Source organism: Pelagimonas sp., assembly GCF_058892305.1.
Window position 1 is genome coordinate 1 of the sequence record NZ_JBZXVN010000013.1, and the last position, 57,671, is coordinate 57,671.

Annotated in this window: 49 protein-coding genes (1 of these 49 running past the window's edge); 25 read left to right on the top strand and 24 right to left on the bottom strand. The window is 55.0% G+C overall.

All coding sequences use genetic code 11. From position 1 onward, the window contains the following. Window positions 1-204 precede the first annotated feature (204 nt). Both AC5EFR_RS04895 and AC5EFR_RS04900 read right to left on the bottom strand, forming a co-directional pair. The gene (locus AC5EFR_RS04895) at window positions 205-2,121 is read right to left on the bottom strand and encodes a hybrid sensor histidine kinase/response regulator (RefSeq protein ID WP_493574838.1); all 1,917 of its coding nucleotides are present in this window, start codon (window positions 2,119-2,121) and stop codon (window positions 205-207) included. 282 nt (window positions 2,122-2,403) lie between these two features. Continuing rightward, window positions 2,404-3,096, bottom strand: a complete 693-nt coding sequence (locus AC5EFR_RS04900; RefSeq protein ID WP_493574839.1) for a GntR family transcriptional regulator — start codon at window positions 3,094-3,096, stop codon at window positions 2,404-2,406. A gap of 108 nt (window positions 3,097-3,204) precedes the next feature. On the opposite strand from AC5EFR_RS04900, the gene uxaC reads away from it, so the two are divergent. From uxaC to AC5EFR_RS04935, 7 genes are all read left to right on the top strand, one after another. Continuing rightward, the gene (uxaC, locus tag AC5EFR_RS04905) at window positions 3,205-4,611 is read left to right on the top strand and encodes a glucuronate isomerase (protein ID WP_493574929.1); all 1,407 of its coding nucleotides are present in this window, start codon (window positions 3,205-3,207) and stop codon (window positions 4,609-4,611) included. Between the two features lie 27 nt (window positions 4,612-4,638). Then, window positions 4,639-5,619, top strand: a complete 981-nt coding sequence (locus AC5EFR_RS04910; RefSeq protein ID WP_493574840.1) for a TRAP transporter substrate-binding protein — start codon at window positions 4,639-4,641, stop codon at window positions 5,617-5,619. A 60-nt stretch (window positions 5,620-5,679) separates the two neighbouring features. Beyond that, entirely contained in the window at window positions 5,680-6,201 is a 522-nt protein-coding gene (locus AC5EFR_RS04915) for a TRAP transporter small permease (RefSeq protein ID WP_493574841.1), read from the top strand. Window positions 6,202-6,203: 2 nt separating this feature from the next. Further along, window positions 6,204-7,484 carry a TRAP transporter large permease gene (locus AC5EFR_RS04920; RefSeq protein WP_493574842.1) on the top strand — a complete coding sequence of 427 codons (1,281 nt, stop codon included), beginning with the start codon at window positions 6,204-6,206 and terminating at the stop codon, window positions 7,482-7,484. An 8-nt stretch (window positions 7,485-7,492) separates the two neighbouring features. Continuing rightward, window positions 7,493-7,804 (top strand): cupin domain-containing protein, encoded by a 312-nt coding sequence (locus tag AC5EFR_RS04925; protein WP_493574843.1) that lies wholly within the window; start codon window positions 7,493-7,495, stop codon window positions 7,802-7,804. 12 nt (window positions 7,805-7,816) lie between these two features. Then, window positions 7,817-8,650, top strand: a complete 834-nt coding sequence (gene kduI / locus AC5EFR_RS04930) for a 5-dehydro-4-deoxy-D-glucuronate isomerase (RefSeq protein ID WP_493574844.1) — start codon at window positions 7,817-7,819, stop codon at window positions 8,648-8,650. 64 nt (window positions 8,651-8,714) lie between these two features. Beyond that, window positions 8,715-10,151, top strand: a complete 1,437-nt coding sequence (locus AC5EFR_RS04935) for a mannitol dehydrogenase family protein (protein ID WP_493574845.1) — start codon at window positions 8,715-8,717, stop codon at window positions 10,149-10,151. Window positions 10,152-10,202: 51 nt separating this feature from the next. On the opposite strand, the gene AC5EFR_RS04940 is transcribed toward AC5EFR_RS04935, so the two are convergent. Beyond that, on the bottom strand, window positions 10,203-11,078 hold the full coding sequence (locus AC5EFR_RS04940) for a helix-turn-helix domain-containing protein (RefSeq protein ID WP_493574846.1): 876 nt from the start codon (window positions 11,076-11,078) through the stop codon (window positions 10,203-10,205). Between the two features lie 148 nt (window positions 11,079-11,226). On the opposite strand from AC5EFR_RS04940, the gene AC5EFR_RS04945 reads away from it, so the two are divergent. The 7 genes from AC5EFR_RS04945 (at window position 11,227) to AC5EFR_RS04975 (ending at window position 19,489) form a co-directional block, all read left to right on the top strand. Beyond that, entirely contained in the window at window positions 11,227-12,624 is a 1,398-nt protein-coding gene (locus AC5EFR_RS04945) for a family 4 glycosyl hydrolase (RefSeq protein ID WP_493574847.1), read from the top strand. Then, the gene (locus AC5EFR_RS04950) at window positions 12,624-13,508 is read left to right on the top strand and encodes a carbohydrate ABC transporter permease (RefSeq protein ID WP_493574848.1); all 885 of its coding nucleotides are present in this window, start codon (window positions 12,624-12,626) and stop codon (window positions 13,506-13,508) included. The genes AC5EFR_RS04945 and AC5EFR_RS04950 overlap by 1 nt, the downstream gene beginning before the upstream one ends. A gap of 3 nt (window positions 13,509-13,511) precedes the next feature. Further along, the gene (locus AC5EFR_RS04955; protein WP_493574849.1) at window positions 13,512-14,408 is read left to right on the top strand and encodes a carbohydrate ABC transporter permease; all 897 of its coding nucleotides are present in this window, start codon (window positions 13,512-13,514) and stop codon (window positions 14,406-14,408) included. Continuing rightward, window positions 14,408-15,529: an ABC transporter ATP-binding protein gene (locus AC5EFR_RS04960; RefSeq protein WP_493574850.1), complete on the top strand. Its 1,122-nt coding sequence runs from the start codon at window positions 14,408-14,410 to the stop codon at window positions 15,527-15,529. Before AC5EFR_RS04955 ends, AC5EFR_RS04960 begins: the two co-directional genes overlap by 1 nt. A gap of 28 nt (window positions 15,530-15,557) precedes the next feature. Further along, window positions 15,558-16,820 (top strand): ABC transporter substrate-binding protein, encoded by a 1,263-nt coding sequence (locus tag AC5EFR_RS04965; protein ID WP_493574851.1) that lies wholly within the window; start codon window positions 15,558-15,560, stop codon window positions 16,818-16,820. Window positions 16,821-16,886: 66 nt separating this feature from the next. Next, window positions 16,887-18,398, top strand: coding sequence for a polygalacturonase PglA (gene pglA, locus AC5EFR_RS04970; protein WP_493574852.1), 1,512 nt, complete (start codon window positions 16,887-16,889; stop codon window positions 18,396-18,398). Continuing rightward, the gene (locus tag AC5EFR_RS04975) at window positions 18,392-19,489 is read left to right on the top strand and encodes a glycoside hydrolase family 88/105 protein (RefSeq protein WP_493574853.1); all 1,098 of its coding nucleotides are present in this window, start codon (window positions 18,392-18,394) and stop codon (window positions 19,487-19,489) included. Before pglA ends, AC5EFR_RS04975 begins: the two co-directional genes overlap by 7 nt. Window positions 19,490-19,702: 213 nt before the next feature. Here the strand turns inward: AC5EFR_RS04975 and AC5EFR_RS04980 are convergent, their stop codons facing one another. Next, window positions 19,703-21,622 (bottom strand): FAD-dependent monooxygenase, encoded by a 1,920-nt coding sequence (locus tag AC5EFR_RS04980; RefSeq protein WP_493574854.1) that lies wholly within the window; start codon window positions 21,620-21,622, stop codon window positions 19,703-19,705. 147 nt (window positions 21,623-21,769) lie between these two features. Between AC5EFR_RS04980 and AC5EFR_RS04985 the strand changes: the two genes are divergently transcribed. Next, window positions 21,770-22,204, top strand: coding sequence for a MarR family winged helix-turn-helix transcriptional regulator (locus AC5EFR_RS04985; RefSeq protein ID WP_493574855.1), 435 nt, complete (start codon window positions 21,770-21,772; stop codon window positions 22,202-22,204). 430 nt (window positions 22,205-22,634) lie between these two features. Here the strand turns inward: AC5EFR_RS04985 and AC5EFR_RS04990 are convergent, their stop codons facing one another. The 3 genes from AC5EFR_RS04990 to AC5EFR_RS05000 form a co-directional block, all read right to left on the bottom strand. Further along, on the bottom strand, window positions 22,635-23,621 hold the full coding sequence (locus AC5EFR_RS04990; protein WP_493574856.1) for a zinc-dependent alcohol dehydrogenase family protein: 987 nt from the start codon (window positions 23,619-23,621) through the stop codon (window positions 22,635-22,637). Window positions 23,622-23,822: 201 nt separating this feature from the next. After that, window positions 23,823-24,608 (bottom strand): SDR family NAD(P)-dependent oxidoreductase, encoded by a 786-nt coding sequence (locus AC5EFR_RS04995; RefSeq protein ID WP_493574857.1) that lies wholly within the window; start codon window positions 24,606-24,608, stop codon window positions 23,823-23,825. Window positions 24,609-24,620: 12 nt separating this feature from the next. Then, a complete protein-coding gene (locus tag AC5EFR_RS05000; protein WP_493574858.1) occupies window positions 24,621-25,589 on the bottom strand; it encodes an LLM class oxidoreductase in 969 nt (322 codons plus the stop codon). Between the two features lie 128 nt (window positions 25,590-25,717). Between AC5EFR_RS05000 and AC5EFR_RS05005 the strand changes: the two genes are divergently transcribed. Further along, window positions 25,718-26,626 carry a LysR family transcriptional regulator gene (locus tag AC5EFR_RS05005; RefSeq protein ID WP_493574859.1) on the top strand — a complete coding sequence of 303 codons (909 nt, stop codon included), beginning with the start codon at window positions 25,718-25,720 and terminating at the stop codon, window positions 26,624-26,626. A 3-nt stretch (window positions 26,627-26,629) separates the two neighbouring features. On the opposite strand, the gene AC5EFR_RS05010 is transcribed toward AC5EFR_RS05005, so the two are convergent. From AC5EFR_RS05010 to AC5EFR_RS05035, 6 genes are all read right to left on the bottom strand, one after another. After that, window positions 26,630-27,457, bottom strand: a complete 828-nt coding sequence (locus AC5EFR_RS05010; protein WP_493574860.1) for a DUF5765 domain-containing protein — start codon at window positions 27,455-27,457, stop codon at window positions 26,630-26,632. A gap of 155 nt (window positions 27,458-27,612) precedes the next feature. Then, on the bottom strand, window positions 27,613-28,362 hold the full coding sequence (locus AC5EFR_RS05015) for an amino acid ABC transporter ATP-binding protein (RefSeq protein WP_299921704.1): 750 nt from the start codon (window positions 28,360-28,362) through the stop codon (window positions 27,613-27,615). Window positions 28,363-28,415: 53 nt separating this feature from the next. Next, on the bottom strand, window positions 28,416-29,795 hold the full coding sequence (locus AC5EFR_RS05020; RefSeq protein ID WP_493574861.1) for an amino acid ABC transporter permease: 1,380 nt from the start codon (window positions 29,793-29,795) through the stop codon (window positions 28,416-28,418). Between the two features lie 12 nt (window positions 29,796-29,807). Beyond that, on the bottom strand, window positions 29,808-31,049 hold the full coding sequence (locus tag AC5EFR_RS05025; RefSeq protein WP_493574862.1) for an amino acid ABC transporter permease: 1,242 nt from the start codon (window positions 31,047-31,049) through the stop codon (window positions 29,808-29,810). Between the two features lie 88 nt (window positions 31,050-31,137). Then, window positions 31,138-32,151 carry an amino acid ABC transporter substrate-binding protein gene (locus AC5EFR_RS05030; RefSeq protein WP_493574863.1) on the bottom strand — a complete coding sequence of 338 codons (1,014 nt, stop codon included), beginning with the start codon at window positions 32,149-32,151 and terminating at the stop codon, window positions 31,138-31,140. A 573-nt stretch (window positions 32,152-32,724) separates the two neighbouring features. Then, entirely contained in the window at window positions 32,725-33,069 is a 345-nt protein-coding gene (locus tag AC5EFR_RS05035; RefSeq protein WP_493574864.1) for a RidA family protein, read from the bottom strand. Between the two features lie 292 nt (window positions 33,070-33,361). Here AC5EFR_RS05035 and AC5EFR_RS05040 point away from each other — a divergent pair, with 292 nt between their 5' ends. From AC5EFR_RS05040 to typA, 3 genes are all read left to right on the top strand, one after another. Next, entirely contained in the window at window positions 33,362-34,903 is a 1,542-nt protein-coding gene (locus AC5EFR_RS05040) for a trimethylamine methyltransferase family protein (RefSeq protein ID WP_493574865.1), read from the top strand. Between the two features lie 56 nt (window positions 34,904-34,959). Then, entirely contained in the window at window positions 34,960-35,289 is a 330-nt protein-coding gene (locus AC5EFR_RS05045) for a DMT family transporter (protein ID WP_493574866.1), read from the top strand. Window positions 35,290-35,416: 127 nt separating this feature from the next. Continuing rightward, window positions 35,417-37,231, top strand: coding sequence for a translational GTPase TypA (gene typA, locus AC5EFR_RS05050; RefSeq protein ID WP_493574867.1), 1,815 nt, complete (start codon window positions 35,417-35,419; stop codon window positions 37,229-37,231). A 36-nt stretch (window positions 37,232-37,267) separates the two neighbouring features. On the opposite strand, the gene AC5EFR_RS05055 is transcribed toward typA, so the two are convergent. The 6 genes from AC5EFR_RS05055 to recA all read right to left on the bottom strand — a co-directional run bounded on the left by AC5EFR_RS05055 (window position 37,268) and on the right by recA (window position 43,557). Beyond that, the gene (locus AC5EFR_RS05055; RefSeq protein ID WP_493574868.1) at window positions 37,268-37,570 is read right to left on the bottom strand and encodes a hypothetical protein; all 303 of its coding nucleotides are present in this window, start codon (window positions 37,568-37,570) and stop codon (window positions 37,268-37,270) included. 163 nt (window positions 37,571-37,733) lie between these two features. Further along, a complete protein-coding gene (locus AC5EFR_RS05060) occupies window positions 37,734-38,003 on the bottom strand; it encodes a hypothetical protein (protein WP_493574869.1) in 270 nt (89 codons plus the stop codon). 469 nt (window positions 38,004-38,472) lie between these two features. Further along, window positions 38,473-38,760, bottom strand: a complete 288-nt coding sequence (locus tag AC5EFR_RS05065) for a DUF1330 domain-containing protein (RefSeq protein WP_493574870.1) — start codon at window positions 38,758-38,760, stop codon at window positions 38,473-38,475. 3 nt (window positions 38,761-38,763) lie between these two features. Continuing rightward, window positions 38,764-41,439 (bottom strand): alanine--tRNA ligase, encoded by a 2,676-nt coding sequence (gene alaS, locus AC5EFR_RS05070; RefSeq protein ID WP_493574871.1) that lies wholly within the window; start codon window positions 41,437-41,439, stop codon window positions 38,764-38,766. A 77-nt stretch (window positions 41,440-41,516) separates the two neighbouring features. Further along, window positions 41,517-42,413 carry a bifunctional helix-turn-helix transcriptional regulator/GNAT family N-acetyltransferase gene (locus AC5EFR_RS05075; protein WP_493574872.1) on the bottom strand — a complete coding sequence of 299 codons (897 nt, stop codon included), beginning with the start codon at window positions 42,411-42,413 and terminating at the stop codon, window positions 41,517-41,519. A gap of 79 nt (window positions 42,414-42,492) precedes the next feature. Then, entirely contained in the window at window positions 42,493-43,557 is a 1,065-nt protein-coding gene (gene recA, locus AC5EFR_RS05080) for a recombinase RecA (RefSeq protein ID WP_493574873.1), read from the bottom strand. Window positions 43,558-43,728: 171 nt separating this feature from the next. Between recA and AC5EFR_RS05085 the strand changes: the two genes are divergently transcribed. Further along, window positions 43,729-44,322, top strand: a complete 594-nt coding sequence (locus AC5EFR_RS05085) for a gamma-glutamyl kinase (protein WP_493574874.1) — start codon at window positions 43,729-43,731, stop codon at window positions 44,320-44,322. Here the strand turns inward: AC5EFR_RS05085 and AC5EFR_RS05090 are convergent, their stop codons facing one another. The 4 genes from AC5EFR_RS05090 to AC5EFR_RS05105 form a co-directional block, all read right to left on the bottom strand. Continuing rightward, on the bottom strand, window positions 44,323-46,614 hold the full coding sequence (locus tag AC5EFR_RS05090; protein WP_493574875.1) for an ATP-binding protein: 2,292 nt from the start codon (window positions 46,612-46,614) through the stop codon (window positions 44,323-44,325). Window positions 46,615-46,727: 113 nt separating this feature from the next. Further along, window positions 46,728-47,879: an RsmB/NOP family class I SAM-dependent RNA methyltransferase gene (locus AC5EFR_RS05095; RefSeq protein WP_493574876.1), complete on the bottom strand. Its 1,152-nt coding sequence runs from the start codon at window positions 47,877-47,879 to the stop codon at window positions 46,728-46,730. A gap of 304 nt (window positions 47,880-48,183) precedes the next feature. After that, the gene (locus AC5EFR_RS05100) at window positions 48,184-49,041 is read right to left on the bottom strand and encodes a hypothetical protein (RefSeq protein ID WP_493574877.1); all 858 of its coding nucleotides are present in this window, start codon (window positions 49,039-49,041) and stop codon (window positions 48,184-48,186) included. Then, window positions 49,038-50,171 (bottom strand): DNA cytosine methyltransferase, encoded by a 1,134-nt coding sequence (locus tag AC5EFR_RS05105; protein ID WP_493574878.1) that lies wholly within the window; start codon window positions 50,169-50,171, stop codon window positions 49,038-49,040. Before AC5EFR_RS05105 ends, AC5EFR_RS05100 begins: the two co-directional genes overlap by 4 nt. Window positions 50,172-50,320: 149 nt before the next feature. Between AC5EFR_RS05105 and AC5EFR_RS05110 the strand changes: the two genes are divergently transcribed. Further along, on the top strand, window positions 50,321-51,697 hold the full coding sequence (locus tag AC5EFR_RS05110; protein ID WP_493574879.1) for an MATE family efflux transporter: 1,377 nt from the start codon (window positions 50,321-50,323) through the stop codon (window positions 51,695-51,697). Window positions 51,698-51,737: 40 nt separating this feature from the next. Continuing rightward, window positions 51,738-52,376 carry an MSMEG_1061 family FMN-dependent PPOX-type flavoprotein gene (locus AC5EFR_RS05115; RefSeq protein WP_493574880.1) on the top strand — a complete coding sequence of 213 codons (639 nt, stop codon included), beginning with the start codon at window positions 51,738-51,740 and terminating at the stop codon, window positions 52,374-52,376. 50 nt (window positions 52,377-52,426) lie between these two features. Here AC5EFR_RS05115 and guaB read toward each other — a convergent pair whose 3' ends face one another. After that, window positions 52,427-53,872, bottom strand: coding sequence for an IMP dehydrogenase (gene guaB / locus AC5EFR_RS05120; protein ID WP_493574881.1), 1,446 nt, complete (start codon window positions 53,870-53,872; stop codon window positions 52,427-52,429). A gap of 292 nt (window positions 53,873-54,164) precedes the next feature. On the opposite strand from guaB, the gene AC5EFR_RS05125 reads away from it, so the two are divergent. The 3 genes from AC5EFR_RS05125 to AC5EFR_RS05135 all read left to right on the top strand — a co-directional run. After that, window positions 54,165-55,313: a CaiB/BaiF CoA transferase family protein gene (locus AC5EFR_RS05125; RefSeq protein WP_493574882.1), complete on the top strand. Its 1,149-nt coding sequence runs from the start codon at window positions 54,165-54,167 to the stop codon at window positions 55,311-55,313. After that, window positions 55,310-55,822, top strand: coding sequence for a GNAT family N-acetyltransferase (locus AC5EFR_RS05130; RefSeq protein ID WP_493574883.1), 513 nt, complete (start codon window positions 55,310-55,312; stop codon window positions 55,820-55,822). The genes AC5EFR_RS05125 and AC5EFR_RS05130 overlap by 4 nt, the downstream gene beginning before the upstream one ends. 111 nt (window positions 55,823-55,933) lie before the next feature. After that, window positions 55,934-57,671, top strand: partial view of an ASKHA domain-containing protein gene (locus AC5EFR_RS05135; protein WP_493574884.1) — the 5' portion only. 317 nt of this gene lie beyond the right edge of the window; the window shows 1,738 of its 2,055 coding nt (coding positions 1-1,738); it begins with the start codon at window positions 55,934-55,936; the stop codon falls past the right edge of the window.

Consider the following 57,671-nt stretch of genomic DNA (forward strand, 5'->3'; position numbering starts at 1 on the left):
CATAATTTCCTCCCTTATGACCGAAAAGCTAACGCTCCCATCAGCTCCCCTCCTGAAATTAATTATTACTCATAACCATTATTTTGCAATACTTTTTATGTTAACAATTTCAAGCATCTAAAAAATGATACACCCTTGCGGTGTTGGTTTTGAGTTGGGATAGCCGCCAAAAACGACACAGATAGCCCTTAAAACTTGCCGCAATTAATCGTTGTTCGCTGGGCTCAGGGCCTTTGACAAAGCCAGCAAAAAATCAGATCTTTGAACCGGCTTGGTGAGGCGAATGTCTTCGGGACGTAGCCCGTTGCCATGCACCGTCGCCTCGCTTGCGTAACCAGACATGAAGACCACCGGCAAATCAGGTGTTATGTCACGCAGGGCGCGGCTTAGACCTGTACCTTGCAAATCGCCAGGCATCACAATGTCCGTAACCAATACGTCAAATCCTGAGGATTGTGAGTAAAGGGCAAAGGCTTCATCACCCGACGCGGCCTCGGTGACACCGTATCCTGCCTTTTCCAGAACCGACACAAGCATTGACCTAACTTTGGGTTCATCTTCTGCCAACAGGACTTTTTTGAGTTCATTTTGCGAGGGGTCGATCTCCAGCTTTGGAGACGGGACAGCGGCAGCTTGGTCGGTGACAGCCGGAAAATAGAGTTTGAAAGTCGTTCCCTGCCCCTGTTCGGTGTACACTTGAACAGTTCCTTCCGACTGACGCATGAACCCCAACACCATAGAGAGACCCAACCCCGTTCCTGACCCCTGCTCCTTGGTCGTGAAAAACGGATCGAAAATGGAGGTTAGAACATCTTTTGGAATGCCGGTTCCGGTGTCGCTGATCGCAAGCATAACATAGCGCCCGGGGACCAACTCTTCGTTTCGCGCATCAATGTAGGGTTGTTCTATTCGAACATTGGCCGTCTCTAGCGTCAGCTTTCCCTTGCCACCAATGGCGTCTCGTCCGTTCAAAAGAATATTGAGGATGGCGCTTTCAAGGGAGTTTGGGTCAACCTTAACATCCCATAATCCGGCCAAAAGAGACGTCTCAACAATCGTACTGTCGGGAAGCGTCCGGCCTATCCAGTTTTTGGACTCACGTACGATATCATTTATATTCAATACCTTTGGCGTCAAAGTCGCCCGTCTGGCAAAAGACAAAAGGCTCTGCGTTAGCTCCGCACCACGCAGCGTCGCGTCAATCGCCTCATCTATTTGTGTGATCTGGCTTGCGGGGTCATCGTGATCCTTGAGCAATTCAAGGTTACCAAGGATCACGGCAAGCAAATTGTTAAAATCATGCGCCATACCGCCCGTGAGCTGGCCAATACTTTCATTCTTTTGAGCCCGAAAGGCCACCTCGCGTTGATAATCCGCCTGCTCTTTGGCCTGAACTTCCTGTGTCACATCCAGCACAATCGATCTGATTTGATGCCGATCTGTACCAAGGGTGACTTGACCCGAAAAGTCTAACCATCGCTGTTGCCCGTCTTTGGCGGTTATTTTATAGCGATGTCGAATGGGGTCCCCGGTTGCCACCCCCTTGTCGATCGCAGCCAAAAAGGTTGCAATATCTTTAGGGTCATGGGCCCGCGCAAGGAGATTGGGATCGGACATAATCTCATCTGGTGTGTACCCCCAGATATCACTACATTTCGGGCTGATAAACGATATGACCGGCAGCCCGTCTCCGACAATTTCAGTTTGGAACACCACACCGGGCAGGTTCGCCAGAATACCATCAATTTGCTTTTGGGCTTCGATTTCCGCAGTGATATCAATCACAATCGCCTCAACAACTGTTGTACGGTCATCCCTTTTACGCGGTGTGCTTCCCCTATATTCAACCCAGCGTATGTCGCCGGTTCGGGTCGTAATTTGATACCGATAGATCAGAGAGGTTCCGGTCCTGACGGCCTCCTCTTGACGAGCCATGAAAAGCGGAAAGCTTTGGGGATCATGCGCGTCCGCCAGCAATTTTGGATTGGCGAGAATGTCAGCCGCCGGGTAACCCCAAATTTTCTCGGCATTCGGGCTGACATGCGTCAGACGAAAATAGACACCATCAACAAACTCTCTCTGAATGACGGCGCCCGGCAGATTGTCCAGTATCAACTTCAATCTCTGGGTCGCTTCCCCTGTTCCCTCTTCTCGCGACTCCTGAGATGACGTTTTTTGGGGCGTATCAAACTCAGGTCCAGCACGGATACTTTTGGCTTGTTTGCGCTTTTGCTTCCATCGCCCAACGGAATATCCCAACAACCCAACACAAGCTGTGTAGACAAGGAGTGAGCCAATTGATGAAAACATTGCTGCCTCCGATTACAGACTCACATCTTTGATCATGTTTTTTACTTTGTACAGAATTGCTTGTTGGTGACTGATCCAAGCAACTGTCACAGGTCATGTTAAGAAATAATCTGGGAAACGTTGTTGAATACGCGCAAGATCTTCATGGATTTGCGACAAATGCTTGCGCAGATTGCTTTCTGCCAACACGGCATCCCGCTGCTCAATCGCCTCAATAAGAGCAGAATGTTCGAGCAAAACTGATTTTCGGCGTGTTTCCGACAGGGTCATAAATCGAATCCGATCCATATGAGCCTTTTGCTCTTGAATTAGGACCCATGCATGTGGATGCCCCGAAATTTCACACAGCTTTTCATGCAGGGCTTCATCAAGCTTGTGGAACACTGCCGGATCGGAATCATTCAGCGCTATTTGTTGTTGGGCCAAGTTTGATCGCAGGATTTCAATGTCTTGATCTGTGATTTTAACCAAGGCAGCACGCAAACACTCAACCTCGATTGCAATTCGCAAAAAAACGGCATCCAGAACGGATTGTTCCGAAATTTTGGTGATTTGCGCAGCGCGTTGAGGTCGGACCAACAAAAACCCTAGTTTGGACAACCGATAAAATGCGTCGCGCACGGGTTGGCGTGACACGCCCATTTGCTTGGCTATTTCGGTTTCTGAAATCTTGAGACCAGGCGGCAATTCCAACGAAATTACAGCGTCATACAAGACCTGAAATATCTGATCTGAAGCAGTTTGGGGAGCAGGGGCAGCAAGGCGAGTAATTTCTGGCTGAGGCATTTTACGTCCGGTCGTCAATATTTGTCATCTAGTGCTATCGCAGATTAGCTTTTGACACAACTTCCAAACTTGCATACTAGTTCTAAACGACTCTAGATGGATTCTCCGATGCCCTTTACCCACCCCGATCGACTCTTTTCTTCTGAAGAAACTGAAAGAGGTTTGGCGCGCACCCTCTATGAGGACGTCAAATCCCTGCCAATCATCAGCCCGCATGGGCACTGCGATCCCAGCTGGTTCGCCAAAAATGATCGTTTTCCCAACCCTGCCGAACTCTTCGTTATTCCCGATCACTATGTCTTTCGGATGCTCGTCAGTAGCGGCGTTTCGATGAAAGACTTGGGGGTTCCTTCTGTTGATGGAACCGCATCCGAAACCAACCCACGCCAGATCTGGCAACGTTTTGCAGACCGGTTTCATCTGTTCCGCGGAACCCCATCCGCCATTTGGTTGGAACATTCCTTTGAGCACGTCTTTGGGCTCGATGAGCCGTTAAGTTCCGAGACGGCCAACCACCATTATGACCATATCGAAGCCAAGCTATCCGAAGATGGCTACCGTCCACGGGCGCTGTTTGAACGGTTCAACATCGAAGCGTTGGCCACAACCGAAGGCGCGCTGGATGATCTGTCGTGGCATCGCCAAATACAGGACAGCACATGGTCAGGGCGCGTAATCACAACCTATCGGCCGGACGCGGTTGTTGATCCTGACTTTGAAGGGTTTGCCGACAATATCCAGGCTCTTGGCACGCTAACCAACGAAGACACCGCAACATGGACCGGGTATTTGGCCGCCCACAAAAAGCGGCGCGCTTACTTCAAATCCTTTGGCGCAACTGCAAGCGACCACGGTCATCCAAGCGCTCGCACCGAAGACTTGCCCCAGGACCAAGCCGCGCAGCTCTACCAAACGATCCTTTCGGGTGACTTCACAGCAGAGCAAGCCGACGCCTTCCGCGGCCAGATGCTCACTGAAATGGCCCGGATGAGCCAAGAAGACGGCTTGGTCTTACAGATCCATCCCGGGTCACGCCGCAATCACAGCGCGACGGTCTTTGCAACCTATGGTCGCGACAAAGGCTTTGATATCCCCGGTCGCACCGATTACGTCACCGCGCTCAAACCCATGCTGGACGCCGTTGGCATGGACCCGGCCCTAACAATCATCCTGTTTACCTTGGATGAAACCAGCTATGGCCGCGAACTCGCGCCTTTGGCCGGGGCCTATCCGGCGCTGAAACTCGGCCCGCCGTGGTGGTTCTTTGATAGCTACGAAGGCATCAAACGCTTCCGCGAAAACACCACCGAAACCTGTGGGTTCTATAACACCGTCGGCTTTAATGACGACACCCGCGCCTTTTGTTCGATCCCGGCCCGCCACGATGTGGCACGGCGGTCGGACTGTGCCTATCTCGCGCATTTGGTCCGAACGGGCCGGATGCGTGAAACCGAAGCGTATGAGGTCGCACATGACCTGACATACCGACTGGTGAAAGAAGCGTATCGCCTTTGATCACCGAAAAATTCCAGGGAGGAAAAAATGAAACTTTTCAATACAACCGTTGCCGCGCTGCTCGCCAGTGCCGCTGTGACCACCGCCGCGCAGGCCTGTGAAACGACACTGCGCTCATCCGACACCCACCCCGATGGCTATCCAACAGTCGAAGCGGTCAAGCATATGGGCACGCTTCTTGAAGAACGCTCCGGCGGCCGTCTTTGCGTCGAAGTTTTCCATTCCGCTCAGCTTGGCGAGGAAAAGGACACCATCGAACAGACCCAGCTTGGCGTGATTGACCTCAACCGTGTTTCGCTTGGCCCGTTCAACAACATCATCGAAGAAACCAAGGTTTTCTCGCTCCCCTATATCTTCCGCGGTACCGACCACATGCACAAGGTCGTTGACGGAGCAGTTGGGGATAGCATTCTGGCCGAGTTTGAAAACCACAATCTGGTTGGCCTTGCTTATTTCGATGGCGGATCGCGTAGCTTCTACAACAGCCAAAAGCCGATCACATCCATTGACGATATCAAGGGCCTTAAGTTCCGTGTGATGCAGTCAGATGTGTTTGTTGACATGGTTGACGCGCTTGGCGGCAACGCAACGCCCCTGCCCTATGGCGAAGTTTATTCTTCGATCCAAACGGGGGTCATTGATGGTGCCGAAAACAATTGGCCATCATTTGAAAGCTCGGGTCACTTTGAAGTCGCGGGCCACTATACGCTGGATCAACACTTGATCGTTCCTGAAATCCTGGTGATGAGTCAGGCGTCTTGGGGCAAACTTTCCGCAGATGATCAGGCGCTTGTACGTCAAGCCGCCAAGGACTCTGTCCCTGTAATGCGTGAGCTTTGGGCCGCCCGCGAAGCGGCATCCGAGGAAAAAGTTCGCGCCGCCGGTGTTGTGATCATCGACGATATCGACAAGCAGCCCTTCATGGACGCCATGGTGCCCGTCTATGAAAAGCACGTCACTTCGGACAAACTCAAAGCGCTTGTCGAAGACATTCGCGCTGTCGAGTAACCATTTGACACCAAAGGCAGGCCGCCGCGTTGCGGCCTGCCGATACCTTCAGGAAATCTCATGCAAGACACCATACTTTCGCTCTCGCGGCTTTTGGCTGCGATGTCGCGTGTCATCTTGTGGATGGCGGCGGCCGGGCTTGTTGCCATGACCGCGTTGATCGGTTGGCAGGTTTGGGGGCGGTTTGTATTAAACGACACGCCGACCTGGACAGAAACCACATCAATCCTTCTGATGGGCTGGTTCATCTTTCTGGGCGCCGCCGTGGGTGTACGAGAAGGCAATCACCTCAGCTTTGACGTTCTGCTTTATGTGCTTCCCAAGCGGGCACAGCGGGTGTTTCACTCGATATCTGACCTCGTGGTCATCGCGTTTGCCGGTGGTATGATTCTTTATGGCTGGCAATTGGCGGCCAATTCTTGGTCCACGACCATCCCCAATCTGGGCATCACGGGCGCGGCGTCCTTCTTTTCACTGATCACCGGTGGAACCTTGATGATTTTACTCTCACTTGAACGCCTGCTGCGCCGTTTTGTTGGCCTCCCCACCGCCCGTTTCGGCGACGATCCAATCGAGGAATAATCATGGAACTATGGGTTCTGTTTGGCACCTTTTCGGTGCTTTTGCTGATTGGTACGCCGGTCGCATTCTGCCTGGGCGTTGCTAGTTTTGCGACCATTGCCTTCATTGGTCTTCCGCCTGTGGTGGTCTTCCAACGGCTCAACTCTGGCATTTCTGTTTTTGCGCTGCTCGCAATCCCGTTCTTTATTTTCGCCGGCGAATTGATGGTACGCGGAGACATTGCACGCCGACTTGTCGCGCTGGCCGGGGCCGCTGTTGGCCATATGCGCGGCGGCTTGGGACAGGTGAACATCACCGCTTCGGTTCTCTTTGGTGGGATTTCCGGCTCGGCGGCGGCAGATGCCTCGGCGATTGGTGGTTTGATGATCCCGCAGATGGAAAAACGCGGTTATGGGCGCGACTACGCGGTCAATGTCACCGTGACCTCATCAATCATTGCGCTGATGCTGCCACCCTCGCACAACCTGATCATTTACTCGATCTCCGCGGGGGGTAAAATCTCAATCGCAGATCTGTTCACCGCTGGGATTATTCCGGGGCTTATGCTGGCCTTGTCGTTGATGATTGCGGCCTGGTGGGTAGCAAAAAGACGTGGCTACCCAACCGAACCCTTTCCCGGTGCTCGGGCGGTTGTCGGCTTGTTGCTCAGTGCAACACCGGGTTTGATCTTGGTGGCCATTATCTTTGGCGGTGTTCGCTCCGGTATTTTCACTGCCTCCGAAAGCTCTTGTATTGCAGTGATTTACGCGATCGTTGTGACGATCTTCGTCTATAGGTCCCTGCCCTGGGATGAGTTTGTCGCAGCCACGATGGCCGCGGTACGAACCTCATCCATGGTCTTGCTGGTGATCGGCTCGGCGGCGGCCTTTGGTTGGTTGCTGGCCTATCTCAAGGTCCCAAGCGATCTGGTGCAATGGATGAAGGGCCTAAGCCAAAATCCGATTGTGATCCTGCTGATGCTCAATGTCATCTTGCTATTGCTTGGGACGTTTATGGACATGTCGCCCTTGATCGTGATCACCACGCCAATCTTTCTTCCGGTTGCCACCGCCTATGGCATTGATCCGGTCCAATTCGGCATCATCTTGATCCTCAACCTCGGCATCGGACTGTGCACTCCGCCTGTTGGCGCGGTCCTATTCGTCGGCTGCGCTGTCGGCAAAGTCCGTATTTCCGAGGTCATCCGGTCAATCTGGCCGTTCTATCTTGCTGCCATCGCCGTGCTCATGCTGGTCACATATGTACCCAGTGTATCGCTGTGGCTCCCAGCCCTATTCCGATGAGGTCTCCAATGTTGAAAACCTATCCTGTGGTTCACCCCGATGCGGGTGTAACGCGCCAAGTTCTATCTCAGGAACCCGACCTTATGGTTGTGTCCTTTGGATTTGAAAAATCCGCTCAAGGTGCGCTGCACAGCCATCCACACGTCCAATCCACCTTTGTTCGTACAGGTCAGTTCGAATTCACCGTTGGCGATGACACGTTCAAGGTCGGCCCCGGTGACAGTTTTGTCATTCCCTCGGGTGTGACCCATGGCTGTGTTTGCCTAGAATCTGGGGAGTTGATTGACACCTTCACCCCGCGCCGAGACGATTTTCTTTAAAGGAGCGATCCCATGACATCCGCCGAGACATCCGCCGAAACCCGCTATGCCATTGATCCCGCCACGGGCAAAACCCTGGACACCCAAGGTTTGCGCGACCATTTTCATGTCGGCGGGTTGTTTCAACCCGGTGAAATCAAACTGGTCTATTCGCATTATGACCGGCTAATCCTTGGCTCAGTTGTGCCCGATAGCGGGCCACTGACCCTTGATAATGTTCCCGAAACAGGGACGCCGTCCTTTCTTGATCGCCGCGAAATGGGCATCTTGAACCTTGCCGAAACCGGCGACGTCACCGTTGGCGACACAACTTATACGCTTGCCAAAGGTGAGGTGCTTTATATCGGCAAAGGGGCCGGACCGATAACATTTCAAACCGGGCGTTTCTATGTGCTGTCGGCCCCTGCCCACCGTGCCTGCCCGACAACCTTGATCCGTCTCCAAGACGCCAAACGGGTCGAACTTGGGTCGCCAGAAACCGCCAATGAACGCGTGATCATTCAACTTCTACACCCCGAGGTTTGCGATAGTTGCCAACTCCTTATGGGGTATACTCAGTTCGCACCCGGCTCTGTCTGGAATACGATGCCGGCTCATACGCATGACCGACGGATGGAAGCCTATCTCTATTTCGATCTGTCTGATGACCAGCGGGTCTTCCATTTCATGGGGCAGCCCGATGAAACCCGCCACATCGTCATGGCCAACGAAGAAGCGGTGATTTCGCCCCCTTGGTCCATTCATAGCGGCGCGGGCACCGGTGCTTACACCTTTTGTTGGGCCATGGCAGGCGACAATGTCGATTTTACCGACATGGACATGATTGCCATGCAAGACTTGCGCTAGGGTTCGCAAACCGCCGGGCCAACACCCGGATACCTCTGTAACGTAGCAAATACAGGATACCAATGTGACCACCTCTCGTTTGACCCGACAAGACAGCGCCCCGCTTACGGGGATTGTGCATCTTGGCCCTGGGGCCTTTTTCCGCGCCTTTAACGCGGTGTACACTCAGGAAGCGATCGAAGCCCAAGGCGGCGATTGGGGCATCACCGCAATCAGCCTTCGCAGCCCAACGGCGCGGGATCAAATGCAGCCACAAGGCGGGTGTTTTACGTCGGTCACATTGGCAAATGGCAATATCACTGACCGGGTCATCGGGTCGGTTACGGATGTATTGGTCGCTCCGGAAAACCCAAAGGCGATTGTCGACGCGATGGCCGACCCGGCGGTCCGCATCGTGTCGATGACCATCACCGAAAAGGGATATTGTCACCATCCAGCCACAGGCGACATCAATCTGGATCATCCCGACATCATCCATGATCTCAGCCACCTAGACACGCCAAAATCTGCCCCCGGCCTTATTGTTGCGGCCTTGGCTGCGCGTCGAACCGCCGGGCACATGCCGTTTACGGTTCTGAGTTGTGACAACCTGCCATCAAATGGGACATTGGCACGCGGCGTTGTCTTGGGGTTTGCGCGCGCGGTTGAACCGGGCTTGGCCGAATGGATCGCTGAAAACGTCCCCTTCCCCGCCACGATGGTTGACCGGATCACCCCGGCAACAACAGATCAGGACATCACTGATTTGGAACAGCGAACCGGGTATCATGATCCGGCTTGCGTGGTCCACGAAGCCTTTCGTCAATGGGTGATTGAAGACGATTTTGTGGCTGGTCGCCCCAGCTGGGACACCGCAGGTGTGCAGTTTGTCACCAATGTTGATGCCCATGAATTGATGAAGCTACGCTGTTTGAACGGCACCCACTCGACGCTTGCCTATCTTGGGTATCTAGCTGGCTACGAAACCATCGCGGAGACCGTGGCCGACCCGATCTTTGCCAAGCTCTGTAACACCATGTGGCGTGACGAAATCGCGCCAACAGTCCCCAAACCCGAAGGGGGAAACCTCGCATCCTATTGCGCGACCCTTTTGGAGCGTTACCGCGACACATCAATCCGGCATCGGACCTGGCAGATCGCGATGGATGGCAGTCAGAAATTGCCACAGCGGCTTTTGGGAACCATTCGCGACAATCTGGCGAAGGGTCATGTTCCCGCCGGGCTTTGTCTCGCTGTCGCGGCATGGATGCGCTACGTTGGGGCTGTGGATGAAAAAGGGGCCGCTATTGATGTACGTGATCCCTTGGCTGACCGGCTCAAAACCGCGTCCGATCAAGCGGATGATGCGCTTGGCAAAGTCACGGCTCTGCTCTCGGTATCAGAGGTCTTTGATCCAGACCTCGCAGAAAACGCTGACTTCAAGTCTGCGCTGGTTTCTGCCTATGAGACCTTGGCACGGGACGGGTCTCAAAAAACCGTTCAGTCCTTAGTGGCACAATGAAAACCGGGTCCGGCCTGTTGAGCAAATCTTCGGGCCGGACACCGAATGGCGTTAAATCGGATCACCACGATCCCCACCTCGATCCCCTCCCGGTTTGTAACATGATGGGCTTGCCCCAAGATAGCGTTTGAACATCCGGCTAAAGAAATAGGGATCTGCAAAGCCAACTTCGGCCGCGACGGCCTTGACCGAAAGCCCATGTCCCAACCGGCTGGCAGCAAATTCCATACGTTTCAGCTCGCGAAATTTATGCGGTGTTAGGCCCATCCTGTCTTTGAAAGCGCGCCGAAAATAGTCCGGGTTATATGGGACTTCGCTTAGCACATCAAAGGCATCGCCCCCCATGAGATCCGCGGACAATCGCGCTGCAACGCGCATGATTTGAACCGACAGCTGATCTTGGCTTCCCGGCGTCTCTTCCTCTGACTTCCATCCCAGAAAGGCCTCTTCCAGAAAGGCCAAGAGAAACACCATGAACTGATGGTGTTGTGCTAGGGTAATGCGCCCATGCGGGGCCGAGTCGCGGAAATGTTGCACCAAGGGGGCCAAAACCGGCCATGACGACATGCGAAGAGTTGGCCGAAGACGCATTTTCGATAGCAAGTCATCACTTTCAAACATTTGCAGGGTAAAGTGCTGGGCAATCCCAATGAACAAGCGCTCATCTCCAAAATGGGAGCCCCGAAACCGAGTCAACGCCGGGATTAACATGGCATCCCCTGCGCTTATCGAAACCGGCTCGGATGCGTCCCCCAGAAAATATCGCCCGCCGCCGCTCAAGCAAATAACAAGGTCATGTGTCGAATTTAATTTATCAATTTGCCACTTGCGGTCATGGCGCATCCTAATCGTCGGACGCACTAGTTTTAGCTTGAGAGAGCTTACTGGAATATGGCTTAGCGGGGAATGTTCGTTTTCATCCATCATTTTGTCTGAATATCGGTATTTCAAGAATATGTCTAGCAGACTAGTTTTGTCTTACTCGCCTACAACCCCAATAAAATGGGTGCGTATCGCGAAAAAATTCAGGGGGGAGAGGCAACGTTCGGATGGGAGATCCGGGTGATGCCGTTGAATGATGTACAATACCGATCAACATACGCCGGTCAAGATTGCCTTTGTCGGAGGTGGGTCGCTCAATTGGGCCATGGGCCTAATGGCGGACCTTGCCTATGACACCCAGCTTGCGGCAGAGGTTCGGCTTTATGATGTCGATCCCGACGCCGCCCGGCGCAATGCTGACATAGGTCAGCGCTTTGCGTCCGTATCACGCGGGAGCCCGGCAAAATACCGCGCATGTGAAACACTTGCCGCCGCATTGACGGGTGCGGATATCGTTGTCATTTCCATTTTACCCGGCCATTTTTCCGACATGGCCCAAGACATTGGCATTCCGGCAAAATTTGGCATTCCTCAATCTGTTGGGGATACGGTTGGACCGGGCGGGTTTGTTCGCGCTCTGCGTGCCATTCCGATGATGACCGAGATCGCTGCGGCCATTCGTGACCATGCACCCAAGGCCTATGTCTGCAACCTAACCAATCCCATGAGCGTTCTGACCGGGGCGCTCTTTGCTGAATTCCCCGAAATTCGCGCGTGGGGAGAATGTCATGAGGTGACGAAAATTCGGCGCCAGGTGGCTTGGATTGCCAACCGCGAAGTCGGTCAAGTCATCTATGACCACCGCAACGTTGACGTGTCCGTGCTTGGCATAAACCATTTCACCTTTGTGGATCGGATCACGCTGGGTGGACGGAACATGATGGTGCCCTACCGCGCCTTTGTTGCCGAACACGCCAGCACCGGATGGGACCAATCCGAGCCAGGAAAAGACGCTGAACACAAACAGTATTTCGGGTCTAAAAACCTCGTAGCCTTTGACCTTCTTCGCCGGTTTGGCATTCCCGCTGCCGCGGGAGACAGGCATCTCGCAGAGTTCTTTGCGGTGAAAGAGTATCTCGCTGATCCTGAGAAGTGGGGGTTTGCTCTCACCCCGGTAGATTATCGAATTCGTGATCGCGCTGGCAAACTGGACAACGCAAACAACCTCCGCAGCGGTAAAGTTGAACCAGCCGCCAAACGTTCCGACGAAGCACTGATTGATCAAATCACCGCGCTCATGCGAGGCGAACATTATGTCAGCAACGTCAACCTGCCCAACCAAGGGCAGTTGGCCGGGATACCAAATGGGGCAATTGTTGAAACCAACGCACTGTTTTCTGGTCTCGGTGTTAAACCCATCTTTGCGGGCCGTTTGCCAGAGTCACTTTTGTCAATTGTTTCGGATCATGCAGACCGACAAACGAGCCTGCTAAACGCAACACTTGACGCAGATCGAAACAGGTTGCTCGACCTGTTCAAAACCGACCCCTTGGTCGCCCATTTGAAACCCGAGGACGCCGAAAACATGTTTGACCAAATGCTGGGTGCAACAGCTGACTGGCTGCCAACCCCCTTAGTAGGAGCCGCCTGATGGGGGGAGATAGCAAATATCTGGGGCTCTGGTACGTCGCCCCCTATGTCATTGGGTTGGTGTTGTTCATCGCCTTCCCGTTTGTCGCATCATTCTACCTGTCGTTCACCGACTACGACCTTCTGTCCAGCCCGGAATGGGTCGGGACCAAGAACTACGAAAAGCTGTTCACCCGCGATCGCACCTTTGACAAATCCTTGTCGGTGACGCTGATCTATGTCTTTACGACAGTGCCGTTGAAATTAACCTTTGCGTTGTTCATTGCGGTGGTGCTGAACTATCGACTGCGCGGCATCAACTTCTTTCGCACAGCCTATTACGTCCCGTCGATCCTTGGCGGATCTATCGCGATTGCTGTGCTTTGGCGCTATATATTCGCCGATACCGGCTTGATGAATATGTTCATCTCGCTGCTTGGCTTCGAACCCATCAATTGGTTCGGTGAACCCGGCAACGCCCTTTTCACCATCACATTGCTGCGTATCTGGCAATTTGGCTCGGCCATGGTGATCTTTCTTGCAGCTCTGCAATCGGTCGATAAATCGCTTTACGAAGCCGCGTCCATCGACGGTGCAGGTCCCTGGCACACCTTTCGCTATATCACCTTGCCACTGATCACACCGGTGATTTTCTTCAACTTGATCATGCAGACGGTCCAAGCCTTTCAGGAATTCAACGGCCCCTACATCATCACCGAAGGCGGCCCGCTAAAATCAACGTATCTGTTGCCTCTTTATATCTACGACAAGGCGTTCAAGAGCTTTGACATGGGGTATGCCTCAGCCATCTCCTGGGTGCTCTTCACAATCATCATGGTCCTGACCCTCATCGCCTTCTGGTCATCGAAAAAATGGGTCTACTACGCTGGCGACAAGAGGAATTGAATCATGACTGACTTGTCTCAAACCCCGCAAAACGCCGCCGAAGCCTTGCAACTCAAACTGCAACGCCGTGCCAAAGTAAGCAGAACGGTCCGCTATTCGGTCCTAGCACTTATCGGGCTGATCATGGTTTACCCGCTGATCTGGATGATTGGTGCGTCGTTTAAAACCAATGCCGAAATGTTTTCGTCACCCTCGTTCTGGCCAAAAGAACCGACCTTGCAGGGCTATATTGATGGATGGAAAACCTCGACACCCTATACCTTCGGGCACTTCTTCCTCAATTCGCTTTGGATCATCATTCCCAAGGTGATTGGTACCGCCATCTCGTGCACGCTGGTCGCCTATGGGTTTGCCCGTTTCGAATTTCCTGGCAAAAAGTTCCTCTTTGCCACGGTGATTGCCACGTTGCTGTTGCCCAATGTTGTGACGCGCATCCCGCAGTACCTGTTGTTTCGCGACATCGGCTGGCTCGATAGCTTTTTGCCACTTTGGGTGCCTTCGGCGCTGGCTGGCGATGCTTTCTTCGTCTTTATGGTCATCCAATTCCTACGCGCCATCCCGCGTGACATGGAAGAGGCCGCCCGTGTTGACGGGGCCAACACACTGCAAACATTGATTTATATCGTAGTCCCCTTGCTGGCTCCCGCTATTATCTCTGTCTGTTTGTTTCAATTCATGTGGACCATGAACGACTTTCTCGGCCCGCTGATTTACATCAGCTCGGTTGATAAATACCCGGTGTCCCTTGCGCTCAAACTGAGCATCGACACCACAGAAGCCTTTGCCTGGAACCAAATCCTCGCGATGTCAGTTCTGACCTTGATCCCGTCACTGACCGTGTTCTTCCTTGCCCAAAAATACTTCATCGACGGGATCTCTACCGGGGGGGTAAAAGGCTGATGGCCGAGTTGCATCTGAAATCTGTTGAAAAGACATATGGCAACGGATTCAAAGCCGTGCATGGCATTGACCTAGAGGTTGCCGAAGGCGAGTTCATGGTTCTGGTTGGCCCGTCGGGCTGTGCCAAATCGACAACCTTGCGGATGATTGCGGGTCTGGAAACCATCACCGGCGGTGAAATCCATATCGGCGACAAAATTGTCAACGATCTGGTGCCCGGCAAACGTGGTATTGCCATGGTTTTCCAAAACTACGCGCTTTACCCGCATATGAAAGTGCGGCGGAACCTGTCCTTTGGATTGGCATTGAAACGTGAGCCCAAGGACAAGATCGAAAGCGCCACAGCCGAGGTATCGGGCGTTTTGCAAATCGAAGAGTTGCTGGACCGTCTGCCAAAACAGCTTTCGGGTGGTCAAGCACAACGTGTTGCCTTGGGGCGTGCGTTGATCAAACAGCCAGAAGTCTTTTTGTTTGACGAACCCTTGTCAAACCTTGACGCGAAATTGCGCGCCAGCATGCGGGTCAGGATCACCGATTTGCACAAACGATTGCGCGCCGAAGGTCGCCCTGCGACCGTGGTATATGTGACCCACGATCAGGTCGAAGCCATGACCATGGGGGATCGGATTTGCGTGATGAAAGACGGTCACATCATGCAGGTGGCGGACCCGGAAACGCTCTATGAAAGACCGGCGAATGCCTTTGTGGCTGGGTTTATTGGCATGCCTGAGATGAACCTTGTCTCGGCCAATCTGATTGCGGGCCAAGACCCGGTTCTAACCTTGAACGGCCAGAGCATCACAATCACCGATGGGTTGGCCCCGCGCATTCAAGGTATTGAAGGCCACGTAACGATGGGCATTCGCCCGCAACAATTGCAGGTCGTCGCGCCCGGTACCGCCGACGCCTTTACAGCCGAAATTACCAATCTCGAATTCATGGGCCACGAGGTGAATTTGCACGCCAGAATTGGCGACGCAGATTTCGTCGCGGTCATACCATCCGAACGTTTCGATAGGAATTTGAAGCGCGGTGATCAGGTTGGGCTTTGCCCAATTGGCTCACACATCCACTTGTTTGATGCAGACAGCGGAGAGAACATTTCGATTGCGTCAGACTAATATCACTACTTAAGGGAGGAGAAAGACTATGAAATCCAAAATATTGGGCCTTGTAATGGCCACAACGGCCCTCACGGGCGCAGCCCAAGCTGCGGAACTGCGTATGAGCTGGTGGGGCGGTGACAGCCGTCACGCAGCGACGCAAGAAGCGCTAAAGATTTGTGGTGACAAACACGGCCACACCATCAAGCCAGAATTCACCGGCTGGTCTGGTCACTATGAGAAACTGACAACCCAGATCGCCGGGGGCACCGAAGCGGACATCATGCAGGTCAACTGGCCGTGGTTGTCGATCTATTCCACCGATGGCTCTGGTTTGGCGGACCTCAGGGACCTGAGCGACATCATTGATTTGTCGAGCTGGGACGATGCCCAAATTGATGCAGGTTCCATGAACGGCAAGCTCAACGGGCTGCCGATTTCGACCACGGGCCGCCTGTTTGTGTTCAACAAAACCACCTACGCAAAGGCCGGTTTGGACGTTCCAAACACGTGGGAAGAATTGCTCGCTGCAGGTCCGATTTTCAAAGAAAAATTGGGGGATGACTATTTCCCATTCGAAGGCGCCAAGCTTGACGCGGCGTTGATCATGACGATCTACGGCACCCAAAAAACCGGCAAAGCGTTGATCAATCCAGAAACGCATGAACTGGGTTGGACAAAAGAAGAGCTCACCGACGCCATTCAGTTTTATCAAACTCTGGTCGACAACCACGTCATTCCGGCGTGGAAAGACGTTGCCGCCGCGGGCAATGTGAAACTGCATGAAAACCCGCTTTGGGCAGATGGCCATATTGCCGGAACCTACCAGTGGGATTCGACTTACTTCAAAATCACCAAGCCCCTGAATGACGAACAGGAAGTTGTGTACCACGGGTTGCTAAGCCAAGACGGCCAAGTCACTCCAGGGATCTATCGCAAGGCATCAATGGTCTTCTCTATCTCGGCCAACTCGCCAAACAAAGAAGCCGCCGCACAGATCGTGAATTGCATGTTGAACGAAAGCGAAGGCGTGGCCGCAATGGGGACCGCACGCGGTATTCCTGCGTCTAAGGCTGCTCGCGAACAGCTTTTGGGGGCCGATGCAATCAAGCAAGTGCAGATTGATGCGCAGGCCAAGGTGATCAATGGCGAGGGACCGGCCATTCACCCCATGATGGAGTTCCCCGATGTTCGGAGCGCCATGCAGGATAACCTTGAACTCTTTGCCTATGGCGAAATCGACGCGGCTACAGCAGCCGATGATATGATTTACGCCATCCAAGAAGCTCTGGAAGACATCTCGGGCTAACTCAGAACGCAAAACTTGGGAAGCCAGCTTTGGGTTGGCTTCCCCTTTCGACTACAGGATACAACTATGCTAGCGCCTCAAGTTCTTGCCGTTTCGGCTAGGACAGCCTCTCTTATTGCCGTGCCTCAAGGCGCAAAATATGCTTTGCAAACACCCTTAAACTGGCGTTTGACGGATGCGGACGGCTCTATTGTTACAGAAGGCAACGCGACCTGCGTTGGCATTTTTCTGGACAAGCTTTCACCGGATTCAACCTATGAATTCCAATGTGATCTCGGGCGCGTACGGTTTAGCACGTTAGGTTGCAACGGTCTCATTAATGCCCAGGATTTCGGCGTGTCGCCCGATGTCCCCGACAATACCCAGGCCCTGCATAACGCAATTGCGGCCACCCCCACTGGTGGGACTTTGCGCCTGGCGCCGGGGCGTTATCACAGCGGGCCTTTGCTCTTGCGCCCAGACATGACCTTGCTATTGGAACGCGGCAGTACCTTGGCCGCAATAAAAGACCGCAGCCAGTGGCCCATTCTACCAGAGCATGACGACCAAGGCCGGGTGTTGGGTACTTGGGAAGGTTTGCCAGAAGCCAGCTACGCGGCTTTGATCACGGCCATTGACTGTCACAACCTGATCTTGACAGGGGGCGGTACGATCGACGGCGGCGGAAGTCGCGGCGATTGGTGGCAATGGCCCAAAGAAACCCGCAACGGTGCGCGCCGACCTCGGACGATTCATTTGGCCCATAGCAACAATGTATCAATGACGGGCGTCACGGTGTGTGACTCTCCATCCTGGACGGTTCACCCCTATTGCAGCCACGATCTCCATGTTTCAAATCTGGCCATTCAAAATCCGCCAAACAGCCCAAACACCGATGGGCTTAACCCGGAAAGCTGTCAAAGGGTTTCCCTCACCGCGTTGCATTTTTCGGTCGGTGACGATTGCATCGCGATCAAAGCCGGCAAACGCGCGCCAAAGAACAATTCCCATTTGGCCCCGACCAAAGACATTCGCATTCAGCATTGCCTTATGGAGCGCGGTCATGGTGCGGTTGTGCTTGGCTCGGAAATGTCGGGCGGGATTTTCGACGTTAACATTTCGCATTGCAGCTTTGTGTCTACGGACCGTGGGCTGCGCATCAAGACAAGGCGCGGTCGCGGTGGAGAAGTGTCAGGCATTTCCATGTCGGATGTGGATATGATCGACGTCCCGACCCCATTGGCCATGAACGCTTTCTATTTCTGTGACCCGGATGGGGAATCCGACTGGGTCCAATCACGCCACCCCGCCCCAGTTTCAGAAACAACACCTGCCATCTCTGACGTTTCGTTGACCCGGATCACAGCACGCGGCGTGACCACCGGCTTTGCCGCAGTGTTGGGTTTGCCCGAAGCCCCAATTTCCGGTGTCACAATCCGCGATGTGTCTGTGTCTTTTGACCCGAATGCCCCTCTAGACAGCCCGCTGATGGCGCTCAATGTCCCGCAGATGCGTCATGCAGGCATTTGGTCTGAATTTGCGTCGGTTGACGGAGACATCGAGGTGGCCAACTCGCAAAAGGATATCTCATTATGTTGATGGATTATTTTGATCGCTATGCGAAAAACCACCAGCCCTACAAGGGCGGTGCATGGTGCTACGAAGATGGACTTGTCTATCGTGGATTAGAAGCCCTTCACCGCGCGACCAACGACCCCCGCTGGCTTGATCATTTAAAGCGGCTGATTGGACCGCAATTGCTCAACGGCCCGTCTTTGGCGGGCTACAATCCCAGCGATTACAACATCGACAACATCATGCCCGGCAACGCTTTGATGTACCTTCACGAGGTGACGGGCGATGACAGATGGATGGGCTATGCGGATCTGCTCATTGACCAATTGGCAACCCATCCCAAAACCTCAACCGGGGTGTATTGGCACAAGCTCCGCTATCCTTGGCAGGTTTGGCTGGACGGTCTTTATATGGGCCCATTGTTCCAAATCACCTATGGGTTGCGCAATGGAAACGAGGCACTGGTGTCGGATTCCTTGACGCAAGTAGCCCAAGCGTTAAAGCATACATATGCCCCTGAAACGGGCCTTTATGCCCATGCCTTTGATGAGGCGCGCAAACAACCCTGGGCCAATCCAACAACGGGCCACCCACAGGCGCATTGGGCGCGCTCTATTGGATGGTTGGCGATGTCCCTGGTTGATATTGCCGATCTCGTCGGAGAGGAGCGATTTGCCCCGCTCAAACCGCAAACAACGGATTTATTGGAAAAAGTTGCCAACCTTCGACACCCGTCCGGCCTGTGGTTACAGGTTATTGATCGGCCTGACCTAACATCCAACTGGGGTGAAACATCGGCCTCAGCGATGTTCGCCTATGCCCTGCGCAAAGCCCAAAACCAAGGTCTGTGGTCAGGTGATGCGACGTCGATCGTCTCTGACGTTTTGAAACAATCCTTGCGGCAAAAGCCGAATGGAGACCTCGAAATGTTCCAGATGTGCCACGTCGCAGGACTTGGCCCCTATGAAAATCGCATGCGAGACGGCAGTGCCGAATACTACATTTCGGAAACCCGAACCTGCGACGACCCCAAAGGGGTGGGGCCGCTCATGACGATGTCGGCTCTTTCGCTAGAGACCCTTGCGGATTTTGAAAAAGCCACCATGGCCACATGACCCTGTCGACATTGAACGTGAACCTTATCGCGGGACCATATAGATAGGTCCGTTTTGGGGCGTACCTCCCTGCGCCCTTGACTAGCGGGACAGGCCGTTTCAATGCACGACACGTCACGCCAGCCAATTTCCCCCAGGATGCAAAAAGAAGGCTGTATCCTAGGTCTTGCTGGCGTGACACCTTAGACGCGCGATCCATGATCTGACCTCTTGTCACGCTGCCCCATAGATTCGATCAAAAAACTGAGCGAGTTCGTCCCCCCCACCAAGTGGCAGGACCAGCGACACATATTGATCGGGGCGCACCAAAACCATGCATCCCATCTGGCGATCAATCCCCCGCATCTCGAATATATCCCCGGCCTCTTTGTGATCCACGCCAAAGACCTTTTCATAGTCACACAGGCCGAACCGGCCTTTGGACGGTCGCAACAAGGGCGGCAGGTCTTCATGAGCAATGAGTTCGAATGTCTGCTGAAAAACCACCCGAACATCCAAAAATGCGTCGAGGTCGTGGCCTGCGGGCGTATATTTCACGACCGGAGAGTCCGCGTTATTTTCGATCCAATCCGCAAGGTTGGAAACCCCCGCCATTGGCTCTCCCTTATCTGTCTCGCTGGCAAAGACATAGAGCCTCCAACGCCCATCCGCCTGTGCCATATGCCCAAGCTGCACCGGTTTTGCATCAGCCACGCGAACAACCGGGGCGGAGTGGAATCTGCGCCCAACCTCAAACCCTGTTGCCAATTGCTGATGGCGCGTGTCACCAATCAAAGCGGAGCGATCATATTTAACAGCCAACCCACCGGTAAATTCAAGATTCTGAACAAAATGCTTTTGGATTCGTGGAATTTCATCCCCGGACTGTTCCGCCACAGTTGTCGGGGCCGACATGATCCGCGCCCATTTGTGATCGGTCTCGACCAGACGCTTGGCTTCGGTCCAGCGTTCGGCGGAATAGCTATGCAACAAGGCGGGATCGGCCAAGCCCGTCAGAACATGGGCCAGTTTCCAACCTAGATTGAACGTATCCTGCATCGACACATTCATCCCCTGCCCCGCCTTGGGACTATGGGTGTGACAGGCATCCCCCGCCGTAAACACTCGCGGTTGCCGTGTCTCGTGTTCGCCCGGAGGAACGTCATCAAACCGGTCTGTCATACGGTGTCCGATTTCATAGATCGACCACCAGACCACTTCTTTGACATCAATAGAATAGGGCTGCATGATCCGGTTGGCTGCGGCAATCAGATCGGCTTGGGAAAAGTCCCGGTTGGACACCCGTTCATTCTTGTCCAGCTTGTCCAGTTCGACATACATCCGGAACAAATACCCCCCTTCCCGAGGCAGTATCAGGATGTTGCCCTCGCTTTGCGACGAGATCAGGCATTTTTGCCGAATGTCCGGAAAATCGGTCGTGGCAAGAATGTCCATCACCCCCCAGGCCTGATGGGCGGCATCTCCGTGCAACTCGCCACCAATGGCCTGGCGGACGTTTGACCGCGCACCATCGCATCCAACAACATAATTGGCCCGAATATCGCGCGTTTCGCCCCAATTCACCCCGGTATCCTTGAGGGTCACAGTCACCGGATGGCTTTTGGCCGATGGGTCAACCCGCACATCTTGCACAGACCAATTGTAATCTGGGTACAATCGCGCCGGGGCGTTCTTCATCACATCAAGAAATAACTCATGCACCCGTGCTTGGTTGATCAAGGTATGCGGCATTTCCGAACTATTATCAGGCACATCCTGCACCCGCCCGACCCGTTTTATCTTTGACGGGGCGTTTGGATCTGGCATCCAAAATGCCGTTTGATTGACCCAGTAGCTTTCTCGTTTCACCGTCTCGGCAAATCCAAACGCCTGAAACATCTCCATGGTGCGGGTGTTTATTCCATCCGCTTTGCCCTTTTTGATATTGGCCGGACTGCTTTCGACAATCATCGTCTCAATCTGTGGAAACTGGGCCAATTGCGCCGCCAAACACAGACCCGCTGGGCCGGTACCTGCGATCAGCACATCTACCGTGTCCGGCAATGGCGCATGTGTGCTGTGATCGCGCCGCCCTGGGGCCGCAGTCTTGATATCAGGGTCGCCCCCCCGAAATCCATCCAAATAAAACTGCATGACATCCTCCCCGTACGTCGTGGTTTGCGTCGCAATTAGTAACTATACATACTATATCACGTCAAGAACAAATAAGTGTACAAACCATATTTGAAAAGGTAGTGATATTCCTAATAGTTACCGCGAACAATTCAGGAAGGCCCGCAAATGACACAAGTCGATCAGATGGCTGGGCATGTGATCCGGCGCTTGCATCAGCTCTCGACTCACGTTTTTGCGCAGCAAATGAAAGCGCTCGGTTTGGACCTAACCCCGGTTCAGTTTGCGGCAATGGATGCCATCGCCGCCTGCCCGCGCATAGACCAAGCCGGCATCGCTGCTCATATTGCCTATGATCGAGCGACAATTGGCGGCGTCATTGATCGGCTCGAGGCCAAGGGATACGTCGCGCGCGAGGTCAGCAAGCGGGATCGTCGCGCTCGAGAGGTTCTATTGACCTCAAAAGGCTCTGAGCTTTTGGACCGTGTTGTGCCGACGATAACCGCCTTTCAAAGCGACATCTTGCCAGGGCTCACCGCCGCCGAGCGTGAACAGCTCCTTGCCCTAATGCAAAAATCCCTCGGATCCTCAGAGAAACGCTAGACTTGGGGGCTAGACCCTTAGGGATTTGCGCGGGTGACCGCGAAACGCCAAGGTTGTTTGGTCTACTTTCTTTGCCATCTGATAGAACCAAAACATATCAGCGCCGCCAAAACAGCCGCTTCGCGCACTGCCAAAAAGGATTGCCAACGTCCAAGCCAAGAACAAACCAATGGCCAACATGGCATTGCGATGGCCTCCTTGGCCGTTTTGTTCACAAGATTGGGGCAACAACGGTAACTATTGAACGTCTTCGCGGCCCGCCTATGAGCCAGCATTTGCCAACGCCGTTGCTCAAGATGATGCTTCCCAGACGGCCCTGTACTGCGTCGTCATTTCCACAAGGCTGCGCGGTGGATTTGCCCAGTTGCGCCCCTGTTACAAACTGCCCCTTGCGGTGCGCCTATGCGTGATCACAGGCGCACCGCTATTGTCAGACCGATACGACAACTTTGCCAATGGCCCGCCCGCTGGATAGACGATCATAGGCCTTGCCAACCTGTTCCAATCCAAACTCTTGCGCATCCAAAAGCGGTGCCACCGCTCCGGCCTCCACGATCTCGGCCAGCTTGGTCAAAATCTCACCATGTACGGCGCGATTGTGGGTATAGAGCATCGGGATCAACATAAAGATTACGTGCAAAGACAAGCCCTTAAAATGCGCCCCTGATAGGTCTAGATCAACCAGAGCGACGGTAGACGCCACATGACCGTTTAGTGCGGCGGCTTCGAAGGAGTTGGTCATATTGGCCCCACCGACCGAGTCAAATACCACGTCAAACCCGGCCCCACCGGTGTATTTGGCAACGTAATCCGCAACGGTTTCGGTTTTAAATTCGATCGGCGTGCCGCCAAGTTTTTCGATCACCGCCATCTGTTTGGGTCCTGTTCCGGTGGCATAGACTTCGGCCCCGAAATACCTAGCCAACTGCACGGCAAGGTGGCCAACGCCACCGGCCCCACCCTGTACCAAGACCCTTTGCCCAGCAGCGATACCAGCGCGCTGCAACCCTTCGTAGGCTGTGATGCCAACCAATGGCAGCGCCGCTGCTTCGCGCATGGACAGGGTTTTGGGCTTATAGGCAATCAGGCGGGCATCGGCCTGCATGAACTCGGCCAAGGCCCCTTGCAAATCGGCCAAGCCGCCTGCGCAACCGTAGACCTCATCGCCAACGGAGAAGGTGGTCACACCCTCGCCAACCGCCTCAATCGTCCCGGCAAAGTCCATGCCCAACACCGCCGGTAGATCGGGTGACAGTGGCAGGTCTTTGCCCATGGCGCGGATCATGGTGTCAACAGTGTTAACGCTGGTGGCCGCCACACGGACAACAACATGCCCCGCCTTGGCCGTCGGTTTGGCAAGGTCTGCCAGCTCAAATTTTGCATCACTGCCATATTGGCTGAGGGTCATCGCTTTCATTTTTGGTCTCCTAAACCTTGGTGTTAGCGACCATCTACGCACCCTGATTTCACGAATAAATAAGCACTTTGGGACTTCAGTATTCCGTTTTTGCAAACAATGAACGTCATTCGCAAAGCCATCCCCCAAGCAAAAGACCCAACCGAATGTCGGCTGGGTCTTTTGTCGTGCACATCAAAGAGACGTTGGAAAAATTCTCAGCTAAAGGAGGAAATCGATCTGCTTTTCAATCTCTTCCATGACGGCCTTAACCTGTGCGACATCCGCCGCCGCCGCATGCGGCGCACTAAACCCAGCCCCATCATTGTCAAAATAAGCCCCCGAAGCATTGGCGAAATCCGCAGACACGGCCGCCCTGATCAAAATATCCGCTCCGATGTTCAAATCATTCCCGGCAACACCAAACCCTTCTTTGACCATTTTCGACGCCAAAAGCGATCCGGGATTGACTGCGACAAACACCGGGCCACCGGGATGTTGGCGCGCCATCTCTTGGGTCCAAATGGTGATCGCCAGTTTGCTTTGCGCATAGGCGGCAAAATCATCCAGCCGGGTCTGCCCCGCCACGGCGTCGACAGCCACCCGTGCCTGCGCTGCCGAGGACAAATTGACAACGCGCCCTTCTGATCCGAGCAAAGGCAACAACCGCCGGGTCAAATGATACGGTGCCAAGGTGTTGACAACAAACCGGCTATCGTGCCCTTCGGCGGTGATAGGATGCGCAATCTTGTAAACGCCGGCATTGTTGATCACCACATCCAAACGCTTATGTTTGGCGATGATTGCGTCGGCCATGGCGTCAACTTCACTTAGAACCGACAGGTCAGCAATGTAGCTTTCGGTTGTGCCGCCGACCGCTTGAACGGCGGCTTCCAACTTGGCCTGACTGCGCCCATGCAACAGAATATGATGCCCCGCCGCCGCCAGTTTTTGCGCCGTCAACAGGCCGATCCCATCGGTGGCCCCTGTGATAAGAATGGTTTTCATTGTCGGTCGTCCTTATTGGGCAAAGTCAGGTAGAATTTCTTGGGAAATCTGGTTTAGCGCCGTTGCGACCTTTGACTGATTGAAGCGCAGGTTCAGCGCAACATGGTTAACGCCAAGCGCTTGGATGTCGCGCAGGTAACGGTTCAAATACGCGGTGCCGGATTGAAACCCCAGATGAATGGGACGCGGTGGCGCATTTGGGTCGTCTAGCACATCCACATAGAGCGATTGCATCACTGGTTTTTGCCCCGCACCAGCCCGCGCGACACGGGCGCGATAGTCGGATATAACTCGGCCTTGGGTCACCGGGTCACGCGGATAGGTCATCCAACCATCGCCGTGTTGCGCCACCCAATCGGGCGATTGTTGGCTCCCTCCCGTGATCAGCATCGGCAGGCGCGGCCCGCTCGGTTTGGGTAGCATGTCCAAATGTCCGGGCAACCGCCCCTGCATGTTTTCAAATTCTGGATTGTCCTCGGCCATTGCGCCGATATAGGCCATGGCCTCGCGAAAGCGCGCGCTGCGATCATCAAACCCTTGCCCCATCGCCGGAAATTCTTCGGGACGATCGCCAGAGGCGACACCAAGCAACAACCGCCCGTCCGACAAGACATCGACCGAGGCCGCCGCCTTGGCCACATGGGCCGGGTGGCGCAACGGCAGCACAATGCTGGCAACGCCAAGGGCGATGTCCTGTGTCGCCATGGCCAAAGCCCCGAGATAGACAAACGGGTCAAAAAGCTGTCCGGCATCGCCAAAGGACGGCACGTTAAATGGCACGTCGCGCAACCAAACCGATGCAAAGCCAAGCCGCTCGGCAAGTTGGACGCGTTCGATATGATCGTGCATTTTGGGAACGGCCTGATGGGCATTGTTTTCAATCGGCACCACCAACCCAACCGTCAGGCGGCCCGGTTGAAACACCGTGTTATAGGCCTGGTTCAGAACCGGAAAGCTCTGATTGTTTTGCTGATCCAACATGTCTCTCTCTTTCATGTCTCATTTGCCGCCAAAACCGCGGATCGCCTCACCATCCGAAAATAGACATTGCGGAACATGTATAAATGACCGATTTTTAAATGCATAATTCGTGTTTGGGATATAATGATATGGATACGCAAAGCCTTCGCCTGTTTGTTCTGGCGGCGGAACGGCTCAACATTAGCGGAGCCGGGCGCGCATTGGGCATGGCCCCGGCGGTGGCAAGCGCTCGCTTGGCCAAGCTCGAACATCTTGTCGGGGCTGATCTTCTGCATCGCTCAACTCGCAAGGTGTCCTTATCGCTCGAGGGGGCTGAGTTTCTCCCCTATGCGCGTGAAATTTTGGCGCAAGAGGACGCGGCACTGGCGGTTTTGGGTCGTGGACAACTCAAGGTCACCGGAACACTGCGCTTTACCGCGCCAAGCACCTTTGCCCAGCTATATATCGCGCCGATCCTGCCGGACTTTTTGGCGGAACACCCCGGCGTGACCCTCGACCTGCGTCTGTCCGACAGTCAATTTGACCTCATCGAGGGGAGCTTTGACCTCGCCCTGCGCAATGCCGCCCTTAGCGACACCAGCCTGAAAGGTCGCAAATTGGCGGATGACACGCGCATTCTGTGCGCTTCGCCAGAATACTTAAACAAACACGGGCTGCCCAAGACACCGGCAGACCTGCTCGAACATACGCTCGTTGCCTTTCAAGACATGCATACCCGCATGCTCGCCGGGCCAGACGGCACGACGGGGGAGTTCAATCCGGCCAAATCCGATTGCCATCTGATTGTCGATGACGGGTTAAGCCAGAAGCTTGCCACCCTGTCAGGGGCCGGGATTTCGATCAATTCGCGTTGGAGCGTTCATCAAGAGTTGTCCAAAGGTTCGCTGACGCAGGTGCTTCCTGAATATACGGTGGCGGACCAATCGGTGTTCTGGCTGGTCTACCCCAAGGCCAATGTGCTTTCGGCAAAGGTGCGCGCGTTTATGGATTTCCTCATCACCCGCATAGGCAAGGCCCCGGTTTGGGACCATCCCTAGCCCCTATGTGACACCCTCGCCCTGTGCAGATGACGCCACCCGTTGCCCCCGGCTATCCAGACCGGGGATCAGCGCCCAAAGCGGCCAATAGCGGACATGCAAGACCTTTCGGAGCGGGGTTTTGACGATCAAAAGCAAGAAGCCAATCGACAGCAAACACCAGACCGCAGGCATTTCATTGAGGTCCGAGGTGGTCAGCCGCGCCAAAAACGGCCCCAGCAACACATGATAAAGCACCAAACGCCACGAGCCGAACAATATTGGAAAGATGAACATGGCAAGCGGATAGGTTGGGAAATCAATCCGGAACAGCCCGCCCAAGACCTCGGGGCCACCGGTAAAGGCCAAAAAGCGGTCCCCAATGCCATTGATCGGCACCTCCCAAGCGATATGCCAACTCCCCGAGACCGAACACATTTGTGGGCCACAAAGAATACTTCCGGGTGTACAGCTCCCGGCCCATTCGAACGGATAGACTTGGATCAACATGACAATCGCCGACAAGGAACAGAGGGCCAGCCCATAGGGCAACACCGCCCGCCGCACCGTTTCGGGGATGAAATAGAGGGCCATGAGCAGGCCAAAAAACGGTTGGAAACAGATGTGGAGATAGCCAAGAAACGTCGCGATCTGGTTTTCCGGCAACCCGCATTGGTCAATCACCGAATAGGTGTAGCCCTGCAAAAGCTCCATCAGAGAAAAGTACAAAAGCGGCGACCACAAAAGCGGGCTTTCCTTTTTGTAGATCGCATAGCTGGTCGCAGCCATCCCCACCGCTGCCAGCCCAATCGAGGCTTCTCCGCTCCAACACATCGCTTGGTCCTTAATCAAATGGTCAAAATCTTTGACCCGACCCTAGCGGTTGCACGCGCTTTTGCCCAAACCCTTTTGACTGTTACTTTTGCTAGGCCCTGTTGAAACGATGGCACAAAAGAAAACGGGCAAGGGTTTCCCCCTGCCCGTTTGGTTTTAAATGTGCACCGGGTTTAGTGGCCCAAGATTTGGCTCAGGAACTGCTGGGTGCGTTCAGATTGCGGATTGTTAAAGAACTCTTCTGGTTCGTTTTGTTCAACAATCTGACCATCCGCCATAAAGATCACCCGGTTCGCCACCTGACGGGCAAAGCCCATCTCGTGGGTCACGCAAAGCATGGTCATGCCCTCTTCGGCCAGCTCGATCATGGTGTCGAGCACCTCTTTGATCATCTCCGGGTCAAGCGCCGACGTCGGTTCGTCAAACAACATGATCCGTGGCTTCATACAGAGCGAACGGGCAATCGCCACACGCTGCTGCTGACCACCGGACAGCTGACCGGGGTACTTGTTGGCCTGATCGGGGATCTTAACCTTTTCGAGGTAATGCATCGCGGTTTCGATGGCTTCTTTCTTGGGTGTTTTGCGCACCCAGATCGGAGCCAAGGTACAGTTCTCAAGGATCGTCAGATGCGGGAAGAGATTGAAGTGCTGAAAGCACATGCCAACCTCTGAGCGGATCTTGTCGATATTCTTGAGGTCTGATGTCAGCTTGGTGCCATCCACCGTGATTGAGCCGGCTTGATGTTCTTCCAGCGCGTTGATGCAACGAATGAGCGTCGACTTGCCCGAGCCAGACGGGCCACAGATCACGATCCGTTCGCCTTCATAGACGGTTAGGTCGATGTCGCGTAGTACGTGAAAAGACCCGTACCACTTGTTCATATCGTTGATTTCAATCGCCACTTGATCGGAGACGGTCATCCCACCGCGCGGCGCGTTTTCAGTTAGTAGTTCAGACATGTATCTTTCCTTCCCTACCGGTGTCCGCGGTTGAGTTTGTTTTCCATATAGACCGAGTAACGCGACATCCCGAAACAGAACACGAAGTAGATAAACGCGATCACGAGATAGCCGGTATAGGCCGTGGTTGGGGTTGCCCAAGTTGGGTCGGTCAGGGTGGCGTTCATCATGCCCAGAAGGTCAAAGATCGAGATGATCAAAACCAGTGTGGTGTCCTTGAACAGACCAATGAAGGTGTTCACGATGCCCGGAATGACCGTGGTCAGGGCCTGAGGCATAATGATCAACCGCATTTGCTGCCAATAGGACAGACCAAGCGACATGCCGCCCTCATACTGACCCTTTGGCATGGCTTGCAAACCACCCCGGATCACCTCGGCCATATAAGCCGACGAGAACAGCATCACACCAATCATGGCGCGCAACAGTTTGTTGAAATCCACACCCGGAGCCAAGAAGTAAGGCAACATGGCGCTGGCAAAGAACAGAACCGAGATCAGTGGAATGCCCCGAACCACTTCGATGAAGATCACCGAGGTGTATTTGATGATCGGCGCATTGGACTGACGTCCCAAAGCCAACAACATACCCAAGGGCAGCGATGCAACGATACCAGCAATCGCCACAACCAGCGTGATGGTCAAACCACCCCATTGGTTTGTTTCCACAACTGTGGTCCCCAGAGCGATGTCCAGCCCAGCGGTGATCAGCGGCAAGAAGGCAAACAAGCCAAACAGCGCCGCCACCATAAGCAAGATCGGAGACATGGCGGCAGCCACCTCACCCATTTTGCCATCCCGAGCAAGCCACCAGCCCGCCCCGGTCACACCGGCAATGATCAGCGGAAACCAAACCCCGGCAAAGACATGGCTCAGGTCCCCGTCGTCCTCAACCGGCATCCCGTTCAACAGAACAAAGGAAATGATCGGGAACGCGGTCAACATCAAGCCAGCCACCAAACCGCGACGCGGCATTGGGAACACCAGCCAAGCAGTTCCAACCGCAAGCATGAACATGGAGACATTCACACGCCAGACTTCTTCCTTGGGATAGAAGCCATACATGAACTGGTACCATTTGGCCTGAACATAGGGCCAACAGGCCCCGGCATTGACCACACAGGCCTCGCGTTTCTGGCCTTCTGGGTCACTAAACGTGGCCGAGAAAATCGAGAAATCGAGAATACCGGCGATCAGCCAATACAGGAACAGGGCCGACCCAACGGTCAGGATGGTCATCAGGATCGAATTGATCGCTTTGCCCGTGGAAGAATAATCAGCCATCGACGCAAAGATGTTTTTCCACAACCAGCCACGTAAACCCACTTCTGTCGAGGGGGGCGGCAAGGTCGGGGCCTCCGATGTGCGGAGATATGCGATGTTTTTATTTGTCATCTTTTCTCTCCCTTACCGTTCGACCAGCTTAACGCGGTTGTTGAACCAGTTCATAAACATCGAAGTCAGCAGCGAGATCGTCAGATAGACGATGATCACAACCGCAACGATTTCAATGGCTCGACCAACCTGGTTAAGGATGGTTCCGGCAAAGACCGCCACAAGTTCCGGATAGCCAATCGCGGCCGCCAGAGACGAGTTTTTCGTCAGGTTCAGGTACTGCGAGGTCAGCGGCGGAATGATCACCCGGAACGCCTGAGGCAAGATCACTTTGCGCATCGCCAATCCACCCGGAAGGCCAAGGGCCTCAGAGGCTTCGGATTGCCCTTTTGGAACCGCCTGAATACCGGCCCGCACGATTTCGCCAATAAAGGCCGCCGTGTAGGTCGTCAGCGCCAAAAACAGCGCCATAAACTCAGGGGCAATATAGGACCCAATACCACGCTCAAAGCCCCGGCGAAGAACCGGCCCTTCGGACACGAAATTTGGCCATTCAATAGTCATCGGACGTCCGGTGATCAAAAAGACCAATGTCGGAAGGCCAATTAGGATGGCGACAGAAACAAGGAAAACCGGGCTTTGTTTGCCGGTCTGCTCCTGTAATTTCTTGGCATATTTCCCATAAGCGATCGTGGCCCCAATGGCGATAATCACGGCAATCATCGTGAGATAGAAACCGTCATGGGTGATCGGGAATGGCCCGTAGATCCCTTTGGTGTTGAACTGCAAAAGCCCCGGTACAAATGTCCCGGAATCCCGTGGACCCGGCGCAATCAAACGCAGCGCGGCGTTCCAGAAGAAAATCTGCAACAACAATGGGATATTGCGCATCACCTCGATATAAATCGTGGCGAACCCCTTGATGACAAAGTTGTTGGACAGCCGCATGATCCCCATCAAGAAGCCAAGGATCGTGGCAAAGAAAATGCCGACAACCGCAAGGATAAGGGTGTTTGCAACCGACAGTTTCAGCACATCAAAGATGGTGCTTTCCCCCGGAACATAGCCAACCAGCCATGTGCCAAATGTTGTCAGGATCTGAACATCGGAAGGGCGGTCAAAGAAATCAAAACCGAATTCTTTGCCTTGGACTGCAAGGTTCTGAGCTGCGTTCTGGACCGCCAAAAAGATCATGGCCAGAATCATTAACGCTAAGACACCTTGGAAAAAGAGCGACCTTGCCTTGCTATCGTAGACAAGTGCCGCCAGGCCCGTGCGTTCGGGCTCTAGATCGACGTCGTTGGTCGTAGTCATGTATGTCTCCCCGCTGTGAAAAAAGGGGCGAAGTAAAGACTTCGCCCCTTTCCCACATTGTTATGAAAATGCGGTAGTCAGGTTCCGATCAGCGGATCGGAGCAGCATACAGGAAGCCGCCCTGGTTCCAGAGCGAGTTCACGCCACGGTCCAGTTTCAGCGGGGTGTTCACACCAACGTTGCGCTCATAGCTTTCACCATAGTTGCCAACCGCTTTGATCGCTTTTGCGGCCCAGTCTTTGTCCAGACCAAGAGCGGCACCATAGTCGTTGTCGCCAGCGCCCAGGATACGTTTGACCGACGGGTTGTTGGAGCCCATCATTTCATCCGCATTGGCAGCAGTGATGCCATACTCTTCGGCTTCGATCAGCGCGTTCAGAGTCCAGCGAACGATTTTGTTCCACTGCTCGTCACCGGCACGTGTCGATGGGCCAAGCGGCTCTTTGGAGATGGTTTCAGGCAGAACAACATGTGCGTCAGGATCGGCCAGCTTCAGGCGCTCAGCCGCCAGACCGGAACGGTCGGTAGTGAAGACGTCACAACGACCTGCGCCATAAGCGGCAACAACTTCGTTGGAGTTTTCCAGAGCAACCAGCTCAAAGGTCATGCCGTTTTGCTTGAAGTAGTCGGTGATGTTCAGCTCGGTTGTGGTCCCGGTGTTGGTGCAGATCGTTGCGCCATCCAGTTCGGTTGCCGAAGACACACCCAGCTCGGCAGGAACCATCATGCCTTGACCGTCATAGTAGTTCACACCGGCGAAGGAGATCCCCAGATCCGTGTCGCGTGTGATGGTCCATGTGGTGTTGCGCGACAGAATGTCGATCTCACCCGAAGACAGCGCGGTGAAGCGGTCTTTTGCGGACAAGGAAACATATTCTACGGCTTCTGCATCGCCCAGAACAGCGGCGGCAACGGCGCGGCACATGTCAACGTCAAGGCCGGTCCACTTGCCCGAGTCATCGGGGTTCGAGAAGCCGGGAAGACCTTGGCTTACGCCACATTTGAGTTTGCCTGCGGCTTTTACGTCGTCAAGCGTGCCAGCGGCTGCAGCACCCGCGGTGAGTGTCGCGGCGGCTGCAAGTGTCAGCAGTGTGGATTTCATTTGGTACTCTCCAGTTGGAATAAACGGTACGCCCATTTGTTTGGCCTATTGGGGGCGCAGATTGGGCAGTTGACCTGCCATTGTTCCATGCTGCCTCACGCACCGATCCCATGACGTCCAAGTGGTTCGTCGGAGGGGTTAGCCTAGCCCAGAGATTCGGTGTTGCAGTCAGCATAGGAGGTGACGGTAGCCACTTGATCCCACTCTGTAAATCCAGCTTGGCGACAGTTTGTCGTCTGAAATGCCTCTTATCAGTACAGGAACCAAAGCGCTTAAAGTTTAGGATGTTGTTAATTCGAATTAAATTTCATTTTGGCGGCCATTAGTAAACATGATAACAGTGATCAATTTTTGTGCAAAAGGCCAAATTGAGGGGCTGTTATCTCGAATTTTCGATGCCTGAAATTGCAATTTTTTACAAATTCAGGCCTCGATTTCCATCCAAATAAAATGTATCCCATTGTATGCAAAGCGACGGAGCCGATTCAGCTCCTGCAAAATTGGCGAGACAGACCATCAAAGACCCATCCCCTTGACCCCAAACGGGTTTACGTAAGGGAATGGGCATAACCATTAAGCTTTGGCCGCTGTGACCATCACTTCAACGAGGAAGTCTGGGGTTGCCAGCTTGGCTTCGACGCAGGCGCGTGCTGGTGGGTTCTTCGGATCAATCCACGCATCCCAAACCGCGTTCATCTCTGCAAACAGCGCCATGTCTGAAACCCAGACCTGCGCCGACAAAATCCGCGACTTGGAACTCCCGACCGACGCCAACAGCCGATCAACCGAGGCCAACATATCCTTTGTCTGGCTTGCCATGTCGGGGCCGCGCCCCACCTGCCCGGCTAAGTAGACCAGGTCGCCATATTCAACGATCTGTGACATGCGCGGGCCTGTCTCGTGACGGGTGATATCCATAAAGTGAATCCTCATTGGTTAGACTATCCTGCGCCATTGGTAGAAGCCTTGCCCTCCAGCGCAAGCCCCGCTGTCTTCGTTCACCAACGTGGCGTCGTTTTAAAACATGAAGCATGTCGTTTTTGGTCGCGACTTGTACGGATTCAGCCCCAATCATGGACCTATGGATATGAAGCTCCCTCGCGTTTTGCGCATTGAATTGGTGACTGGCGCCCGTCGTGGGCGGGCCGCACGCGGGCGCCCCGTTTAGACGGCCCCTCCGTCCCCAAACGTTCACATTCAGGATACTCACATGACTTCCATGCCTCGCCGCGCCAGCGGACGGGCCGGAGGGCGCGCGGCCCGTGTTGCCGCCCGCGCCGCCGCCCTCACCCAAGATCAACGCCCCATTCGCCCCGGCATGACCGGCGGCCAATACCGCCCCCTAAGCGATCGTCAGGTGGTGCAAATCCATGAAACAGCTTTGCAAGCTCTCGAAGAGATCGGCCTTGCGGATGCCCCGCAATCGGGCATCGACGCGATGGTTGCTGTTGGTGCGATCTATGGCGATGACGGCAGGCTCCGTTTTCCTCGGGCATTGGTTGAAGATACACTGGCAAAAGCCTGTAAAGACCTGACTTTGTATAGCCGAGACGGGCAACATAATCTCGACCTCAGCGGTACGAAGGTCCATTATGGCACTGCCGGTGCTGCCGTGCATATGGTGGATTTGGACGGATCAAACTACCGCGACAGCACCCTTCAAGACCTGCATGATGCGGCGCGTATTGCCGACACTTTGGACAATCTCCACTTTGTTCAGCGCCCCATGGTTGCCCGTGACATCACCAACAACCTGCACATGGATCTCAACACCATTTACGCCTGCTGTTCGGGCACAACCAAACATATCGGCACCTCTTTCTCTGATCCCTCGCATGTCGCGGATGGATTGGAAATGCTCTATATGATTGCCGGTGGCGAAGAGGCGTTTCGGGCTCGGCCTTTCGTGTCCAATACCAACTGTTTCGTGGTCCCGCCGTTAAAATTCGCGACCGAAAGCTGCGAAGCGATGGAACACTGCATCCGGGGGGGCATGCCGGTTCTGCTTTTGGGGGCCTGTATGGCCGGGGCGACCGCGCCGTCTACAATCGCCGGGGCAATTGCCCAAACCGTGGCCGAATGCTTGGCCGGGCTTGTTTATGTCAACGCCATCAAACCCGGGCACCCGGCGATCTTTGGCACATGGCCCTTTGGGCTTGATCTGCGCACTGGGGCGATGTCGGTCGGTTCGGGTGAACAGGCATTGCTTTCGGCGGGTTGCGCGCAGATGCACCAGTATTACGGCCTGCCCGGGGGCGCGGCGGCTGGGGCTTCGGACAGCAAACTACCCGACATGCAGGCAGGATGGGAGCAGATGTGTTCCAACGTCATGGCGGGTCTCTCCGGCCTTAACATGGTCTATGAAGCCGCGGGGATGCATGCTTCATTGCTCGGGTTCTGCCACGAAAGCCTGATCCTTGGTGACGATCTGATTGGTCAGGCCATGCGCTGTGTGCGCGGGATCGAGGTTGACGACGAAACTCTCGCGCTTGATCAGATGCGCGATGTTTGCCTAACCGGACCGGGTCATTATCTTGGCACCGACGCGACATTGGGCCGGATGCAAAAGGATCATGTTTATCCTAATCTGGGCGACCGCACCTCACCCAAAGAATGGGAAGAACGCGAGAAACCCGATTTGCTTGCCAATGCCGTGGCGCGCAAAGAGGCCATTCTCGCAACGACATCACAAGCGCGATTTGACCCGGCTCTAGATGCCGCCTTGCGTATGCGCTTTACCATCCATCTCTAAGATCGGTAGGGTGGGGTTCGACCCCACCTTCCCCTCGCCCTCTTGTTGGATGCCCGATGCCTTACCTGATCCTCGCGCTGGCCATTCTGGCCGAAACCATCGGCACCACCGCCCTACAGGCCAGCCAACAATTTACCAAACCCCTGCCCGCTCTGATCACGGTGATCGGCTACGGCGCGGCCTTCTATCTCTTGTCGATCGCGCTCAAGACCTTCCCGGTTGGCATTGCCTATGCCATGTGGTCAGGACTTGGCATTGTCTTGATCGCAGCGATTGGGTTTGCGGTCTTTGGTCAAAAGCTCGACCTGCCGGCGGTGATCGGCATGGGCTTTATCATTGTCGGCATTGCCATCATTAACCTGTTTTCAAGTTCAGCCACCCACTGATCCTGCGTCATCCCGCCGAAAAAGGCGCTATTTCGCGACAACTCATCAAAGCCTCTGGCCTTTTGGGTCTAGGCCCGTTACGGGCTGCGCAACTCTCGAATATTCTTGCGAACAAGGCGGCCCTCTCATGGACATGCGCAACATTGCGATCATCGCGCACGTTGACCACGGCAAAACGACACTGGTTGACGAGCTACTGAAACAATCGGGCGCGTTCCGTGCCAACCAAGCCGTGGCTGAACGGGCCATGGATAGCAACGATCTCGAACGCGAACGTGGCATCACCATTTTCGCCAAACCGACATCGGTGGAATGGAAAGACACGCGGATCAACATCGTTGATACCCCCGGCCACGCCGATTTCGGTGGTGAAGTGGAACGTATCCTGTCGATGGTTGACGGTGTTGTTCTTTTGGTCGACGCGGCCGAAGGCCCGATGCCCCAGACCAAATTCGTGACCTCCAAGGCACTGGCACTTGGCCTACGTCCTATCGTTGTGGTCAACAAGGTCGACAAACCCGATGGCGAACCTGATCGCGCTCTTGACGAAGTCTTTGATCTCTTCACCGGATTGGACGCCGATGACGATCAGCTCGACTTCCCACATATGTATGCTTCGGGCCGCGCTGGCTGGGCCGATCATGAACTTGATGGGCCACGCAAAGATCTGAGCGCGCTGTTTGACCTGATCGTCAACCATGTCCCCGCCCCAAAGCAAATCGCGCATGAGAACGAAGACTTCCGCATGCTGGCGACCACACTGGGCGCTGACGCCTTTGTGGGCCGCACCTTGACCGGTCGCGTTGAAAGCGGTCGCATCAAGGTTGGTGCCTCGGTTCAAGCGATCAGCCGCATCGGCCAAAAGATCGAAAACTTCCGCGTCACCAAAATTCAGGCCTTCCGCGGATTGCAAAACCAAGACATCGAAGAAGCGGTTGCCGGTGATATCGTCACCCTTGCCGGCATGTCCAAGGCAACCGTCGCCGACACCATCTGTGCGCTGGCTGTTGACGAACCTCTCGACGCCCAACCGATTGATCCGCCCACCATCACCGTAACCTTTGGCATCAACGACAGCCCGCTGGCCGGTCGAGATGGTAAAAAGGTTCAGTCGCGGGTGATCCGTGATCGTCTCTACAAAGAGGCCGAAAGCAACGTTGCGATCAAAATCGCCGACACCCCCGGCGGTGAAGCCTTTGAAGTTTCGGGCCGTGGCGAACTCCAGATGGGTGTTTTGATCGAAAACATGCGCCGCGAGGGCTTTGAGCTCTCAATCTCGCGCCCCCAGGTGATTATGCGCGAAGAAAACGGCGTGCGCATGGAGCCGGTCGAAGAAGCAACCATTGACGTGGATGACGAATATTCCGGCGCGGTGATCGAAAAACTGACCGGTACCCGTAAGGGTGAGCTTGTTGAGATGCGTCAGAACGGCGGCAAGACCCGCATCGTGGCCCATGTGCCATCGCGCGGCCTTATTGGCTATCACGGTGAATTCCTCACTGATACGCGCGGCACGGGGGTTTTGAATCGGGTCTTCCACGGCTGGACCGAACACAAGGGCAGCATCCCAGGCCGTCGTGCCGGTGTTCTGATCTCGATGGAAAACGGCGACGCCGTTGCTTATGCGCTTTGGAACCTCGAAGATCGCGGCAAAATGATGATCGGGGCCCAGGCCAAGGTTTATCAGGGCATGATCATCGGCGAACACAGCCGTGAGAACGATCTTGAAGTGAACCCGCTTAAAGGTAAGAAGCTGACCAACGTTCGTGCCTCGGGTACCGACGAAGCGGTGCGTTTGACCACACCTATCACGCTGAGCCTTGAAGAGGCGATTGCCTATATCAACGACGACGAACTTGTCGAAGTGACGCCAAACGCAGTGCGGCTTCGCAAGCGTTACCTTGATCCGCATGAACGCAAGCGGATGTCGAAGAAAGACTAAATAGACAAAAGCCCCGGATTGACCGGGGCTTTTTCTTTACGAGACGCAAAAGGCTGAAAAACGGACCAGCCCGGTGTCGTCTGGCGATTGTAAAACCAGATTGGCGACGTTCTCGCCTGCACCGCCACACAAAGCCCCGTTCGGGTTGCCGTTCAGCTCTAGTTGGCTCCAGCCCGCACCGGCAGTGCCTGTGACGAAATCGCCTTCGCGCGTAACTGAAATATCGCTCAAAGAACGTGTCGTAGGCCGCTCAGATGGGACCGCCTCTTGTTTCTGACCCAGACCACCACAGGCGCTCAACGCGCCAAAGGCGACAACAACAACCCCAAAATTGCGCATTTCAATTCCCCAGTTTTTGCAAAATACATAAGCCGGGTAGACCGCAAGGGCGGGTTTTGCAAGGGCGGGGTTTGCAAAGTGTCTCCAAAAGCAAAGAGGCGCAGGGTGGCAGTCCCTGCGCCTCTCTCTTGGATCAAAAGACCCTATTCTTTATAGGTCAACCTTATTTACAAGGAGCCTTGCGCGCCACGTAGTGACCCGCGGATTTCATGTGCTTGCTCTCTTTGTAAACAGCAGGGTAATGGATCTTGACCATCTGACCGTTGCGGTATTCCCACTCGGTGTGTGCCGCCATGATCAGCGTTTTCGACGTGCTGTAAGTCGCCGGAACCCAAATCTTATTGTAGCACGCTACAACGTTGCCTTCCCATGCGAATGCAGGTGCAGCCAGAGTCGATGCCGCCAAAATTGCGACTGCAAGAACCTTTTTCATAGTCTTTCTCCCAAGAAAAAATTAAAGGTGTTCAAAGTCTAGCCAAGAAGCCGGGGAAGGCGCGACAGGAATTCCTTACTTGCCTACCCGATTCAGGGCTTTCGCAGCAAAAACTATGACTTTAACGGGAATCTGTGCCTGCCAAGCCATAATCAAATGGTTTTATCCACAGGATCACCCGGCTCAGATTTTTCCAATTCGGAAACATTTCCTGACAACGAAAAATTCGTCGCCATTTTGGAAACAATTAACCTTAGTTTTCCCGAATCACTGGCGCTGAAAAGCGTCGAATTCCGCCTTGGCGGGAGATTGCCAAACCACACTCATCGTCGGCGGAAGCTGGCCATATGCTGATGGGTACCTTGGGCTACCAGCAATATCTGGCCGACAGTCACGCCAACGGGCGGCCTGTTCCCAAGCCGCCCGTCTAAATTCGTTAGGTCTGAAACACCGTTAAAACGCGCCCAAATCACTCGGTGATTTCGACCACCAAAAGCTCGCGCTCAGAGGCGTCGCGCGCATGGCTCAGCGCCTCTTGATAGGCGTCCGAATGATAGCATTCTTCGGCCGCTTCGACGCTTGGAAACCGGGCCACAACATTGCGGGGGCGTTCTTTGCCTTCTAGCTGAACATAGCGGCCACCGCGGGCAATGAACGATCCGCCATGCGCGGCAATTGCCGGTCCGGCAAGTTCGGCATATTTGCCATAGGCTTCGGTATCTGTGACGGTCACATGGGCGATCCAAAGTGCGGGCATGTCTTATCCTCCGATGGCGGCTTCTGCCGCTTTGATTGCTGCGTCGGCATTGGCCACATCTTTGGCCCCACCCTGCGCCATGTCCGGACGACCACCGCCGCCCTTACCGCCAAGCTCGACAACTGCGGCTTTGACAAGGTCAACTGCCGACACTTTGCCGGTCATATCCTCGGTTACACCGGCGGCCACAGCCGCCTTGCCGCCCGCATCCGCGATCAGCAACACAGCACCAGAGCCGATGCGGGATTTGTGTTCGTCGATCAGCGCCGGCAGGTCTTTGCCGCTTACACCGGTCAAAACCTGCGCAACAAATGCGACCCCATTGACATCACGAGGCTCGGCACCGCCGCCCTGCCCGGCCCCACCGGCCATGGCAAGTTCCCGCCGAAGCTGGGCGACTTCGTTCGCCAAGGCTTTGCGTTCGTCCATCAGGGCTTTGACCCGCGCCGGAACCTCGGCCACAGGCGCCTTGAGTTCACCTGCGACGGTCGCCAAAGCGTTAGATTGATCCGACAAATAGTCCATCGCCGCCTGCCCGGTGAGGGCTTCGATCCGGCGCACACCGGCCGAAGACGCACTATCGCCCAGCGACACAAAGGCCCCAATGTCGCCGGTTTGGCGCACATGGGTGCCACCACACAATTCCAACGAATAGGTCGCCCCGTCGCTGCCCTTGCCCGATCCGGCCAATTGCCCCATCGACACAACGCGCACTTCGTCTCCGTATTTTTCGCCAAACAAGGCCTGCGCGCCAATGGCACGGGCATCATCGGGCGTCATGATCCGGGTGCTAACCGCGCCGTTTTGACGGATATAGGCGTTCACCTCGGCCTCAACCTTTGCCAACTCCTCAGCGCTCAGCGCTTTGCCGTGGCTAAAGTCGAACCGCAAACGATCCGGCGCATTGAGCGAGCCACGCTGTGCCACATGATCGCCAAGCGCATTGCGCAAAGCTTCGTGCAACAGGTGCGTTGCCGAGTGATTGGCGCGAATGGTGCTGCGGCGGGTGTGATCAACCTCAAGCTCTACCGCTTCTCCTGTGGCCAAAGTCCCTTTGGACACCACGACCTTGTGGGCAAAGATTTTGCCGTCAGCGAACTTGCGGGTGTCGGAAACCGTTGCCGCATCATCGCGGTTTTCAAGGCGGCGGATCACGCCCTCATCGCCAACCTGACCACCGCTTTCGGCGTAAAAGGGCGTTTGGTTGGTCACAACCCAGCCTTCGGCACCTTCGCCCAAAGTGTCGACCTTTTTGCCATCGGCCACCAAGGCCAAAACCTGACCTTCGGCTTTTTCGGTGTCATAGCCCAAGAAATCAGTGGCCTCGGCCCCATCTAGCACGTCAAACCAAACCGCGTTGTCCGCCGCATCGCCCGAACCAGACCAAGCCGCGCGCGCCTTGGCTTTTTGCTCTTCCATGGCGGCGTCAAACCCGTCGGTATCCACCTCGCGGCCCTTTTCACGCAGGGCGTCTTGGGTCAAATCGAGCGGGAAACCATAGGTGTCATAAAGCTTAAACGCCGCCGCACCGGGCAATTGCGCGCCCTCGTCCAGCCCGTCGAGTTCGTCATCGAGAAGTTTCAGGCCCCGATCCAAGGTCTGTTTGAAACGGGTTTCTTCAAGTAACAATGTCTCTTCGATCATCGCCTGCGCCTGCCCCAATTCGGGATAGGCCTGCCCCATCTGGCCAACCAACGCCGGAACCAACTGGTGCATCACCGGATCTTTGGCCCCAAGCAGATGCGCGTGACGCATGGCGCGGCGCATAATGCGGCGCAAAACATAGCCACGGCCATCGTTGGAGGGCATCACACCATCGGCAATCAGGAACGAGGTCGAACGCAAATGGTCAGCAATCACGCGGTGATGGACGTTTTTGTCACCATAGGGATCAACCGACGTGGCATTGGCCGAGGCTTCGATCAGGGTTTTGAACAGATCGGTGTCATAGTTATCGTGGCTGCCTTGCAACAGCGCGCCGATCCGTTCCAACCCCATGCCAGTATCGATCGACTGCATGTCGAGCGCCTTCATCGAGCCATCTTCGAACTGCTCGTTCTGCATGAAAACAACGTTCCAGATTTCGATAAACCGGTCGCCATCTTCCTCGGGTGAGCCGGGAGGGCCGCCCCAAATATGATCGCCGTGATCATAGAAAATCTCGGTACAAGGACCGCAAGGGCCGGTCGGCCCCATCTGCCAGAAGTTGTCCGAGGTTGCGATCCGAATGATCCGATCCTCGGGCACACCCATCTTTTTCCAAATCTCAAAGGCTTCGTCATCGGTGTGATAAACGGTGGTATAGAGCTTGTCCTTGGGGATGCCGTATTCTTTGGTGATCAGCTCCCAAGCGAATGGAATGGCCTCTTCCTTGAAGTAATCCCCAAAGGAAAAGTTGCCGAGCATCTCGAAAAACGTGTGATGGCGCGCGGTATAGCCGACGTTATCAAGGTCATTGTGCTTGCCCCCCGCCCGCACACATTTCTGGGCGGTGGTGGCGCGTTGGTAGTCACGGGTTTCAACCCCTGTGAACAGGTTCTTAAACTGAACCATGCCCGAGTTGACGAACATCAACGTCGGGTCATTGCGCGGCACCAGCGGGCTGGAATCAACGATCTCATGCCCCTGTTTTGCGAAATAGTTCAAAAAGGTCGACCGGATGTCGTTCAGCGTCGCCATGATAATGCGTCCCACAGATAGGTATTTTCCCGAAGATGTACCCGCCTGCCCCGGCACTGTCCATGGGGCAAGGCAGCTCAAGACCCGTCGGTGGCGGTGCTTAGGCTCTTTTCGAAAAAATGTTCGGCGTAGGGATTGTCATTATACCGCTCGATCTCGCGCCATCCGTCATTGCGATACAAGGCCAGCGCCGCAGCGAGACGCCCGTTGGTATCAAGCTGCAGGCGCGACATCCCCAAGCGGCGCGCGTGGTCTTCGATTTTGGTCATCAAGGTTTTCGACAGGCCAAGCCCCCGTGCCGCTGGCGAAACCCAAAGCCGTTTCACCTCCCCCAAACCGCCGCCTTGCCCCTTTAGGCCGCAACACCCTATTGGCAAACCATCTGACAGGGCCAACAAAAAAATCCCTTTGGGTGGGCGGAGGCTTTCTGCTTCTGGGTCGCCCGACGTTTGGCGATCAAACACCACGCCTAAGATGCCACTCAACTCATCACAATAGGCCTGAACACAGGTTTGAATCCGCGCATCTTCGGGATCGGCCACGATGATGTTGATCTGATCCCGGCCCAAAACCGTGGCCACCAAATCCATGGCCTCCAAAAGCGCTTTGGGATTGGAATACCGCAAAAGAACGTCTTCTGCGGCGCGGTTCGTCAGGGCTTCATAGCGTTCAAACGCCTGAACCCCGTCTGCCGTCAAAATCGCGATCCGACGACGGGCATCCTTGGACGCGGATTTGGTTTCAACAAGGCCCTCATTCTCTAAGCCACGCAGCAGGCGGCTCATCAATCCTGAATCCAGGCCAAGATAGTCGCGCAAGTCGGCAACATCGGATTTGCCATGCCCAATGGCATTCAGAACACGGGCGGACCCAAGGGGGCGCCCTAACCCCAAAAAGGATGTGTCCAAAGCGCCGGTTTGTGTGGTCACGGCGCGGCTTAGACGGCGAAAGCGGGAGATATTGTCATCACTCATATTACCTGACTTAAGTCTGGTAAGTGACTTGCGCAAGAAAAAAGGCACCTGAAGCGGTGCCTTTTTCGTATCTCTAGCCTCAATCCTCGACGAGGTCAGGGTCATCCTTTGGCATGTCAAATTCCAAGCCATGAGCGGCCCGAATCTTATCCTCGATCTCAAGGGCAATCCGGCTGTTTTCACGCAGGTAATTCTTGGCGTTTTCACGCCCCTGCCCAATACGTTCATCCCCGTAAGAATACCAAGCACCAGATTTTTCAACCACACCCGCTTTGACACCCAGGTCCAGGATCTCTCCCATTTTTGAGATGCCTTCGCCATACATGATGTCGAATTCAACTTGCTTGAACGGCGGCGCAACTTTGTTTTTCACGACCTTAACGCGGGTTTGGTTGCCTACAACTTCGTCACGATCCTTGATCGCGCCGATACGGCGAATATCCAAACGCACCGAACTATAGAATTTCAAGGCATTGCCACCGGTGGTGGTTTCGGGCGAGCCAAACATCACGCCAATTTTCATCCTGATTTGGTTGATGAAAATAACCATACAATTGGAGCGGCTGATTGATCCGGTAAGCTTGCGCATCGCTTGGCTCATCAGACGGGCCTGAACACCAACGCTGCTGTCACCCATGTCGCCCTCAAGCTCAGACTTCGGTGTCAAAGCCGCAACCGAGTCGACGACAACCATGTTGACCGCGCCGGAACGCACCAATGTATCGACAATCTCCAATGATTGCTCACCAGTATCTGGCTGCGAAATCAGCAACTCATCAAGGTCAACACCAAGCTTTTTTGCATATTGCGGGTCAAGCGCATGTTCCGCGTCGACAAAGGCACAAACGCCACCTTTTTTCTGTTCCTCAGCGATACAATGCAGGGTCAGCGTTGTTTTACCCGAGCTTTCAGGACCGTAAATCTCGATGATCCGCCCTTTGGGCAAACCACCGATCCCAAGCCCGATATCAAGACCAAGCGACCCGGTCGAGGTGGCCTCGATTTCCTGAATGGCATTGCCATCGCCCAATTTCATGATCGAGCCTTTGCCGAACTGACGTTCGATTTGGGCCAAGGCACTATCCAGCGCCTTTTGTTTATCCGCGTTTTTCTTATTCATTGTTAGGAGATCTGCCGTTGCCATCGTTCAAACCCTTATCCCATAGGCCGCCTTGCGCGGCAATTGGCTGTTTTGTTCTCGTATCGTTCTTAACCTTAATGAGATCAAAACGAGAACACTTCAAGTAAAATCTTTGCTTTCCCACGCTGCCCTAGGATGGTTAAAGGAAAGTTACCAAAATAGGGGCAATAGGCGATGTTAGTGTTCTGGAAGCAAAAACTGGTGTTTTTGGCGGTGCCCAAGACGGGAACCTCGGCCTATGAGGCGGCATTGACCCCTGTTGCGTCGATGGTTGTCAATGATCCGCCCGAGCTTAAACACGCGCCGGTTTACCGCTATAACCGATTCTTTCGGCCAATGTTCGACAAGGTTGGGGCCGAGGACATGGAGTTGCTTGCCGTTATCCGAGAGCCGATTAGCTGGCTCGGGTCATGGTATCGCTACCGCCAGCGCCCGTTTCTTGATGGGCGCCCGACCTCGACCAAGGGGATTGGTTTCGATGAGTTTTGTGACGCCTATGCCAAAGGTGATCGCCCACCATTTGCCAATGTTGGCAGTCAATCCAAATTCATCGAACCCCGCCCCAATGGGGTATCCGTGACCCATTTGTTCAAATATGAAAATCAGGCTGGGTTGATCGGCTTTCTCGAAGATCGGCTAGGGGTCGCGTTGGAGCTTCCGCGCACCAATGTGTCGCCGCAGCGCGATTTGGAGTTGTCCAAGGACACCGAGGCAAAGCTCCGGCGCAAATGTGTAGATGATTTTGCCGTCTGGGAGCGCGCGACCTGATTAATGAAACTGGTCGTGAACTGTTTCCGTCAATTCGGACAGTGAGAAGGGTTTCGGCAGGAACACGGAATTGGGGATTTCCTGACTCCCCTCTCCAAAGGCATCTTCAGCATAGCCGGAAACAAACACCACCCGCGTTTCAGGCCGGTCGTTGAGTGCAATGCGCACCCACGTCGGCCCGTCCATACCCGGCATCACAACATCGGTCACAAAGACATCTACGGCTAGGGTGTCGTCCTCCAAAAGCTTCAAAGCTTCTTCCGCTGTTTCGGCTTCGATCACGGTATAGCCGCGCAGTCGCAGGGCTCGGGCAGCAAAGGCGCGAACCGGAGCTTCATCTTCAACCAAAAGCACAACGCCAGACCCTTTTTGCGGGAGCTTCTTTGCCTCTGCCTTTTTGGGCTGAGGCGCAGCTTCGGCTCCGGCTTCGAAGGCTGGGAACAGCAAGGTAAAACAGGTCCCCTGGCCCACCACACTATCGACAAAAATATAGCCACCGGTCTGTTTGACGATGCCATAAACCGTTGAAAGACCTAGTCCGGTCCCTTCTCCGGTGCGTTTGGTTGTGAAAAACGGCTCAAACACTTTTTGGAGCTTATCCTGTGGAATACCCGAGCCAGCGTCATTGACGCGCACCGAAACATAAGTCCCAGGTGGGACAACCGCACGGTCACGGTGCAGCGGTTCACGTAGCACCCGGCGCTCAGTTTCGATGGCAATCTCCCCCCCCTCGACCATGGCATCACGGGCATTCACAACAAGGTTCATCATCACCTGCTCAAGCTGGCGACGATCGCCACGAACTGCGGGCAAAACAGGATCATGATGCAGATTTAATTGTACTTTTTCCCCGACCAAACGGTTGAGCAAATGCGCCAAATCCGACAGAGTATCCCGCAAATCCAGAACTTCGGGCTGCATGGTTTGTTTGCGCGAAAAGGCCAAGAGTTGCCCAACAAGCGCCGCGGCGCGATTGGCGTTTTGGTTGATCTGGACCAAGTCGCCATAGTCAGGGTCACCCTGATCATGACGCAACAAAAGCAGGTCGCAATGCCCTGAAATTGCAGTCAACAAGTTGTTAAAATCATGGGCGACACCTCCTGCCAACTGGCCAATCGCCTGCATCTTCTGGCTTTGGACAAACTGTGCTTCGAGTGTTTTGAGCTCCGTCGCATCGTTCAGAACCGCGACCAAAACTGGCTCACCGTTTTCGACGACACGGTTCAACGTGACCTGCACAAATACTTCTTGGTCAGCCCGCGTAAGTCGGAGGAACTCCGAACGGTGCAGCCCCTTTCCAGAGGCCGCTTCCTGAAGCCAATCGGTTAGGGCACGCCCCAAACCTTCCATATACTCCGTCAAATTGCCCGGTTCGCCCTGCCCAAGATCCAACATCCGGCGCGCTTCTGGATTGGCGCGCAGCACTTTCCCATCTGGTGCCACCTTGATGAGTGGCACCGGCAAACTGTCAAAGCTACCTTGATTGTCACTGCGATCGTCCTCTTCGACAATGGGCGAGAACGTCAGTTCCATCCGGCCGGCACCGGCCTCAACGCACTGAACCAAAACACGTTTGGTCCCGGTCTCGGTCTTCATGTCATGGACCCCACCAGGACGAAGCGGCAAGTCTTCGAATACGTCATCAAGGCGCTTGGCCCGATGCCCCATCAACTCCCGTGCTGCGGCATTCATGAACAAAACCGCACCATTACGGCCCAGTGTCATGACAGGCGATTCACCCCGCGCCTGCTGGCTGCTATGAGCCGCATCCGGTTCAAGGCGCCACAAAACCAGCCCAGGCGGGACACTCCGGACGTGAATCCGAAAGCCTTCGGAATGGCTTGTGATGTCCTCCGTCGCAGATCCGTTGGCCTGAACCTTGTGATAGAGTCGGTAAATTACGCCTTCGGAGCTTGCAAAAACATCACGCAAAACATCCGCCAAGGGCGCGCCGATATCAGTCGTAAACCTTTCGCGCGCAGAGAAATTGGCGTGTTTTAGATTGCCTTCGAGATCGCAGACAAAACAAAATACCGGTTCTTCTTCAACCAGTTCAATGAGCATGGTCACGTGACGGGCTTTGCGTGCGCGGCGCAACAAATCGTAGCAAAACCATCCAATTGACATGGAACCAAGGGCACCCGCTCCGGCCAAGAGAGCCGCGTTAACTGCAGCGGGCAGCGACATGAGCAAAACACACAGAATGCAACCCAGCGCAAGAATGGCAAGCAACAAGCTTCCCCCACGCGGTGTCACCACAAAGGGACGATGCCCGTCATTTTGAGCTGCCATAGCCAAAGTTCAGCCCCTATCTGCCGATTCGTTTACAGGGATAACATCCCCTCGTTGTTAATTACCGGTTAACCCTCACAACAAAACAACCATAGGTAGCATAGGAAATAAACTCAACTCTTTTCGAAAACCGCGCAGAAAAAGCCGTCTCCACCGTCGCTTGGCAAGAATTGCCGCGACGTGAGAAGAGACCATCCACCATGGCGTGCAAGGAACGCTGCGACTTGATCAGAGTTTTCCGCCGCAATGATCGAACACGTCGCATAAGCCAGCTTGCCACCGGGCCCGACAAGCGTCTGAGTTGTATCCAAAATTTCACTCTGCACAGACACCAAATCTTGCAAATCAGAGGGTGAAAACCGCCATTTCCCCTCTGGCGACCGACGCCATGCACCGGACCCAGAACAAGGAACATCACAAAGGACCAAATCATAAGGTCCATTTGGCTTTGTGATTGGGGTGACTTGCGCCCCGGCCCGCGTAGCGCGTGCTGGCAAATCCTTCATCCGTCGCGGATCGGCATCATGAGCGTCGATTTTCCCGGCCATTTTGGCCGCCATCGCCAGGCTCTTGCCGCCTCCGCCCGCGCAATAGTCCAAAACCCGCAAGCCGGGGTCCAAAGGCAGCATATCGACCACCGCCTGAGAGGCGGCGTCCTGAAGCTCAACCTGCCCCGTGAGGTAAGCTTGCGATTGAGCCACCTTGCGCGCGCCGTCGGTGACCAGCAAGCAAGTCGGCGATAGTTCATGAGGAGCCGTTTCAATACCCCCTTGCGCCAACAGGTGTTGTGCAGTTTCTCGATCCGTTTTCAACGTGTTAACGCGTAAAAACACCGGAGCGCGATTGCGGAGCGCACGGGCAGTTGCCTCGGCCTCGGGTCCCAAACCGTCTTGGAAAACGTCCCCCAACCAATCGGGCAAATCCCAGGCTTCAAACCCCTCCGGCTGGCGCTCGGATTGTTGCTCTGCCTCCGACAGAGGGGCCGGTCCATGGCCTTGACCGGCAAACATCGTCTCTACATCCGCGCCGGTTTCGCGCAACATCCCCAAAATTCGGGCCCGGCCCGTCTCTGCGCCGCCCAAAGCCGCCGTGCTGCGCCATTTGCGCAGACAGTCAAAGACATGGTCGCGCACGGCGCGGCGGTCTTTGCTTCCGGCAAAGCGCGAGTTGCGCGCCCAATTGGTCAGCGCTTTTTCGGCGGCAACGCCTTCACCAATACGATCAAGAATGTCAGCGGCGGCTTGCAGGCGGGCGGCGGGTGTCATGGGGACCTCATGAATTGCGTTCCCCCGCCATATGCGAGCCAACGCCACAGGAGCAAGCGCAAAGCGATTTTGGCCACCAACGACCGTGGGCCGGGCAGCAAAACCGATTTACTTCTGGGCTAATATGGCGGCCGCCAATTGCGGATCGGTTGCGGGGTGCCAATCCCGTCCCTTTTACGGTCAATGACCGCTGTGCCGTTTCAGATCGCGATCCGCATGTGGCGCGGGAATGATCCTATTGTCTTGGTTAACCGGTGTCGACAATCCGTCAAAGCCGTTAAACAACCCTTGCACAAGCGCCCGGTTAGGCGCGGCGGATCGGTGTCAAATCTGATTGCTTCAATACATCCAAGCCGCGCCGAATGGTCGTTTTGCGCACAGTATCGGCCCCTTGATGCGCGACTTCGATCTCAACCTGATGCACCTGGTCGGCCTGACCGCCGAAACAGGCATTCATCGCCTCGAGTATACCCACATCCTCAAGTTGGTTCAGACGGGGGCGCGGATTATTGCGCGGGCTAGGAACAGTCGCCGGAAACAAATAGATACATGGCGGCGGCAAACGGTAATGCCCGACCTCTGTGAGGCGATCGGGGGAAAGGGACAATTTCGGACAGGGTCGCGCCGCCGTACCACAGATCCAATCCCAGACCACCAACCCGTCGATCCGTTGATTGCGATCAATCATCTCGGCGCTCAACCGGGTGTGAATACCGGACCAGACATTGTGGCGCGGATCGGCCCCCGGATTGGAACAGACTGACCAAATCACAAATTCATCCGCATGGGGCGGGCGTTCGAAAATATTGGTATTGTTACCGTCCAAACAGCCCTTGAGCTCAATAATCGCGGTGCGATCATTGTTGAGCGTCACCGCGTAATCATGTCGGTTCGCCTCACCGGCGCTGGCCCAATCCTTGATGAAACCGCCAAACCGCATGTGGTCCAAAACCTGGGCCACAAAGCCACGCTTTTCCTTCATCGAGGCGGAATACTGACCGCGAATACGCTCAATGGCCCCGCGAAACAGGCCGGATTGGTAAAAATCCTGCTCGTCCAACCCATGATCACCAAGCAAATGCGCCTCACGTTTGAGCACCTCGGCAAATTCTACGATTTTGAGCCGCAGCTCGGCGTTTTTCTCGCAGGGAATTTCGCTCATGCGGTCTGGCCCTGCGTCGCCGGAATCATCTGTTCAAAAAGATGCTTGGTCAGATGGCGAACAACCGGCACGGCAACGCCGTCACCAGTAAGATGATAGGCCTCATTGTACCGCTCAGGCAGCTGATAGGTTTCTGGAAGGCCCATCAGCCGCGCGGTTTCGCGAGTCGAGATGAGACGCGAGCGGATGCTGTCGTTTTCGACGACCATAATAAGTTGACGCGATGACCCGCCTGCTGGAGTCCGCAAACATCCAGCAATTTCATCAAAACGAATTTCGGCGCGTTGCACCTTGATCCCATGTTCAACGCGGGTGCGTTTGTAGATGGTCCCCACCATACGCACACCCGATGCCTTAGCGGTTTCAACCTTGGCAAGATTGACCTCAGACATCATCGACAAAAGTGTGCGAGTCTCAGATTTGCTGTGCCATTTGGTTGACTTCGGCTGATCCTCAACCAAGTCAGCAAATCGCAAAACCCGTTCCGGTGGCCGTGGCATGTCCCACCACTGCCAGTGTTTTTGCACAGCTTTCGGCAAAGCGTGATAAGCGTTGCAAAGGGCCTTGTTGTGCCATGGCTCCTGTGGAGCCGTGGCCGTAACCCCCTTTGGCAAGGGCAAATCATTGCGCATCGCCACGATGATGAGCCGCGGACGTGATTGCGGCACAAAAAGCGCCGCATCCATAACCAAGGCCCCAAAACGATAGCCCAAGTCGCGCAACGCCCGGCAGATGGCGGTAAAATCCTTGCCCTTGTGAGAGGTCAGCGTACCCAAGACATTTTCCAGCGCAATCACCGCCGGGGCGCGATTTTCATCCCTCAAAGACTGGATATGATGCACAAAGGGCCAAAATGTGCCCGATCGCGCACCCTTTAGGCCACCGCCCATCCCCGCCAATGACAGATCCTGACAGGGGAAACTCCCCCAAATCAGGTGAGGCTGACCCGGCATATCATCCGGCCCAAGGTTACGAATATCATCGACAACAAGATGATCTGCACCCCAGTTTCGTGCATAAGACGCCCCTTTCTTTGCATCAAAGTCATTGGCCAACAAACACGTCCACCCGGTCCCAAGACCGGCGCGCGCCATGCCGCCCCCTGCAAAGAATTCGTAGAATCTGCGCAACTGCCACTCCTTTTGGCCTCTTAGACCATGCCGCTCAGAACGGAGCAAGAACGTATCGTGCCGCAACCGGCGTTTGGATGCGCGAAGTTTGAGATGGACATTACCAAAAAAATTTGTAATTTTTTGTAAATCAAACGCAGCGAGTCCCCATGCCCCACACACCGGCCGTTGCGCCGCCCATGTCCCCTACCTTGTCCCGTGCCGACATTTTTGCACTCGCCTGGCCATTGGGACTTAAGGCGGTGATGGTGCATGGGGTGATTGCCATTGACGCCTTGTTGGTTGCCCCCTTGGGAGAAGAAGCTCTGGCCGCTATGGGACTTGCGGGTGCAATCGGGGGGCTTTTGCTCGGCTTTCAATTTGCCTTTTCCAGCGCCAGCCAAATCCGCATCGCTCAGGCGTTTGGATCAGGAGAGAACATTCCGCTTAAGACCGGATTTTATGTCGGGCTCATGATCAACTTGGTTTTGGCGCTGGCCGGGATCACCCTTGTTTTGCTCTTTGGAGACTTTGTTTTACATACTTTTGCCCATACCCCTTGGATCGCAGATCAGGCCTGGTCCTATTTGATGGTCTTTCTATGGGTGGTGCTGTTTGAGTCCTTTGGTCATGCCTTTACCAGCCATTTTAATGGCACCGGCGAAACCAAAATGTCCTTCTATAGCCAACTTATTGCAATCCCGATCAACGTTGGAGTCAGCCTAGTGCTCATCCATGGGCTACATGGGATGCCTGAGATGGGTGTAACGGGCGCCGCGTTTGGCACGGCGGCGGGGTCTTTGGCGCGCATCCTCTTTTTGGCAGGCCGCTTTTGGGCAAAAACCGGAGCGTTTTTAAAAGTAGCTGGGTGGCGCAATGGCAGTTTTGTCGAGGCCACCCGCCGTCATTTTCGCTTTGCCCTCCCGATTGCGGCGACCTTTTCCAGCGTCACTGTCAGCAACGCGGTCTGTTCGTTCCTCTTTGCCAAGATGAGCGTGAACGCATTTGCGGCCATGACCGTGATCATGCCGTGGATTCATGTGGCGGGTGTTTTTGCCATTGCCTGGGCACAAGCCACGGGTATCCTTGTTGCTCAGCTTTTGGGGCGACGAACCTCGCCCGGCGAACTCGACATTTTCCTAAGCCGAGCTTGGCGGGTGTCTTTTGCCGCCAGCGGAATTGTTTCGCTGACCTATCTTGGGGTGTGCTTTGCTTCGGGCTGGATTTATGCCGATCTCCAAGAGGAAACGCGCTCTGCCCTATGGAGTTTTTCACCTATTCTCTTGCTGCTGCCGTTTCCAAAAGGCTCAAACGCCATATGTGGCAACACCCTGCGCGCCGGTGGCGATACCCTCTATGTGATGAACATCTTTTTGTCCTCCCAATGGCTTTTTCGCATTCCGTTGACCGCGCTGTTCATTTTGCACTGGGACCTATCGGTGACTTGGGTATTTGCCCTGTTCTTGGGCGAAGAGCTGGTTAAATGCCCAATGTTTCATTGGCGATTGTTTCAAAAGAAATGGCAGGCAGGTGGTCTCTCGGAATAATCCCTAAATCGTGTTAGACTTGCCTTTTGCGGAGTTTGACATGGTGGTTTTTGGACAAAACGTAGATTTTCATATCCAATCAAGCAATCATTTACGTGAGATCGTCGACCGACCGTCTGCTGTGATGGATCACAAGGTCATCGACCATATTGACCCTTTGACAGAGCGCTTCCTTGCCAGTTCTCCTTTGATGATCCTAAGTACGAAACGCGCTGATGGGGGGCTGGATCAAACGCCGCGCGGGGATGCAGGCGCAGTTGTCAGAGTATTGGATCGCACCACGCTTGCCTTGCCCGATCGTCCCGGCAACAATCGGATGGACGCCATCGAAAATATTATAGCGACGGGTGAAGTTGGGCTGTTGTTTATCATTCCGGGACACGGAGATACGCTCCGCATCAGCGGCAAGGCCTCCGTCGTGCAAGATGTGCAACTGTCCGAGGAGTTGGCGGTAAACGGACACCTATGTGATCTGGTCATTTTGATCCGGGTGGAACGGGTCTTAAGCCATTGCCCCAAGGCGTTTATCCGCTCTCGGGCTTGGCATCCGGAAGGTTGGCCCGATACCTCACATGTTCCAAGCCTTGCCGAGATGTTAAAGGCCCATGGGGCTTTGGCCGATAGTCTCGCCGACCTTGATACGATGATCGAGACGTCGAACACAGACGGGTTGTATTAAACGAAAACGGCGCGCCAGTGGGGCGCGCCGCGTGTCTAGAATGCGGGGGGTCAACCGACCCGGTAATTCGGGCTTTCGCGGGTGATTTGCACGTCGTGGACATGGCTTTCCTTAAGCCCGGCCCCGGTGATTTTCACAAAAGAGCAATCCTTGCGCATCGAGGCAACAGTTGGGCATCCGGTATAGCCCATGGCGGCACGCAAACCGCCAACCAGCTGATGGATTACCGTACCGGCCGGACCTTTGTAAGGCACCTGACCTTCGATCCCTTCGGGCACCAGTTTGTCGCTAGCGGCATCTTTTTGGAAATAGCGATCAGCCGAGCCGCGCGCCATGGCACCAAGGCTGCCCATGCCACGATAGGCTTTGAAGGAGCGGCCCTGATAGAGGATGACCTCGCCCGGGGATTCATCGGTCCCGGCGATCATGCTGCCCACCATGGCGCAGGAGGCACCAGCCGCAATCGCCTTGGCAAAATCACCCGAGAATTTGATACCGCCATCGGCGATGACCGGCACATCACCTGCCGCTGAGGCGCAATCATCAATGGCCGTTAGCTGAGGCACACCAACACCGGCAACCATCCGTGTCGTACAGATCGAACCGGGGCCAATACCAACCTTGACCGCATCCGCCCCGGCATCAATCAGCGCCTTGGTGGCGTCGCCAGTGGCGACGTTCCCGGCGATGACCTGAACGTCATATTTGGCTTTGACGCGTTTAACCGCCTCCAAAACCCCTTCGGAATGACCATGCGCGGTGTCGATCACCACAATATCAACCCCGGCATCGATTAGCATTTCGGAACGGGCAAACCCGCTATCACCAACCGAAGACGCCGCCGCAACGCGCAAACGACCAAGGTCATCCTTGCAGGCGGTTGGGTTGAGCACCGCCATTTCGGTGTCCTTCAGCGTCAAAAGACCGGTCAATTTGCCGTCCGCATCATGAACCAACAGTTTTTCAATGCGACGGGCGCGCATCAGGCTTTTGGCCTCTTCGAGATCGGCGGGTTCCTGCAACATTGCCAGATTTTCCGAAGTCATCATGGCATGTACGGGCACATCATCGCTTTGGGCAAAGCGCATGTCGCGGTTGGTCAAAATCCCCATGACACGACCATCTTTGTCCACCACAGGAAAGCCCGTGAAGTTATACCGCTCAACCAAGGCTTTGGCTTCGGCCAGTGTTTGATCGACGGTGAGGGTCACCGGGTTGTACACAATGCCGGATTCAAAGCGTTTGACCCGGCGCACTTCGCGCGATTGTTCTTCGGCATTTAGGTTCTTGTGAATAACCCCGATGCCACCGGCTTGTGCCATGGTAATGGCCATACGGGCCTCGGTCACGGTGTCCATCGCAGAGCTAAGCAAAGGGATGTTCATGGCAATGGATTGGGTCACTTGTGTGCGCGTATCCGCAGTGCTGGGCAGCACGCTGGAGGCGTTGGGAACAAGCAAAACATCGTCGAAGGTCAGGGCCTCGCGAATCTCCATGGGGGTACTCCTTGGGCAGATATCGGTTGGCACGTCCCTATTGCATGGGATTGCTCCGGTGGAAAGAGGGAAAGCGGTTTGGACGTTGATTGATCTGGCGGGATCGCCTGCGGCGGGCGGGTTGTAGGGCCAGCCCCCTCTGGATCCTGCGGATCAATTTCCCTCCGGAGTTTGTCTGACGAGATAAAAGAGGGGCGCGGGGTGGCGATGTTTTGCCTGCGGGCCAAATGGAGGTTGATTGGCGCGGGCGTGAGGCGCATTCAAAACAGGGGAACAGGACGGGAGAGTCGTGATGAGCGCACCTTTGGCGGGCTATGTGATTTTGGATTTAACCCATGTGTTGGCGGGTCCTTATTGCACCATGACACTGGGCGATCTGGGTGCGGAGGTGATCAAAGTTGAACACCCCGGAACCGGCGATGACACCCGCGCTTTCCCCCCGTTCAAGGATGGCAAATCGGCCTATTTTGCTACGATTAACCACGGGAAAAAGTCTATTGCCTTGGATTTGAAAGACGCCGATGACCGGGCGATTTTTGAGCGCCTCGTGGCGCGGGCGGATGTTTTGGTCGAAAACTTTCGTCCCGGTGTGATGGAGCGCTTGGGCTATGGCTGGGACGATCTGCATGCCGCCTATCCGCGTCTGGTTTACGGGGCGGTGAGTGGCTTTGGCCATACTGGACCCGATGCCAAACGCCCCGCCTATGACATGGTGGTTCAGGCGCGCGGCGGCGTGATGTCGATCACTGGCGAAAAGGACCGTGATCCGGTGCGCGTCGGGGCCTCGATCGGGGATATCGTCGCCGGGATGTTCTTGGCGCAGGGCGTTTTGGCCGCGCTTTTGGACCGCGATCGGCTCGGAAAGGGCCGCAAAATTGATGTGTCGATGCTGGACAGTCAGCTGGCTTTGTTGGAACACGCGGTGGCGATGACATCCGTAAACGGCGAGGCCCCCGGGCCGTCTGGTGCACGACATCCGTCGATTACCCCGTTTGAAACGTTTCATGCCAGTGATGGGTTGTTTGTGATCGCTGCGGGCAATGACCGGTTGTTCGAAAAGCTTTGCGTGGCGTTGCAGTTGCCTTTGTCAGACGATCCGAGATTTGCAACCAACCCGTCGCGTTGCGAAAATGCTCGGTTGCTCAAACGTTTGATCGAGGCAATCACCTTGGGTGACACGCGTGCCGGGTGGATCGCCAAGCTTACGGCAGCGGGCATTCCCACCGGTCCCATTCAAAACGTGTCTGAGGTACTCAAAGATCCGCAAATTCTCGCCCGAAACATGGTTGTGGATGTTCTCGATAAAAGCGGTCGGGCCGCCTATGCCGCTGCCGGAAACCCGATCAAGATGACCGATAACCCAGACCCATCTACCCGCCGCCCTGCCCCGGATTTGGACGGCAACCGGGGTGACATTCTTCGGTGGTTGGACGACACATGACTTTGCGCGCGGCAGAGATAACGGATGCGTCGGCCTTGGCGGCGCTGTCCATTGAAGTATGGGTTCACACTTATCTGCGCGAGGGGGTGTCGTCATTTTTTGCTGATTTTGTTTTGAAAACCTATACCGCGCAATACTTTATCAACATCCTTCAAGACCCAAGCGAAACGCTTGTCGTCTCGCAAAATAAGGTCGGACTTGATGGGTTTGTGCGGGTGTCGCAAAACCGACCCGCCCCAGTGCCCGGCTGTGGGTCGGTGGAAATCAGCTCACTCTATGTGCAACCCCGCCATCATGGTCGAGGCATAGGTCACGCCCTTTTGCAGGCCGCATTGGATGAGGCTAAGCGATTGCAAACCCCAGACTTGTGGCTGGCGACCAATGCCGAAAATCACCCGGCAATCCGGTTTTACCTTGCCAATGGGTTTGATCAGGCCGGTGAAACCACCTTTTGCATCCAAGGCGAGGCCTACCCAAATGTCGTATTTCGCAACACTTTGAACGCCTAAACCCAATTAGTTGGTGCCAATGACGCCTTTAGACACGCTAAGGTCGTGCATCTGCTTTCCCTTTCCGTCTCGCACGCTATTTTGCGGCACGCGCGATCAAGGAAATATGAAATGACCTCCGACACTGACACCCCTTTGGTGATTTTCACCCCCTCTGGCAAACGCGGCCGTTTCCCTACCGGAACGCCGGTTTTGACAGCGGCCCGTCAACTCGGCGTTGATTTGGATTCGGTCTGTGGCGGGCGCGGCATTTGTTCGAAATGTCAGATCACGCCAAGCTATGGGGACTTTCCCAAACATGGGGTGAGTGTTGAGGACGGGGCCCTTTCGGAATGGAACGCGGTTGAGCAACGTTATGACGATAAACGCGGGTTGAAACCGGGGCGGCGGTTGGGCTGTCAGGCCACGGTTCAGGGGGACATTGTCATTGATGTGCCGCCGGAAAGTCAGGTTCACAAACAGGTTGTGCGCAAAGCCGCCAGCGCCCGTGTGATCGAAATGGACCCGGCAACGCGACTCTATTTCGTCGAAGTAGAAGAGCCTGATATGCACGAACCTACCGGCGATTTGGAGCGGCTTGAACGCGCGCTTAAATCGCAATGGGACATTGATGGAATCGAAATTGATTTCGCAGTGTTGGGCACTCTGCAAACTGTTCTACGCAAAGGAAAATGGCGGATTACTGTCGCATTAAATACGGCCCTAAACGGGGCGATTCCTCGCGTCATTGCAGCTTGGCCGGGGCTCCATGAAACCGGGGTGTTTGGCTTGGCCATTGATCTTGGCTCGACCACCATTGCCGCGCATCTGACCAATCTGGAAACGGGCGAGGTTGTGGCCTCCTCCGGCATCATGAACCCGCAAATCCGGTTTGGCGAAGACCTGATGAGCCGGGTGTCCTATGCGATGATGAACCCCGGCGGCGACAAGGAAATGACCCAAGCGGTGCGCGACGCGATTGATGCGCTAAGTCAAGACATCGCCAAAGAGGCCGAGATCGACACCAGCTTGATTTTGGAAACCGTATTTGTCTGCAACCCGGTCATGCACCACCTGTTGTTGGGCATTGATCCGGTGGAATTGGGGCAAGCGCCCTTTGCACTGGCCACTTCCGAAGCCATCAGCCTTTCGGCAGCGGAATTGGATCTTGCCGCCCTGCCCCAAGCCGCGCGCATCTATATTCTGCCCTGCATCGCCGGCCACGTAGGCGCGGATGCCGCCGCCGTGGCGCTCAGCGAAGAACCCGGCAAGTCCGAGGATCTTGTTCTGATCGTCGATGTAGGCACCAATGCCGAAATTTTGCTGGGTGATACCAGCCGGGTTTTGGCCTGTTCCTCCCCCACTGGCCCCGCCTTTGAAGGCGCGCAGATCAGCTCTGGCCAACGCGCGGCACCGGGGGCTATTGAGGCCATCCGCATTGACCCCGTGTCAAAAGAACCGCGTTTTCGGGTAATTGGCTGCGAGCTGTGGTCAGATGAAGACGGATTTTGGGACTATACGGCACAAACGGGTATCACCGGCATTTGCGGGTCAGGTATCATCGAGGCCGTGGCGGAGATGCGCATTGCCGGTTTGTTGGACCCGTCCGGCTTGATTGGATCGGCCGAGCAAACCGGAACCACACGCAGTGAACCCGAGGGGCGCACCCATGCCTATCTGATCCATGATGGAACCCCCGATGGTGGGCCACGCATCACTGTCACCCAAGGGGACATCCGCGCGATCCAATTGGCAAAATCGGCACTCTATGCCGGGGCGCGTTTGTTGATGGATGTGCGTGAAACCGACAAGGTGGATCGCGTCGTATTGGCCGGAGCATTTGGCGCACATATCTCGCCTCTGCACGCCA

Coding starts and splice junctions, on each gene's coding strand:
- AC5EFR_RS04900 (WP_493574839.1), bottom strand. CDS start 3,096: ATGCCTCAGCCAGAAATTACTCGCCTTGCTGCCCCTGCTCCCCAAACT.
- uxaC (WP_493574929.1), top strand. CDS start 3,205: ATGCCCTTTACCCACCCCGATCGACTCTTTTCTTCTGAAGAAACTGAA.
- AC5EFR_RS04910 (WP_493574840.1), top strand. CDS start 4,639: ATGAAACTTTTCAATACAACCGTTGCCGCGCTGCTCGCCAGTGCCGCT.
- AC5EFR_RS04915 (WP_493574841.1), top strand. CDS start 5,680: ATGCAAGACACCATACTTTCGCTCTCGCGGCTTTTGGCTGCGATGTCG.
- AC5EFR_RS04920 (WP_493574842.1), top strand. CDS start 6,204: ATGGAACTATGGGTTCTGTTTGGCACCTTTTCGGTGCTTTTGCTGATT.
- AC5EFR_RS04925 (WP_493574843.1), top strand. CDS start 7,493: ATGTTGAAAACCTATCCTGTGGTTCACCCCGATGCGGGTGTAACGCGC.
- kduI (WP_493574844.1), top strand. CDS start 7,817: ATGACATCCGCCGAGACATCCGCCGAAACCCGCTATGCCATTGATCCC.
- AC5EFR_RS04940 (WP_493574846.1), bottom strand. CDS start 11,078: ATGATGGATGAAAACGAACATTCCCCGCTAAGCCATATTCCAGTAAGC.
- AC5EFR_RS04945 (WP_493574847.1), top strand. CDS start 11,227: ATGATGTACAATACCGATCAACATACGCCGGTCAAGATTGCCTTTGTC.
- AC5EFR_RS04950 (WP_493574848.1), top strand. CDS start 12,624: ATGGGGGGAGATAGCAAATATCTGGGGCTCTGGTACGTCGCCCCCTAT.
- AC5EFR_RS04955 (WP_493574849.1), top strand. CDS start 13,512: ATGACTGACTTGTCTCAAACCCCGCAAAACGCCGCCGAAGCCTTGCAA.
- AC5EFR_RS04960 (WP_493574850.1), top strand. CDS start 14,408: ATGGCCGAGTTGCATCTGAAATCTGTTGAAAAGACATATGGCAACGGA.
- AC5EFR_RS04965 (WP_493574851.1), top strand. CDS start 15,558: ATGAAATCCAAAATATTGGGCCTTGTAATGGCCACAACGGCCCTCACG.
- pglA (WP_493574852.1), top strand. CDS start 16,887: ATGCTAGCGCCTCAAGTTCTTGCCGTTTCGGCTAGGACAGCCTCTCTT.
- AC5EFR_RS04975 (WP_493574853.1), top strand. CDS start 18,392: ATGTTGATGGATTATTTTGATCGCTATGCGAAAAACCACCAGCCCTAC.
- AC5EFR_RS04980 (WP_493574854.1), bottom strand. CDS start 21,622: ATGCAGTTTTATTTGGATGGATTTCGGGGGGGCGACCCTGATATCAAG.
- AC5EFR_RS04985 (WP_493574855.1), top strand. CDS start 21,770: ATGACACAAGTCGATCAGATGGCTGGGCATGTGATCCGGCGCTTGCAT.
- AC5EFR_RS04990 (WP_493574856.1), bottom strand. CDS start 23,621: ATGAAAGCGATGACCCTCAGCCAATATGGCAGTGATGCAAAATTTGAG.
- AC5EFR_RS04995 (WP_493574857.1), bottom strand. CDS start 24,608: ATGAAAACCATTCTTATCACAGGGGCCACCGATGGGATCGGCCTGTTG.
- AC5EFR_RS05000 (WP_493574858.1), bottom strand. CDS start 25,589: ATGTTGGATCAGCAAAACAATCAGAGCTTTCCGGTTCTGAACCAGGCC.
- AC5EFR_RS05005 (WP_493574859.1), top strand. CDS start 25,718: ATGGATACGCAAAGCCTTCGCCTGTTTGTTCTGGCGGCGGAACGGCTC.
- AC5EFR_RS05015 (WP_299921704.1), bottom strand. CDS start 28,362: ATGACCGTCTCCGATCAAGTGGCGATTGAAATCAACGATATGAACAAG.
- AC5EFR_RS05020 (WP_493574861.1), bottom strand. CDS start 29,795: ATGACAAATAAAAACATCGCATATCTCCGCACATCGGAGGCCCCGACC.
- AC5EFR_RS05025 (WP_493574862.1), bottom strand. CDS start 31,049: ATGACTACGACCAACGACGTCGATCTAGAGCCCGAACGCACGGGCCTG.
- AC5EFR_RS05030 (WP_493574863.1), bottom strand. CDS start 32,151: ATGAAATCCACACTGCTGACACTTGCAGCCGCCGCGACACTCACCGCG.
- AC5EFR_RS05035 (WP_493574864.1), bottom strand. CDS start 33,069: ATGGATATCACCCGTCACGAGACAGGCCCGCGCATGTCACAGATCGTT.
- AC5EFR_RS05040 (WP_493574865.1), top strand. CDS start 33,362: ATGACTTCCATGCCTCGCCGCGCCAGCGGACGGGCCGGAGGGCGCGCG.
- AC5EFR_RS05045 (WP_493574866.1), top strand. CDS start 34,960: ATGCCTTACCTGATCCTCGCGCTGGCCATTCTGGCCGAAACCATCGGC.
- typA (WP_493574867.1), top strand. CDS start 35,417: ATGGACATGCGCAACATTGCGATCATCGCGCACGTTGACCACGGCAAA.
- AC5EFR_RS05055 (WP_493574868.1), bottom strand. CDS start 37,570: ATGCGCAATTTTGGGGTTGTTGTTGTCGCCTTTGGCGCGTTGAGCGCC.
- AC5EFR_RS05060 (WP_493574869.1), bottom strand. CDS start 38,003: ATGAAAAAGGTTCTTGCAGTCGCAATTTTGGCGGCATCGACTCTGGCT.
- AC5EFR_RS05065 (WP_493574870.1), bottom strand. CDS start 38,760: ATGCCCGCACTTTGGATCGCCCATGTGACCGTCACAGATACCGAAGCC.
- alaS (WP_493574871.1), bottom strand. CDS start 41,439: ATGGCGACGCTGAACGACATCCGGTCGACCTTTTTGAACTATTTCGCA.
- AC5EFR_RS05075 (WP_493574872.1), bottom strand. CDS start 42,413: ATGAGTGATGACAATATCTCCCGCTTTCGCCGTCTAAGCCGCGCCGTG.
- recA (WP_493574873.1), bottom strand. CDS start 43,557: ATGGCAACGGCAGATCTCCTAACAATGAATAAGAAAAACGCGGATAAA.
- AC5EFR_RS05085 (WP_493574874.1), top strand. CDS start 43,729: ATGTTAGTGTTCTGGAAGCAAAAACTGGTGTTTTTGGCGGTGCCCAAG.
- AC5EFR_RS05090 (WP_493574875.1), bottom strand. CDS start 46,614: ATGGCAGCTCAAAATGACGGGCATCGTCCCTTTGTGGTGACACCGCGT.
- AC5EFR_RS05095 (WP_493574876.1), bottom strand. CDS start 47,879: ATGACACCCGCCGCCCGCCTGCAAGCCGCCGCTGACATTCTTGATCGT.
- AC5EFR_RS05100 (WP_493574877.1), bottom strand. CDS start 49,041: ATGAGCGAAATTCCCTGCGAGAAAAACGCCGAGCTGCGGCTCAAAATC.
- AC5EFR_RS05110 (WP_493574879.1), top strand. CDS start 50,321: ATGCCCCACACACCGGCCGTTGCGCCGCCCATGTCCCCTACCTTGTCC.
- AC5EFR_RS05115 (WP_493574880.1), top strand. CDS start 51,738: ATGGTGGTTTTTGGACAAAACGTAGATTTTCATATCCAATCAAGCAAT.
- guaB (WP_493574881.1), bottom strand. CDS start 53,872: ATGGAGATTCGCGAGGCCCTGACCTTCGACGATGTTTTGCTTGTTCCC.
- AC5EFR_RS05125 (WP_493574882.1), top strand. CDS start 54,165: ATGAGCGCACCTTTGGCGGGCTATGTGATTTTGGATTTAACCCATGTG.
- AC5EFR_RS05130 (WP_493574883.1), top strand. CDS start 55,310: ATGACTTTGCGCGCGGCAGAGATAACGGATGCGTCGGCCTTGGCGGCG.